The sequence below is a fragment of the Thermosynechococcus sp. genome (genome assembly GCF_046299635.1).
Lineage (GTDB): Bacteria > Cyanobacteriota > Cyanobacteriia > Thermosynechococcales > Thermosynechococcaceae > Thermosynechococcus.
This window is the reverse complement of sequence record NZ_JBKBHV010000014.1, coordinates 1-57,671: the sequence shown is the minus strand read 5'-3', so window position 1 is coordinate 57,671 and position 57,671 is coordinate 1. Positions and strand designations below refer to the sequence as shown.

General features: G+C 54.2%; 47 protein-coding genes, 1 tRNA gene, 1 other RNA gene and 2 pseudogenes (1 of these 51 running past the window's edge). 22 read left to right on the top strand and 29 right to left on the bottom strand.

What is annotated here, in order from left to right:
• Positions 1 to 146 carry the 5' portion of a cofactor assembly of complex C subunit B gene (locus ACK4IR_RS07470; RefSeq protein WP_409873754.1) on the bottom strand. 367 nt of this gene lie to the left of the window's left edge, so the window shows 146 of its 513 coding nt (coding positions 1-146); the start codon lies at positions 144 to 146; its stop codon lies off the left edge, out of view.
• Between the two features lie 139 nt (positions 147 to 285).
• Here ACK4IR_RS07470 and ACK4IR_RS07465 point away from each other — a divergent pair, with 139 nt between their 5' ends.
• A complete protein-coding gene (locus ACK4IR_RS07465) occupies positions 286 to 1,704 on the top strand; it encodes a sugar transferase (RefSeq protein ID WP_409873763.1) in 1,419 nt (472 codons plus the stop codon).
• On the opposite strand, the gene ACK4IR_RS07460 is transcribed toward ACK4IR_RS07465, so the two are convergent.
• From ACK4IR_RS07460 to ACK4IR_RS07435, 6 genes and pseudogenes are all read right to left on the bottom strand, one after another.
• Positions 1,657 to 4,194, bottom strand: coding sequence for an EAL domain-containing protein (locus ACK4IR_RS07460; protein WP_409873753.1), 2,538 nt, complete (start codon positions 4,192 to 4,194; stop codon positions 1,657 to 1,659). The two genes, ACK4IR_RS07465 and ACK4IR_RS07460, sit on opposite strands and share 48 nt — an antisense overlap.
• A gap of 236 nt (positions 4,195 to 4,430) precedes the next feature.
• The gene (locus ACK4IR_RS07455) at positions 4,431 to 4,817 is read right to left on the bottom strand and encodes a GxxExxY protein (RefSeq protein WP_409873752.1); all 387 of its coding nucleotides are present in this window, start codon (positions 4,815 to 4,817) and stop codon (positions 4,431 to 4,433) included.
• Entirely contained in the window at positions 4,814 to 5,755 is a 942-nt protein-coding gene (locus ACK4IR_RS07450) for a GDP-L-fucose synthase family protein (protein WP_409873751.1), read from the bottom strand. The genes ACK4IR_RS07455 and ACK4IR_RS07450 overlap by 4 nt, the downstream gene beginning before the upstream one ends.
• 2 nt (positions 5,756 to 5,757) lie before the next feature.
• Positions 5,758 to 6,267: pseudogene (locus tag ACK4IR_RS07445) on the bottom strand (GDP-mannose 4,6-dehydratase); the annotation flags it as partial.
• Positions 6,268 to 7,299: 1,032 nt separating this feature from the next.
• A pseudogene (locus tag ACK4IR_RS07440) lies at positions 7,300 to 7,875 on the bottom strand (GDP-mannose 4,6-dehydratase); the annotation flags it as partial.
• Positions 7,876 to 7,878: 3 nt separating this feature from the next.
• Entirely contained in the window at positions 7,879 to 9,630 is a 1,752-nt protein-coding gene (locus ACK4IR_RS07435; RefSeq protein WP_409873750.1) for a TolC family protein, read from the bottom strand.
• Positions 9,631 to 9,856: 226 nt separating this feature from the next.
• Between ACK4IR_RS07435 and ACK4IR_RS07430 the strand changes: the two genes are divergently transcribed.
• The 3 genes from ACK4IR_RS07430 (at position 9,857) to ACK4IR_RS07420 (ending at position 10,891) form a co-directional block, all read left to right on the top strand.
• Positions 9,857 to 9,948, top strand: a tRNA-Ser gene (locus tag ACK4IR_RS07430).
• A 136-nt stretch (positions 9,949 to 10,084) separates the two neighbouring features.
• Positions 10,085 to 10,285 (top strand): NAD(P)H dehydrogenase subunit NdhS, encoded by a 201-nt coding sequence (locus tag ACK4IR_RS07425; RefSeq protein ID WP_409873762.1) that lies wholly within the window; start codon positions 10,085 to 10,087, stop codon positions 10,283 to 10,285.
• Positions 10,286 to 10,288: 3 nt separating this feature from the next.
• Complete coding sequence (locus ACK4IR_RS07420; RefSeq protein ID WP_409873749.1) at positions 10,289 to 10,891, top strand: HAS-barrel domain-containing protein; 603 nt, start codon at positions 10,289 to 10,291, stop codon at positions 10,889 to 10,891.
• 8 nt (positions 10,892 to 10,899) lie between these two features.
• Here the strand turns inward: ACK4IR_RS07420 and ACK4IR_RS07415 are convergent, their stop codons facing one another.
• From ACK4IR_RS07415 to gyrB, 11 genes are all read right to left on the bottom strand, one after another.
• The gene (locus tag ACK4IR_RS07415; RefSeq protein ID WP_409873748.1) at positions 10,900 to 11,727 is read right to left on the bottom strand and encodes a M48 family metallopeptidase; all 828 of its coding nucleotides are present in this window, start codon (positions 11,725 to 11,727) and stop codon (positions 10,900 to 10,902) included.
• 202 nt (positions 11,728 to 11,929) lie between these two features.
• Positions 11,930 to 15,910, bottom strand: coding sequence for a DNA-directed RNA polymerase subunit beta'' (locus ACK4IR_RS07410; protein WP_409873747.1), 3,981 nt, complete (start codon positions 15,908 to 15,910; stop codon positions 11,930 to 11,932).
• A 19-nt stretch (positions 15,911 to 15,929) separates the two neighbouring features.
• Positions 15,930 to 17,798: a DNA-directed RNA polymerase subunit gamma gene (locus tag ACK4IR_RS07405; RefSeq protein ID WP_409873746.1), complete on the bottom strand. Its 1,869-nt coding sequence runs from the start codon at positions 17,796 to 17,798 to the stop codon at positions 15,930 to 15,932.
• Positions 17,799 to 17,871: 73 nt separating this feature from the next.
• Entirely contained in the window at positions 17,872 to 21,198 is a 3,327-nt protein-coding gene (gene rpoB / locus ACK4IR_RS07400; protein ID WP_409873745.1) for a DNA-directed RNA polymerase subunit beta, read from the bottom strand.
• Positions 21,199 to 21,405: 207 nt separating this feature from the next.
• A complete protein-coding gene (locus tag ACK4IR_RS07395; RefSeq protein WP_409873761.1) occupies positions 21,406 to 21,942 on the bottom strand; it encodes a Uma2 family endonuclease in 537 nt (178 codons plus the stop codon).
• 12 nt (positions 21,943 to 21,954) lie between these two features.
• Positions 21,955 to 22,650, bottom strand: coding sequence for a DevA family ABC transporter ATP-binding protein (locus tag ACK4IR_RS07390; protein ID WP_409873744.1), 696 nt, complete (start codon positions 22,648 to 22,650; stop codon positions 21,955 to 21,957).
• Positions 22,651 to 22,659: 9 nt separating this feature from the next.
• The gene (gene devC / locus ACK4IR_RS07385) at positions 22,660 to 23,814 is read right to left on the bottom strand and encodes an ABC transporter permease DevC (protein ID WP_409873743.1); all 1,155 of its coding nucleotides are present in this window, start codon (positions 23,812 to 23,814) and stop codon (positions 22,660 to 22,662) included.
• Between the two features lie 9 nt (positions 23,815 to 23,823).
• Positions 23,824 to 24,987: an ABC exporter membrane fusion protein gene (locus ACK4IR_RS07380; RefSeq protein ID WP_409873742.1), complete on the bottom strand. Its 1,164-nt coding sequence runs from the start codon at positions 24,985 to 24,987 to the stop codon at positions 23,824 to 23,826.
• 90 nt (positions 24,988 to 25,077) lie between these two features.
• Positions 25,078 to 25,677 (bottom strand): pseudouridine synthase, encoded by a 600-nt coding sequence (locus ACK4IR_RS07375; RefSeq protein WP_409873741.1) that lies wholly within the window; start codon positions 25,675 to 25,677, stop codon positions 25,078 to 25,080.
• A gap of 10 nt (positions 25,678 to 25,687) precedes the next feature.
• Positions 25,688 to 25,874: non-coding RNA, 6S RNA (gene ssrS / locus ACK4IR_RS07370), on the bottom strand.
• Positions 25,875 to 25,911: 37 nt separating this feature from the next.
• Complete coding sequence (gene gyrB / locus ACK4IR_RS07365; protein ID WP_409873740.1) at positions 25,912 to 27,834, bottom strand: DNA topoisomerase (ATP-hydrolyzing) subunit B; 1,923 nt, start codon at positions 27,832 to 27,834, stop codon at positions 25,912 to 25,914.
• Between the two features lie 126 nt (positions 27,835 to 27,960).
• On the opposite strand from gyrB, the gene miaA reads away from it, so the two are divergent.
• On the top strand, positions 27,961 to 28,863 hold the full coding sequence (gene miaA / locus ACK4IR_RS07360) for a tRNA (adenosine(37)-N6)-dimethylallyltransferase MiaA (RefSeq protein ID WP_409873739.1): 903 nt from the start codon (positions 27,961 to 27,963) through the stop codon (positions 28,861 to 28,863).
• Here the strand turns inward: miaA and ACK4IR_RS07355 are convergent.
• Together ACK4IR_RS07355 and ACK4IR_RS07350 are read right to left on the bottom strand one after the other, a co-directional pair.
• A complete protein-coding gene (locus ACK4IR_RS07355) occupies positions 28,842 to 29,585 on the bottom strand; it encodes a type 1 glutamine amidotransferase (RefSeq protein WP_409873738.1) in 744 nt (247 codons plus the stop codon). The two genes, miaA and ACK4IR_RS07355, sit on opposite strands and share 22 nt — an antisense overlap.
• A gap of 6 nt (positions 29,586 to 29,591) precedes the next feature.
• On the bottom strand, positions 29,592 to 31,187 hold the full coding sequence (locus ACK4IR_RS07350) for a DUF6930 domain-containing protein (protein ID WP_409873737.1): 1,596 nt from the start codon (positions 31,185 to 31,187) through the stop codon (positions 29,592 to 29,594).
• Between the two features lie 42 nt (positions 31,188 to 31,229).
• On the opposite strand from ACK4IR_RS07350, the gene ACK4IR_RS07345 reads away from it, so the two are divergent.
• Genes ACK4IR_RS07345 through ACK4IR_RS07325 form a run of 5 tightly spaced genes read left to right on the top strand, consistent with a single transcriptional unit; the run spans position 31,230 to position 36,320 of the window.
• A complete protein-coding gene (locus ACK4IR_RS07345; protein ID WP_409873736.1) occupies positions 31,230 to 31,661 on the top strand; it encodes a resolvase in 432 nt (143 codons plus the stop codon).
• Positions 31,662 to 31,699: 38 nt separating this feature from the next.
• Positions 31,700 to 33,730, top strand: coding sequence for a ribonuclease catalytic domain-containing protein (locus tag ACK4IR_RS07340; protein WP_409873735.1), 2,031 nt, complete (start codon positions 31,700 to 31,702; stop codon positions 33,728 to 33,730).
• A gap of 4 nt (positions 33,731 to 33,734) precedes the next feature.
• Positions 33,735 to 34,124 (top strand): YkgJ family cysteine cluster protein, encoded by a 390-nt coding sequence (locus tag ACK4IR_RS07335; protein WP_409873734.1) that lies wholly within the window; start codon positions 33,735 to 33,737, stop codon positions 34,122 to 34,124.
• Positions 34,125 to 34,169: 45 nt separating this feature from the next.
• Positions 34,170 to 34,523, top strand: coding sequence for a hypothetical protein (locus ACK4IR_RS07330; protein ID WP_409873733.1), 354 nt, complete (start codon positions 34,170 to 34,172; stop codon positions 34,521 to 34,523).
• A gap of 27 nt (positions 34,524 to 34,550) precedes the next feature.
• Positions 34,551 to 36,320: an ABC transporter ATP-binding protein gene (locus tag ACK4IR_RS07325; protein WP_409873732.1), complete on the top strand. Its 1,770-nt coding sequence runs from the start codon at positions 34,551 to 34,553 to the stop codon at positions 36,318 to 36,320.
• Between the two features lie 108 nt (positions 36,321 to 36,428).
• Here the strand turns inward: ACK4IR_RS07325 and ACK4IR_RS07320 are convergent, their stop codons facing one another.
• Positions 36,429 to 36,572, bottom strand: coding sequence for a hypothetical protein (locus tag ACK4IR_RS07320; protein ID WP_409869481.1), 144 nt, complete (start codon positions 36,570 to 36,572; stop codon positions 36,429 to 36,431).
• Positions 36,573 to 36,720: 148 nt separating this feature from the next.
• On the opposite strand from ACK4IR_RS07320, the gene ACK4IR_RS07315 reads away from it, so the two are divergent.
• Entirely contained in the window at positions 36,721 to 37,467 is a 747-nt protein-coding gene (locus ACK4IR_RS07315) for a pseudouridine synthase (protein ID WP_409873731.1), read from the top strand.
• Here ACK4IR_RS07315 and ACK4IR_RS07310 read toward each other — a convergent pair.
• A complete protein-coding gene (locus ACK4IR_RS07310) occupies positions 37,412 to 39,763 on the bottom strand; it encodes a heavy metal translocating P-type ATPase (RefSeq protein WP_409873730.1) in 2,352 nt (783 codons plus the stop codon). The two genes, ACK4IR_RS07315 and ACK4IR_RS07310, sit on opposite strands and share 56 nt — an antisense overlap.
• Positions 39,764 to 40,036: 273 nt before the next feature.
• Between ACK4IR_RS07310 and eno the strand changes: the two genes are divergently transcribed.
• Together eno and rsmA are read left to right on the top strand one after the other, a co-directional pair.
• Positions 40,037 to 41,317: a phosphopyruvate hydratase gene (gene eno, locus ACK4IR_RS07305; protein WP_409873729.1), complete on the top strand. Its 1,281-nt coding sequence runs from the start codon at positions 40,037 to 40,039 to the stop codon at positions 41,315 to 41,317.
• Positions 41,318 to 42,157 (top strand): 16S rRNA (adenine(1518)-N(6)/adenine(1519)-N(6))-dimethyltransferase RsmA, encoded by an 840-nt coding sequence (gene rsmA / locus ACK4IR_RS07300; RefSeq protein WP_409873728.1) that lies wholly within the window; start codon positions 41,318 to 41,320, stop codon positions 42,155 to 42,157.
• Here rsmA and ACK4IR_RS07295 read toward each other — a convergent pair.
• The 7 genes from ACK4IR_RS07295 to ACK4IR_RS07265 all read right to left on the bottom strand — a co-directional run bounded on the left by ACK4IR_RS07295 (position 42,092) and on the right by ACK4IR_RS07265 (position 50,860).
• The gene (locus ACK4IR_RS07295) at positions 42,092 to 42,880 is read right to left on the bottom strand and encodes an E3 ubiquitin ligase family protein (protein ID WP_409873727.1); all 789 of its coding nucleotides are present in this window, start codon (positions 42,878 to 42,880) and stop codon (positions 42,092 to 42,094) included. The genes rsmA and ACK4IR_RS07295 overlap by 66 nt on opposite strands.
• 58 nt (positions 42,881 to 42,938) lie before the next feature.
• Positions 42,939 to 43,949, bottom strand: a complete 1,011-nt coding sequence (gene bioB / locus ACK4IR_RS07290; protein WP_409873726.1) for a biotin synthase BioB — start codon at positions 43,947 to 43,949, stop codon at positions 42,939 to 42,941.
• 9 nt (positions 43,950 to 43,958) lie between these two features.
• Entirely contained in the window at positions 43,959 to 46,424 is a 2,466-nt protein-coding gene (gene pheT, locus ACK4IR_RS07285) for a phenylalanine--tRNA ligase subunit beta (protein WP_409873725.1), read from the bottom strand.
• Between the two features lie 35 nt (positions 46,425 to 46,459).
• Positions 46,460 to 47,107, bottom strand: coding sequence for a ribonuclease HII (locus ACK4IR_RS07280; RefSeq protein WP_409873724.1), 648 nt, complete (start codon positions 47,105 to 47,107; stop codon positions 46,460 to 46,462).
• Between the two features lie 2 nt (positions 47,108 to 47,109).
• Positions 47,110 to 48,489: a UDP-glucose dehydrogenase family protein gene (locus ACK4IR_RS07275; protein WP_409873723.1), complete on the bottom strand. Its 1,380-nt coding sequence runs from the start codon at positions 48,487 to 48,489 to the stop codon at positions 47,110 to 47,112.
• Positions 48,490 to 48,501: 12 nt separating this feature from the next.
• Positions 48,502 to 49,458 (bottom strand): UDP-glucuronic acid decarboxylase family protein, encoded by a 957-nt coding sequence (locus tag ACK4IR_RS07270; RefSeq protein WP_409873760.1) that lies wholly within the window; start codon positions 49,456 to 49,458, stop codon positions 48,502 to 48,504.
• Between the two features lie 88 nt (positions 49,459 to 49,546).
• Positions 49,547 to 50,860 carry a dihydroorotase gene (locus ACK4IR_RS07265; RefSeq protein ID WP_409873722.1) on the bottom strand — a complete coding sequence of 438 codons (1,314 nt, stop codon included), beginning with the start codon at positions 50,858 to 50,860 and terminating at the stop codon, positions 49,547 to 49,549.
• 191 nt (positions 50,861 to 51,051) lie between these two features.
• On the opposite strand from ACK4IR_RS07265, the gene nuoH reads away from it, so the two are divergent.
• The 9 genes from nuoH to ACK4IR_RS07220 all read left to right on the top strand — a co-directional run.
• Entirely contained in the window at positions 51,052 to 52,170 is a 1,119-nt protein-coding gene (nuoH, locus tag ACK4IR_RS07260) for an NADH-quinone oxidoreductase subunit NuoH (RefSeq protein WP_409873721.1), read from the top strand.
• A gap of 29 nt (positions 52,171 to 52,199) precedes the next feature.
• A complete protein-coding gene (gene ndhI / locus ACK4IR_RS07255) occupies positions 52,200 to 52,799 on the top strand; it encodes an NAD(P)H-quinone oxidoreductase subunit I (protein ID WP_409873720.1) in 600 nt (199 codons plus the stop codon).
• 11 nt (positions 52,800 to 52,810) lie between these two features.
• Entirely contained in the window at positions 52,811 to 53,413 is a 603-nt protein-coding gene (locus ACK4IR_RS07250) for an NADH-quinone oxidoreductase subunit J (protein WP_409873719.1), read from the top strand.
• 9 nt (positions 53,414 to 53,422) lie between these two features.
• The gene (nuoK, locus tag ACK4IR_RS07245; protein WP_011056517.1) at positions 53,423 to 53,728 is read left to right on the top strand and encodes an NADH-quinone oxidoreductase subunit NuoK; all 306 of its coding nucleotides are present in this window, start codon (positions 53,423 to 53,425) and stop codon (positions 53,726 to 53,728) included.
• A gap of 75 nt (positions 53,729 to 53,803) precedes the next feature.
• Positions 53,804 to 54,973 carry an HhoA/HhoB/HtrA family serine endopeptidase gene (locus tag ACK4IR_RS07240; RefSeq protein ID WP_409873718.1) on the top strand — a complete coding sequence of 390 codons (1,170 nt, stop codon included), beginning with the start codon at positions 53,804 to 53,806 and terminating at the stop codon, positions 54,971 to 54,973.
• Position 54,974: 1 nt separating this feature from the next.
• On the top strand, positions 54,975 to 55,988 hold the full coding sequence (locus ACK4IR_RS07235) for a DUF3326 domain-containing protein (protein WP_409873717.1): 1,014 nt from the start codon (positions 54,975 to 54,977) through the stop codon (positions 55,986 to 55,988).
• Positions 55,989 to 56,348: 360 nt separating this feature from the next.
• The gene (locus tag ACK4IR_RS07230) at positions 56,349 to 56,867 is read left to right on the top strand and encodes a hypothetical protein (RefSeq protein WP_409873716.1); all 519 of its coding nucleotides are present in this window, start codon (positions 56,349 to 56,351) and stop codon (positions 56,865 to 56,867) included.
• A 7-nt stretch (positions 56,868 to 56,874) separates the two neighbouring features.
• Complete coding sequence (locus ACK4IR_RS07225) at positions 56,875 to 57,276, top strand: hypothetical protein (RefSeq protein WP_409873715.1); 402 nt, start codon at positions 56,875 to 56,877, stop codon at positions 57,274 to 57,276.
• A 233-nt stretch (positions 57,277 to 57,509) separates the two neighbouring features.
• The coding region (locus ACK4IR_RS07220; RefSeq protein WP_409873759.1) for a DUF2887 domain-containing protein at positions 57,510 to 57,671 on the top strand (162 nt) is incomplete at its 3' end.

Below are 57,671 nucleotides of genomic sequence, written 5' to 3'. Positions count from 1 at the left end.
GGGGCAAGTTCAGCAATGGATTGGTCAATGAGCCATTCTTTAGTTTCAATGCGTTCTTTGGTGGAGGCACGAATGAAAAACACAAATCCGACGGCCAAGAGACTCGTCAGCAGCAGGGTTGAAGGATAAATTAAATCACTGGACATGTTGAGGCGGTCTTGATGGGCTTCCTATCTTTCATTGTCGAGGATTTATTAGGGTCTGCAAAGAGATATTGCACGGCGATCGCCCCTTGGGGTTCTGCGGAATACTAAACTCTAGCGATAGGGATTTTGCTGCTCCATGATGCGGTCTCAAGCTTCTCCCCGTGATATTCGGGCACCTCGCTGCCGTCGGATGTGGTTGCGCTCAGAAACGGCCTTTGCCCTGCTGCTCTTCACTAGCGACCTCGTGGGGTTGGTGCTGGCTTGGAAATTGGGATTACGACTCAATCGCTTCTATGCACCACTGCCCCCTGATTTGGCAGCTTGGTACTGGCTGGGATTACCTAGCATTTTTTGGCTGTTTGCAGCGGGTCTGGTGTTTTTGATTGCTGTGAGTGGACTGTATCACCCGCGCGGCCATTGGAAAAATTATCTGCGCCTCGCTAAGGTGTTGAGTTTGGGCTATTTGCTGGCACTGGCGATCGCCTACTTCTACGATCCCAAGGTAGATTTGCCCCGTTCTTTATTTTTCAGTGCTTGGGGTCTCAGTGTGGTCTTCGCCGTGATCTTGCGCTTGGCCGTCAGTTTAGGGTTCAAAGTTTGGACGCTACGGCAACCGATTCGCGCCTTTTTAGTGGCGCCTCCGGAGCGGCAGGAGTATCTCAGTAGCCTGCTAGAGCAACGCTCCAACTATAAAATTGTCGGCAGGGCGATCGCCACCATGGCCAATGAACCGCAAACCGTTGAGGAAATTCTTGCAGCGCAGGCTGACGAGGTCATTGTTGAAGGCCTACCGCCGGATCACCTTGCCTCCAGGCTGTATTGGCAACTGCGCCAGCACGGCATTGCCCTACGGCTAATTCCCTCTAGTTTGGAAATGCTCTACCGCCGTGGCACGCCGGAAATTGTGGCGGCTGTGCCCACCCTGCGGGTGGATATGACCTATCTCCACGGTTGGGAGTATCGGCTAAAGCGCTACTTGGACGTGATTTTGGCGCTCATTGGCATTGTGGTGCTGGCACCCCTTTTTATCGGGGTGGCGATCGCCATCAAACTCACCTCCCCCGGACCGGTCTTTTTCCGCCAAGAACGGGTGGGACTGCACGGCCGGGTCTTTCAGATGTGGAAATTTCGCACCATGCGAGCCGACGCTCCTCAACTCCAAGCCCAGTTGGAGGCCCACAACGAATCCGCCGATGGCATTCTCTTTAAGGTCAGAAACGATCCTCGCCGCACTCCCCTGGGTTGTTTCCTGCGCAAAACCAGTATTGATGAACTGCCGCAGCTGTTTAACGTCCTCTGGGGAGACATGAGTTTAGTGGGGCCGCGTCCTTTACCGTTGCGGGATGTTGCCCGTTTTCATTCTTGGCATCACATTCGCCATCAGGTGCTGCCGGGAATCACCGGCCTATGGCAAATTTCTGGCCGCTCTCAGATTGGCAATTTTGATGAAGCGGCACGTCTTGACCTTTACTACATAGATAATTGGTCTCTCAATCTAGACTTGGAAATTCTAGTGGAGACCGTGCGCATTGTGCTCTTTGGTAGTGGGGCGTATTAAGTGTGGTAACGATTGGCTGGCAAATAACTGTTCTACCTGTTGAGCTGAAAGGGGGCGGGCAAAAAAATACCCTTGACCATAGTTACAACCGAGGGCTTGGAGCACACGATACTGTTCACGGGTCTCGATGCCCTCCGCCACCACCTTCAGCCGCAAAGAATGCGCCAGCATGAGAATGGTATGCACAATTGTCGCCGAAGACTCCTCACTATTGAGGGCGGAAATAAACGTGCGATCAATTTTCAGAGTGTCAATGGGAAAGCGGTGCAAATAACTGAGGGAAGAGTAGCCTGTGCCGAAATCATCCATAGACAGGCCAATCCCCATGGCACGAATTGCCTCTAGGGTAGCGATCGCGACCTCCTTGTTATCAATCAGGATCCCTTCGGTCACCTCAAGGCGCAGTCGCTCGGCAGGAAATGCTGTTTCTGACAAAATCCTTCTTAAGTTGAGAAGCAGGTCTGCCTGCTGGAAATGACGGCCACTGAGGTTGACACTAAGGCTTAAACCGCGACTGCAAGGAAAAGCCTTTGCCCAGCGCTGCATCTGCTGACACGCCTGCGCCATCACCCACCAACTAATGGGGAGAATCAAACCCGTTTCTTCGGCTACCGTCATGAACTCGGCAGGGGAAATGACCCCCCGTTCGGGATGTTGCCAGCGCAGCAGCGTTTCAAAGCCGACGATCTTGAGCGTTGCCAAATCCACAATGGGTTGATAGTACACCAAAAATTCATTGCGCTCTGCCGCCCGTCGCAGCTCGGTTTCAATTTGCATCAGGGCAACACTCTGGGCACGCATCGTCATACTGAAAACTTCATAGCGCGCCTTGCCTAGGGATTTGGCTCGGTACATCGCCGTATCCGCATCTCGCAATAAGTCCTCAGCCGTTTTGCTTTCCTCGCTGGGGAAGGCAATGCCAATACTGGCACTGGTAAAGACTTCATGCCCCTCAAGGAGAAAAGGACGGCTCAAGGCCACCAGCAAGCGTTCTGCTACTTCGATCGCTTGGGCTGGATTCTTTAGCTCTTCCAAAAGAATGGCAAATTCATCACCACCAAGGCGGGCTACCGTATCTCCAGCACGGGTACACTTGAGCAGGCGCTGGGCGATGCCGATAAGAAGCTGATCCCCTGCAAGGTGCCCTAAGCTATCGTTGATGACCTTAAAGCGGTCCACATCCAAAAAGAGCACCGCAAAGAGGGAATTGGAACAGCGTGCCCAGCAGCCGAGCGCCTGATGAAGATGATCCATTAGCAGCACACGGTTGGGCAGCCCTGTGAGCGCATCGTGAAGGGCATCGTGAAGAATTTGCTCTTGAATGCGATGGTATTCCGTAACATCGGTCATGGAGCCGGCCATGCGGTAGGATTTGCCCTTAGAATTACGCAGAGCCTTGCCCCGCGATCGCATCCAGCGGTAACTGCCATCGGCATGCTTAATCCGAAATTCACACTCAAAATGGGGACGGGTACCGAGGAGATGCTCCTTCATGCTCTGGCGCAACCGCTCTAGGTCATCGGGGTGGACACGCCGCCACCATTCCTCGATGGTCGGTTGTAGGGTACCGGGGGTTTCGCCAATCAGGAGTTCCCAGCGGGGGGAATAATACATCGAGCGATCGCTAATGTGCCAATCCCACAGGCCATCGTTTGCCCCTTCTGCGGCTAGGGCATAGCGTTCCTCGCTAAGGCGCACGGCCAGTTCGGAGCGTTTGCGCTCGGTAATGTCCGTCATGTAGCAGCGAATGAGCTGACTTTCCACCAGCCTATGGATACTCATCTCATAGGTGCGATCGCCCACCGTGATCTCCTTCAGCGTCAGCCGCCCCCCTTTAGACAACATTCCTTCATGAAACCAATCCTTGAATAGGGGATGGGCACGACCTTGGCTCTGTAAATCGGGAAAGCACTGAAGGGCAGCCGGATTGAGGTAGGTAATGCAGCCGTCAGCGGTGAGTTCCAGGATGGGATGGGGACTCAGCTCCGGAAAGGAGGAAAGCCGCAGGAGTTGTTCCTCACTGAGCTGGGCCATCTTTGAGGATGACACCCAATCAACGCCGAGTCTTGTGCTGTCCTCATCGGATAATTCATCAATCTGCGCCGCCTGGGTGTAACGATTGAAGGTGGTATCGGAGACGTTGGCGACGACGTGGTAACAGGCGCGCACCTCATCCCCGAAAAAGATGATGTCACGATGCCGGAGAATACAGGAGCGGCAACGCCTGCCGTTGACCGTAATGCCGTTCACACTGGGCTTCCCCTGCAAATTCCCGTCCACAAGGCGAAAGAGAAAGTTCCCTGTGTTGGGATCGACAATCCGGAGCAAGACGGCATGTTGCCGTGAAACCATCGGCGACTTGAGGACAATGGTGTTACTTGGGTGGCGACCGATAGTATAGGTATTGGCTTCTAGGCGGATTGTGCGGCGACCTGCACGATCCTCAATTACCAAAAGATGACGCCACCTCTGGCGCGCAGGGGGGTTCACGGCAACAGCCTCGTCAACTGCTCAGCAAATTCAGCAGGATCAATGGCAACAAACCTGAGAATTCAGCGTTTAGGGAAACTGCTCTAGGAGATCCGACTCCTATTCTAGGGTGGGACAGGCTTCTTCTTCTATGTCCTCCCAACCTTACAATGGCTTGACCCCTTGCCCCACCGTCGCGAGGCGCTAATGCAGAAAATTGCGCGGGAGAGCCTTGAGGAGAGGCAAATTCTAGATGGTCAACATTCTAGGTTCACCGAAATAATTTGCGGGCGATCGCTTGCGGTGGAAGTAGGAAAGTTGACGACAGCTCCCAGAGGAATTTTTAAGGTCTCCATGTACTTCTTGACTTGTCTGACTTCCTTATCGCCAACGGTTTGAACCGCCTTCAGCTCAACCACAACAACCGCTTGGCCGTTGTCCCGGACAATGAGATCGGGAATGGCTTCCCCCACAAAATAACCGTGAAAGAAAATCGGCACCTTACGTTGTTCTTCGTACTCAATTTGTCGTTCCCGCAGGGCAACCTCAAAGGCCTTCTGGTAGATGGCTTCACTAAACCCACTCCCCAATTCTTGAAAGATGTCTTGGGCAATGTCCTGAATCGTCTGGAGCCAGTTTTTCATAGCGATGCGGCATGCTCACGATACCAAGCAATTGTACGTTCTAAGCCTTCCCTAAGGCGAACCTGGGCACAAAACCCAAAGGCCTCTTTTGCCTTCGTAGTATCAAGGCAGCGACGGGGCTGACCGTTGGGCTTCTCGGTTTGCCATTCAATTTGCCCTTGAAAGCCCATGAGTTCGCAGATGAGAGAAACCAAGTTCTGAATGGTAATCTCTTCGCCCGTTCCCAGATTGACCGGATCGGGAGCATCGTAGGCTTGGGTGGCCATGACAATCCCGCAAGCGGCATCCTCAACGTAGAGAAATTCACGGCTCGGACTGCCATCTCCCCAGACGGGAATCACCCTTTCCCCCCGTTGCTGAGCGGTGTGAACCTTGCGAATCAAAGCGGGAATCACATGGGAACTGACCGGGTCAAAGTTATCCCCCGGGCCGTAGAGGTTGACGGGCAACAAATAGATGCCGTTGAAGCCGTACTGCTGCCGATAGGCCTGCAATTGGACGAGGAGGGCTTTTTTGGCAATGCCGTAGGGGGCGTTGGTCTCTTCGGGGTAACCGTTCCACAGATCGCTCTCCTTGAAGGGAACGGGGGTGAATTTGGGATAGGCACAAATGGTTCCCACGCACACGAATTTCTCAACTCCGGCGCGATAGGCACAGTCAATGAGTTGTGCCCCCATCATCAAGTTGTCATAAAAGAGTTCGGCAGGCTTGGCTTGATTAAGACCAATCCCCCCCACATGGGCGGCAAGGTGAATGACAATATCTTGGTTTTGAACGACGGCTTGACAGGCAGACAGTTGGCGAAGATCGTAGTCGCGCGATCGCACCACGGTAATTTGGGCAGGCACTGCCCCTGCTTTTTGCAGTTGTGCCACCACATGGCGTCCCAAAAATCCGGCGCCGCCGGTGACGAGAATCCTTTTTTGACCGAGATCCATGGCTAGTCTGCCTTACTGATCAACTGCCGCCGAGCAATGAGATCCAGCACCGTGTCGGAGGGGGCTTTGGGGGTTGTTCCTTGAATGCCCACCGCCCGCAGATCCGCTTCCACCATCAAGGCCACCAGTTCAGGAAAGGTGACTGAGGGTTGCCAGCCTAGAACCGTTTTGGCTTTGGTCGGATCCCCCAAGAGTAAATCCACTTCGGTGGGGCGCAAATACCGCGGATCAAATTCCACATAGTCTTGCCAGTTAAGGCCCACATAGCCAAAGGCCAATTCTAGGAATTCCCGCACCGAGTGGGTCTCTCCGGTGGCGATCACGTAGTCATCGGGTTGCTCCTGTTGCAGCATCAACCACATCGCCCGCACGTAGTCCTTGGCATAGCCCCAATCCCGTTTGGCATCCAAGTTGCCCAAATAGAGCTTGTTTTGTTGGCCGGCCACAATGCGGGCAACGGCACGGGTAATTTTGCGGGTCACGAAGGTTTCACCTCGCCGAGGGGAGTTGTGGATCCAACCTTGGCCAATACCGGCATGAAAGGTGCCAGAGGTGGTCGCCAGATCGAATACCCATCCTTCGTGAGCGATCGCGTGGGCTGTTATGACTTCATTTTTGGGTTGGCAGAGGTGCTGTCCCGATTGGCGGGTCTGGGAACTGTCCCAAGTCAGCTTGTAGTAGGTGCGATCGCCCCCTTCTTCGAGGCAAAGGGTAATAGGCTGCTCCAAGGTGGTGCTCACCAGCCAATAGAGGCCTGCCGCCAATACGGGTGAAGCCGTGCAAAAGCCCTGAAACCCATCAGTCCAAGGCGGGCTGCGCAAGCCATCCCCGGCGTTAAAGCCCTCTAGAAAAGCCAAGCGAGCCGTGTGATCAGCGTTGAGAATGCGTTGGGGAATCCGCTTGTATCCCTCACGGGTATAGATTTGGGGATAGAGGTAGCGGCCATAGTCGCAATTGCCCTCGAGGTGGAGTTGGCTCACAGGCTGACCGCTGGGGAAGCCGCTACCAGCGGTGGACTCCCTGATGTATCCTGCGGCAACTTTGCGCCATGTGGCACCGACCCGTGCCAATAACTCGGGGTCGTGGTTGGCCACTGTCACTTTGCCTTCAGGGGTAATATGTCCCTTTGCAACTAGAATGCCGAGGAGCCAAGCTTCGCTGGGGCTGACATCCACTTGCTCTGTGGCTGGGGGGAGATCAATGAGGGCAAGGCGATCGCCCACCTGTACCTGCCGGGTCTCCTTCGCGCAGGGTGTTTCCCCATTCAGGACAAAGACTTGATGATCAGCAGTTGTTTCGTAGAGGGCTGCCCTTGCCATGATCCGATGAACGGTTTTATCGCCGCCATTCCAAGTGGCAGTCATGCAGGTCACAGTTGTCCAGCCTTGGGCATCCCAGACCTCAAAGCGATCAGCGGGTGCCAACTCGGTCGTGTAGCGTTTACCCTGCTTGGGATCACTGCAATGGGGAACAACCTCGGCAATGGGCAGAATATCAATCAGTCCCTGCCGCCGCAGAATCACCGGTGTGGTACCGGTCACACACTCATGGTTAAAGAGAATGCCATTACAGGCAAAAAGATGATAGGCCTCGCGATAATTCACCGTTTGCCAGTGGGCATAGACCTTGGCACAGGCATAGGGACTGCGGGGATAAAAGGGCGTGGTTTCCCGCTGCGGCACTTCCTGCACCAAGCCAAACATCTCCGAAGACCCCGCTTGGTAAAACTTCACCCGCTTGCCGGTGCGCTCTTGGTATTCCCGAATCGCTTCTAAGAGTCGCAGCGTCCCCATGGCCACGGTCTCGACGGTGTATTGCGGTGCATCAAAGCTGACCCGCACATGGGATTGCGCCCCTAAGTTGTAAATCTCATCGGGCTGGCTAAGTTCAATAATTCGCCGTAGAGTACCGCCATCGGTGAGATCGCCGTAGTGCAGGCGCAGGGCAGCCCCCTCTTGGTGGGGATCAACGTAAATGTGGTCAATGCGATCGGTGTTGAAGGTGGAGGTGCGGCGAATGATGCCGTGGACTTCGTAGCCCTTTTCAAGGAGTAGCTCACTCAGATAAGAGCCATCCTGACCCGTGATGCCGGTAATGAGTGCCCGCTTGCGATCGCCCATACCCTATTTGTTGACTCCTAACCGTCCTTGTTTTGGATAGCCCACAGCCCGCTTTAATGCTGCTAAGGAGCGATTGTAATTCAAAATGGCCGCCAGGAGATTGCCTTGGGCTTGGGTCAAGTTGGTTTCGGCACGGCTGACCTCCTGTTGAGTGCCCACCCCTGCTTGAAAGCGCAGCCGCGCCAAGCGTAGTCCTTCCGTTGCTTGGGTAACCGCCGTCTGGGCGGTGGCAATGTTTTTCTCATTGGCCCTGAGAGTGATATAGGCGGTTTCCACCTCTTGACGGATGAGGGTCTTCTGATTGGCGTATTCTGCCTCAGCGGTTGCCGCAAGGGCTTCTTGGCGAGCCGCACCGGCGCGGGCATTGCCACCCTCAAAGAGGGCTAATTGCATTTGCAGCCCCACCCCATAGCCAAAGCGGGGTGCCAGATCATCGGTGACTTTGTCCAGCATATTGCCACTGGCAAAGAGACTCACTTGGGGACGGGCAGCCGCCAAGGCCACCTGACGATTTTTCAGGGCAATCCTGCGCTGGAGCAGCCGCTGCTCTAACTCAACGCGGTTTTGGTAGGCAAGGAGAATACTGTCCTCCAAGGAAAGTGTCCATGCCTCAGCGGGTTCGACGCGGTCAGCGATCGCCACATCCACCGTCTGATTCACATTTAGCCGCTGGGCCAACTGGCGGCGGGTAGTAATTTCCAAATTGCGCGCTTGGCTTAAGTTTTGCTCGGCATTGGCAAGGTTCACCTCAGCGGTCAGCACGTCCACCAGTGTTCCGGTCCCTGCGCGTTCAAAGGCCTGAGTATCCCGCAAGCTCACTTGGGCATTGGCCACGGCGGCCTCCGCAATTTGCACCTGAACCTTGGCCTGTTGCGCCAAATAATAATCATTGGTAACGTCAAGGATCAGCTGTTGGCGTTGACGCTCCACCTCCAATTCACTCAAGCGCACTTGGTCGCGAGCCGCTGCAATGGCCGCCGATCGCCCGCCCCCTGCAAACAATGTATAGTTCATCACCAGCGCGACATTGGCGGTGGCGCCACTTGTTGCCCCAAAAACATTGGTGAAAAAGTTTCTAAAGTTAAGTTGATTGACGGGCGCAAGGGGAATCGGTGTGAAAGGGGCGGGCGTTGCCGCCTGACTAGCGCTGTTTTGCAGTTGTTGCAGTTGCTGTTGCAGCTCTAGGTTTTGCTGATCTGTAAAGGCCGTCAGTTGGGGACCTTGGAATCGCTGTTGCAGCCGTTGCACCTGCGTATTCAAAATACTCCTAGCGGCCAGTTGTTGCCCCAGAAGCTGTTGCTGAGCCTGTTGCTGTTGCTGCTGTTGTAAAGAAAGCTGCTGCTGAACGTTGAGGGGCAGATAGGCAGGTTGGCCGCCGGGGGTGGTATTCTGACCGATGCTGGCCTGAAGGGCAAGGGTGGGATAAAGCAGCTGGGCCTGCACCTGCCGCAGTTGGGTCCGTGCCCGTTGTAGTTGTAACTCACTAATTTGGAGACCAATGTTATTGCGAATGGCCACCTCAATTGCTTGCTCTAGGGTGAGGGGTTGATTGAGATCAATGTTGACCTTCTCAGGAAGCGCCAGTCTATCGGGGTTGGGGTTGAAGGGTGCAAGGACATCCGATGTTGAAGGCGCCTGTGCCACTGGAGTAGTTGTGGGTGTCGCTTGAACTGGGCTAGGCAGCGTTACTGGGGCGATCGCCAATAGTCCCGACATCAGCATTTTTTGGGAATTCAGGGCAAGATCATTCAACATGAAAACTTAGACGGACAACCTGCTCAACTCAGCCATAATAGAAATTCGCCTAAGCACTGTTGAAGATTGCCAGCATACAGCCATTTACTTCACTCCCACAACACAGCCATTCTGCAAAACTCTAGCACGGATTCTCGGTTGCGATCGCCCCCTAGAGCAACAGCCACAGTGCAATGAGGATTGAAAAGGGGGAGAAAACTGATCTAGAATAAGGAACCCTCAAAAAGGAGAGGTGGCTGAGTGGTCGAAAGCGGCAGATTGCTAATCTGTTGATAGGCAGGTAACTCCTATCCGAGGGTTCGAATCCCTCCCTCTCCGTTAAAGAAAATATCATCAAACCAATAGCTGAGACTTATCCTCTACTACCCTTCAGCAAAGCCCGAAGGGGTCAAGGGCAGGAGATAATAAAGAAACATGACATCTTTGGGATAAGACGATGGCCAGCGACTTAGCAATGACGATTCTCCCCGGCATGACCGTGAAAGTAACCAATCCCAACGATACCTACTACCAATTTCAGGGGATTGTGCAGCGGGTTAGCGATGGCAAAGTGGCTGTGCTCTTTGAGGGGGGAAACTGGGATAAGTTGGTCACGTTTCAAATGAGCGAGCTAGAACCAGTCGTGATCACGCCCAAAGGAAAAGCGAAAAAGTAAACCATGGCGCGGCAATCGCCTTCCCCCCAGCCCTTTGCCGAAATTGTCCAGACGGCTACAGATCACTGTCTTGCCCAGTGTCACGAACCCGCCACCCTTGATTTTCCTGTGGCTCCGGCCCTAGGCAGCTGGGTGCAGATTCCCGAGGGCGATCGCGTGATCTACGGCGTTGTGGCCTATGTGGTGACAGCTCCCATTGACACGATTCACCGCGCCACCGCCTTGGGGCTATCGTTAGAACAATTGCGGCAAGAGCAGCCCCATATTTTTGCCATGCTGAAAACCGAGGTCACGATCGCCATCGCCGGCTTTCAAGAACAGGAACGTTTTTATCACCATCTGCCCCCCCATCCACCCCAAATGCACCAGCAGGTATACAGTTGTCCCCCTGAGGAAGTGATTGCCTTCAGTGGCACATTGAGCTTTTTGCGAACGCTGCTGACCCTGCGCTATGGTCCGGGGGATGCCTTGGTGGCAGCAACACTGCGTTCCTTGTATCAACTCCGCCGCCGCGATCGCCAGTGGCTGGTGCAGGCATCCCAATACCTGAATCGTCTCCTCAAAGACGACTACGATCGCCTGCGGGGAATTCTCGAGCAGTTATAAGAGGCGTTTTAACGAGCAGATTCTAGCTGTTTCACGAGGCGATTGTACTGCTGAGTTTCCGCCCAATTGAGAATTTCCCTTGCCCGCAGCACCGGTAGGGGATGGGTGAGCTGAGTGGCCTGCACTTCCTTGAAAAGGGTGTACCACCCCCGATCGGCAGCGTCATATTCCCGCGCTTGGGCAATAAAGGCGTCGAGATTCAGGCGATCGCTCCACTGGGGTGAGCCACCACAGAGTTTCATGAGCACCGAAGCCACCATACGTGGGTCTTGAGTCACCAGCAAAGCCGCGCGATCGCAGGTGAGTTCAGCACAGCGCAGCCAGTGCATCAATTGGGTTTGCAGAACCTGTGCTACGAGCAAGCCCCAAGTGGAAAGCTGACTGGTGGCAAAAAGCAGCAGGTTGGCGATCGTTAGATACACTCCATGCTCACACTTGAGATGCCCCAACTCATGCGCCAGCACCGCCTGCAATTCCTTTGGCGTCAGGAGTTCCACCAGAGAAGAGTGCAGTACCACAAAAGGCTGCTTGCCCCGCATGGCAAAGGTATAGGCATTGGGAACAGGATGTTGCTTAAGATAAAGCTGCGGTGGCTCTAAGCCCAAGATGCGGCACGCCTCGATATGAAGGTCATAAATTTCTGGGAGTTGCTGTTCACCGAGGCGCAGACTACTGCCGATGTTCTCAAGATAAAAGGCCTGCTCTGCCACCGAACCGAGGAGCGATCGCACCAGAAAATCTAGCCCCGGCAGTTGTTGGAGCGCTTGGGTGGCCTCGCGATCGCGGGGATGACGAAATTGATCCGCTCTGAGGCTGGAATACGCTGAAACAACCATGAAATGCTAATTTTTCCTGCGATGCCTCTACTGCAATTTTAGGGTATAACTAAGGTTTCCCGCATCGCTGCAAAAACTTTCTACAGTGTTCAGCATGATCTCCGATCTGAGACCAAAAAGCTACGGTAAGTGCACCGACAGCCCATTACTGAATCGGGTGCCAACTCCTACCGTAGCCTCCTTATTATTGAGGAGATTTTAGTTAGAAGGCATCATCCTCCTCTTCATCCCCATAGTCATCGTCCTCGTCTGCAAGGTCGTCCTCCTCATCGTCAGCATCACTACTGGCGAATTCAAAGTCGCGAGTCCGTCCCGTAATTTTTTCAATCACATGGGGCGCGGTTTCATCGTCAATGAGAAGATCCTCGCCAAGGTCAGCGGCCACATTCACCATCATCGCTGGAGGTTCAGGTTCAGGGCTAATAACGTGGGTTTGTCCCAAGCGATCTTCACCCTCATCCCACTCTTCGTTGCCGTTGCTACTTTCCTCGTAGCTGTTGAAGCCAGTACCTGCTGGGATGAGACGGCCAATGATCACGTTTTCCTTGAGTCCGCGCAGCCAATCGGACTTGCCTTCAATGGCGGCTTCTGTCAGCACGCGAGTTGTCTCTTGGAAACTGGCCGCCGAAATAAAGCTGTCGGTATTCAGCGAGGCCTTAGTGATTCCCAAGAGGACGGGAGTATATTCGGCGGGTGCACCACCGGTAAGAGCCATCGGCTCGTTGGCCTGTTCTGCTTGGCGTAAGTTCATCAGTTCGCCCGATAGCAAAATGGTGTCACCGGCATCCTCAATCCGCACTTTTGAAGTCATCTGGCGGACAATGATCTCAATGTGCTTGTCAGAAATCTCAATGCCTTGGGTCAGGTACACCGACTGTACTTCGTTGACCAAAAATGACTGCACCTTTTCAAAGCTAATTTGGGCAGCTTTGAGTAACCCTTGGGGTTTGTAGTACTCAAAGTAAATCGAGAGGATGTCGTGGGGATCCACCGGGCCATCGGTGAGGGGGTCAGCAAGATTCACCTTTTGACCATCCACCACCAAGGGGTTTTGACCCGGCAGCACAGGGTATTCCTGAATCGTGCCATCCTCTTCAATGACTTTGATATCTACGCTGTCATCACTGTTGTAGGTGACTTGACAGGTGCCAGGGCGCACAGCTAACACACATTTTTCTTTGGGATGGCGCGCTTCAAGAAGTTCTTCAATCCGAGGCAACCCTTGAATGATGTCACCCGTTTTCGCCCGCTCAAACACCAACAGGGCAAGGTTATCCCCCCGCTGCACAAGGTCACCATCCTCAATTTGCAGCACTGCCCCCGGCGAGACAAGGTAGGGGCGAGCTAAGCGTAGGATCACATGGTCATCGGCTACCGCCATTACCGCTGCTGTTTCTGGGGCACTCACGCCTTCGGCCAGTTCATCGCCGGGACGCACGAGATCGCCGACTTTGACCGTGGGTTTTGCCCCGTTGGTCTCGATCCGCAGGCGATCGCTCTCGGTAACGACCAGAATGCGGCGAACCGATTCACCACTGCGCAGGATTCCCTGCACTTCACCCGCCTGTTTGGCTTTGATGTCTGTCCGGGCAATCACAGCACCGGGCCCAATGTGATCGCCATCTTTGACCAGAAGGGAGGTAAACGTACTGCCTTGGGTTTGATCCGCGGCAATGTCACGGCGAATTACCAAGAATTCAAGAATCACCAGTTGCAGGCGCTGGGCTTCTGGATCTACCTCGTCCGTCACAATTTCAATATCAGCAGCCAGTTGCGGCGCCTCGCTGCCAATTTCAAGAACCAATTGCGTCCGTAGCAAATCAACCCCATCCACAGACTTGACCCGCTCATCGTGTTTGTAAGGCAACCGCTGTACGGCTCGCAGGCGAATGGATTGCCCTGAGCTATCACTGGAATCTTGGCTGGGTACCGATGGCTCATCAGGAACGCTAAATTCTTGGACAGGGCGCAGCAGAACTGCCGGCCCTTCGGGCGTGTCCTCCAGATAATCCACTTGCGAGAGGGTTTCCACCACCAAGCCGGGAAGCACCTCTTCACCGGGACGCGCCAAGGTTCCATGCTTTAACCGTGCGGCTTCCGGATCATCCACAAGGTGAAGTTGACCGGGTTTGATGATGATTTCCCGCAGGATATCGTTTTTCTGGATGACTTCAACGACACCGCTGTTTTGACAGAAGATGTCCTTGACAACTTCAGTCCCTGCTTCGACGTATTGGTTGTCTTCCACCATCAGCAGGGAAATATCCTTGTTCACCTCATGGGTTTCTTCAGGAATCCACAGAAGGGTTCCCCCTTTGAGGACTTCGTAACCCTGCTTGGCTTTGCCTTTTTTGGCCACTTCGATATCGGCGTATTTGAGAATACCACCAGTCGTGGTGTGGTAGCGATCGTCAATCAGTTCGGCCACCACTTGCCCGTTGGCGACTTTCGTACCAGGAGCAGCTTTTAGGGAGAAACGCTGACCGGTGGCCGTCTCAATAATGTAGTGCTCGCGACCTTGCTGTGTTTCTTTGAGCACCTTGGCTTTATCGAGCATTACGGAGGCGGTAATGATTTCCACCTCGCGCCCCCCTTTGCTGTCCTGTTGCTCAGGGAGACGAACCACACCCCCATGCTCCGTTTTTACCGTAGTTTCGGCGAGTACAGCCCCGGCTTCAATGCGATCGCCATTTTTAACAACCGGCTCTGCACCGGGGGGCAGATTATAGACTTCCCCCGACAGCACCCAAATCAACCCACCTTTGGAGGCAACGCGCGTCGTAGTGCCTTGGCGATCGCGCTTTTCTTCGGCCTCAAGGTTAACAAACTTCACTTGACCCGCCAAATCGGAAGCCACATCTTTCGTCACCTTTTCTACTGCCTTGCGGACACTGCGACTGGCTTGAGCCACTTCCGCCAACAGTTGACCCGCTTCAACAGTTTCCCCATCTTCCACTAGCACAATTGACCCTTGGGGAAGATCAAATTCTTGGGTTTGCTGCGCACCTTTGACCACCAGCTTGCCAAGAGTTTCGACAATAAAGGCATCATCGCCGTGGCGGGTGCGATAGGGACGTACCCGTAATTTCTTGCCGTACTCCACCGTGCCAGCAAAGGGAGCGCGTTCTTGGCGCGCCACTTCCCCCGTAAACACCCCCCCTGTGTGGAACGTGCGCATCGTCAACTGGGTACCGGGTTCGCCAATGGATTGAGCAGCAATAATTCCTACGGCTTCTCCCATATCCACCAATTTGGCATGGGCAAGACTCCAGCCATAGCAGAGCCGACAAACAGAGCCGGTGGCCTCGCAGGTGAGGGGCGATCGCACCACCACTTCTTCGATGCCAGCATTGACAATTTTCTTGGCCAGATCGGCGGAGATGGCTTGATTTTTGGCCACCAGCACTTCGCCCGTTTCCGGATGGCAGACATCATTGAGCACCACCCGCCCCAAGAGCCGATCCTCTAGCGCTAGTACCTTATCCCCCACCGTCATACTGCGCAGGGTAATCCCGCGCTGCGTCTCGCAGTCCTCTTCGCGGATAATCACATCTTGGGAGACATCCACCAAGCGACGGGTCAAGTAACCAGAGTCCGCTGTCCGCAGGGCTGTATCCACTAACCCCTTACGGGCGCCATAGGACGAAATAATGTACTCCGTCACCGTCAGCCCTTCACGGAAGTTGGTTTTAATCGGCAGGTCAATGATTTCCCCCTGGGGATTGGCCATCAGCCCCCGCATCCCCACCAACTGCCGCACCTGCGAGAGATTCCCCCGTGCGCCGGAAAAAGCCATCATATAGACGGAGTTGAGAACATCGGTCTCGCGGAAATGGCGCACCACCTCGTTTTTCAGTTCTTCGTTTGTGGTGTTCCAAGTGTCAATCACCTTCTGGAAGCGTTCTACTTCCGTAATTTCCCCCCGCGAGTAGCGCTCTTGGGCGGTTTTAATTTCCTTTTCTGCCGCTTCAAGGAGTTCCTGTTTTTTCGGGGGAACGAGCAGGTCATCCACACTGATGGAAACGCCGGCGCGGGTGGCATAACGAAAGCCAAGATCCTTGACTTTATCCGCCATTTCCGCTGTGCGGGCGGTGCCAAAGTTGCTAAACGACCAAGCAATCAGGTTCCGCAAACCTTTTTTGTCAATGATGCGGTTAAAGAAAACAGGCTTTTTCTCAGTCATGGTGTTGGGGTCTCCCAAATTAACTGGCTAGGGCTTCTTGAATCGTTTGGTTGTAGATGATGCGACCGGGGGTGGTGCGGATGTATTGGGAAATCAGTTGACCGTTGGCATCCTCTTTGACCCGCCGCAGGGGGTACTCCAGCAAACGGCAGCCATCGTCATAGGTCGTAATCTGGGGTTCACTGGTGTCACCATCATCCACCTCACCGTCGTAGCGCACCCAGACAAAGGCATGGAGAGGCAAGTGTCCCTGTTCGTAGGCCATGACCACGTCTTGAAAGCTGGCATAGTAGCGATCGCCATAGTCGGGCAGTTTCGGATTTTCTGCCGTCAAGTAATAGCAGCCCAAAACCATATCTTGGCTAGGGGTAATAATCGGCTTACCCGTGGCCGGCGACAGGATATTATTCGAGGCCAGCATCAGCATCCGCGCCTCTGCTTGAGCCTCAATAGAAAGGGGCACGTGCACCGCCATTTGGTCACCGTCAAAGTCGGCGTTGAAGGCAGGACACACCAAGGGGTGCAGTTGAATGGCACGCCCTTCCACCAGAATAGGCTCAAAGGCCTGAATCCCTAGGCGGTGGAGCGTCGGTGCTCGGTTGAGCAGCACCGGGTGACCCTCAATCACCTCCTCCAGCACATCCCAAATTTGTGGGTCATTGCGCTGGATCATCCGCTTTGCCGCCTTAATGTTGTTGACAATTTGCTGACGAATCAAGCGGTGAATCACAAAGGGCTGGAAGAGTTCAATGGCCATTTCCCGCGGCAGGCCGCACTGGTGCATTTGCAGCTTTGGCCCCACTACAATCACCGAACGACCGGAGTAGTCCACCCGTTTCCCCAGCAGGTTTTGGCGGAAGCGACCCTGTTTGCCCTCAATAATGTCGGAAAGGGACTTCAGGGGACGGTTATTGGCGCCCACCACCGTGCGACCGCGTCGGCCATTGTCAATTAGGGCATCCACCGCCTCTTGCAGCATCCGCTTCTCATTACGGACAATAATTTCTGGGGCGAGAATCTCTTGCAGGCGGGCAAGGCGGTTGTTGCGGTTAATGACACGGCGGTACAAGTCATTAAGGTCAGAGGTGGCAAAGCGCCCCCCATCCAACTGCACCATTGGCCGCAGATCCGGTGGAATCACGGGAATTACCGTCAAGACCATCCATTCTGGCTTGGAGCCAGTGGCAATAAAGTTATCAATGACCCGCAGCCGTTTGATCAGCTTGGCGCGTTTTTGTCCCTTGGAGTTGAGGATTTCCTGCCGCAGTTGATCCGCCTCCGCTTGCAGATCTAAATCCTGAAGCAGGCGTTGAATGGCTTCAGCGCCAATGCCCACCTCGATGCCCTCTCGCTCCGAGTCTTCGCTGTAGATCTCTTCTTCGATTTCCTGCCATTGATCTTCACTCAGGAGCTGCTTGTAGCTGAGGTCGGGGTGATTGCCCGGATTGAGCACCACATAGGAGTTGAAATAGACAATTTGCTCTACATCTCGCAGGGGCATATCCAGCAGGATCGCCATGTAGCTGGGAATTCCCTTGAGATACCAGACATGGGTCACCGGCGCAGCCAACTTAATGTAGCCCATGCGATGGCGGCGCACCCGCGATTCGGTGACTTCAACCCCACAGCGTTCGCAGACAATGCCCCGATGGCGCACCCGCTTGTATTTACCGCAGTGGCACTCCCAATCCTTTGCAGGACCAAAAATCCGCTCGCAGAAGAGGCCATCCATCTCCGGCTTGAGCGTACGGTAGTTGATGGTTTCTGGCTTAGTGACCTCGCCCACCACTTGACCGTTGGGGAGCGTGCGCTGACCCCATTGGATGATACGCTCTGGTGACGCGAGAGACACTTTTACATAATCAAAGCGTTGCTCGATTCTGGGCATAACACAAATCCTTTGACGATGAATGGTTCGAGGGGGCGATCGCCCCCAACAAGCTGAAAGAGATGCCGCGCGTCTAGAATGTCGTTGCCCCTTCTTTGTCGTCCGCGTCATCAAGGGCACTGTAGTCAATGGTGAGCCGCGGCGGCGTGCGGCGAGGACTGGCATCCACCATCAAATCCACCTCGGGGTCAGGTTTTGTTTCGCCATCATCATCAAAGCTAGGAATACTAGCCTTGCGCACGGAAATATCCAAGCACAGGGATTGCAGCTCCCGCATTAGCACCTTAAAGGATTCTGGTGTGCCCGGTCGGGGAATCGATTGACCCTTGACAATGGCATTGAGGGCTTCATTGCGTCCTTGCATATCATCGGATTTAACCGTTAGCAACTCTTGGAGGGTATAGGCAGCACCATAGGCCTCCAGTGCCCACACCTCCATTTCGCCAAAACGCTGACCCCCTTGCTGAGCCTTGCCACCAAGAGGCTGCTGGGTAACCAAAGAGTAGGGGCCGGTGGAGCGGGCATGGATTTTATCGTCCACCAAGTGCACAAGCTTCAGCATATAGGCCATCCCAACTGTTACCGGTCGGTCAAAGGGTTCACCGGTGCGGCCATCATAGACTACCATTTTGCCTGGGTCGTTCTCATTAAAGACCCAATCTTGACCCGTGACTTCTTTGGCCTCTTGCAGCTTGGCATGAACCGTTTCGCGGGATTTCTCCTTGCCATGCATTTCATCAAAGGGGGTGATTTTGAAGCGACGACCAAGGCATTCGCCAGCCCAGCCCAAGAGACACTCATAGACTTGCCCCACATTCATCCGTGAGGGCACCCCCAAGGGATTGAGGACAATATCTACGGGGCGACCATCGGGTAGGAAGGGCATATCCTCCACAGGGAGAATGCGGGAAATAATCCCTTTGTTGCCGTGGCGGCCGGCCATTTTATCCCCCACTTGGATTTTGCGCTTCTGCGCCACATAAACCCGCACTACCATATTGGCGCCGGGCGGTAGCTCATCCCCCTGCTCACGGGTAAAGACGCGCACATCAACCACGCGACCTTTTTCACCATTGGGCACCCGCAGGGAGTTATCCCGCACATCCCGCGCTTTTTCACCAAAAATGGCACGCAGGAGTTTTTCTTCGGGGGGCTGATCCGATTCCCCTTTGGGGGTGACTTTACCGACAAGAATATCCCCCGCCTCAACAAAGGCACCGATGCGAATAATGCCGTTTTCATCCAATTGCCGCAGGGCATCCTCGGAAACGTTGGGCACTTCACGGGTAATTTCCTCAGGACCTAGTTTGGTTTGCCGTGCCTCGATTTCATACTTTTCAATGTGGATGGAGGTATAGACATCCTCTTTCACTAGCCGTTCGCTAATCAGGATTGCGTCTTCGTAGTTGTAGCCCTCCCAAGGCATATAGGCCACGAGAATATTTTGGCCAAGGGCGAGTTCACCTCCCTCGGTGGCGGAGCCATCGGCAATCACTTGCCCCGCTTGAACGCGATCGCCCATAAAGACAATGGGGCGTTGATTCAAGCAGGTATCTTGGTTGGAACGCTGGTACTTTTGCAGCGTGTAGGTAATCTCAGAACCATGATCGGTTTTGACCCGAATTTGATTGGCATCCACGTAGGTGACAACGCCATTGGTCTGGCTGAGGATCACCATCCCAGAGTCCCGTGCTGCCTGCGCCTCTAGACCGGTACCCACCAAGGGACGCTGAGGACGCAACAATGGTACTGCTTGCCGCTGCATGTTGGATCCCATGAGAGCACGGTTGGCGTCATCATGCTCTAGGAAGGGGATCAGTGATGTGGCGACGGAAATGATCTGCACTGGCGAAACCGCCACGTAGTCCACCTGATCGGGGGTGGTGGTGGTGAAATCTTGGCGATAGCGCACGGGCACCACATCCCCAAGGATGTAGCCGTTTTCATCGGTGGGCACATCCCCTGGCGCCACCCGTTTGTCATCCTCTTCGTCGGCGGTCATATAAACAGGGGGCTGATCCTTGAGGACGCGGCCTTCCTTCACCGGATAGAAGGGGGTCTCAATAAAGCCATATTCATTGACGCGGGCATGGGTGGCCAAGGAACCAATCAACCCAGCGTTGGGACCTTCAGGGGTTTCAATGGGACAAATACGACCGTAGTGGCTAGGGTGAATGTCCCGCACCGCAAAGCCTGCCCGTTCACGGGTCAGACCACCAGGACCTAGGGCACTCAAGCGCCGTTTGTGGGTGAGTTCCGCCAGGGGGTTGGTTTGATCCATGAATTGGGAAAGCTGGCTCGAGCCAAAGAATTCTTTGATTGCCGCCACCAAGGGCTTTGGATTCACCAGCGAAGTGGGGGTCAAAGAATCCGTGTCCGACACCGTCATCCGCTCGCGAATAATGCGCTCTAGGCGATTGAGGCCAACGCGCACTTGGTTTTGCAGCAATTCACCGACCGAGCGGACGCGGCGATTACCCAAGTGGTCAATGTCATCAATGGTGCCCAGATCAAACTCTAGGTTAATCAGATAGTCAATGGCGGCAAGAATATCCTCTGGGGTGAGGGTGCGCACGGTATCGGGAATATTCAATTGCAGCTTGCGGTTGAGCTTGTAGCGACCCACGCGGCCAAGATCGTAGCGTTTGGGATCAAAGAAACGCGACTCTAGAAGCTGTTGTCCTCCAGAAACCGTGGGCGGCTCCCCTGGACGCAGTTTTTTGTACAGTTCAATAAGGGCATCTTCCTCGGAGAATTTGCCTTCTTTTTCAACGGTTTTTTGGTAGTACTCGGGGTGACGCAGCCGCTCGAGAATTTCGCTATCGGTTAACCCCAAGGCCTTGAGGAGAATGTGCGCCGAGAGCTTACGGGTTTTGTCAATGCGTACCCAGAGCAGATCGTTTTTGTCAGTTTCAAATTTCAGCCAAGCGCCTCGGTTGGGAATGAGGCTAGCATTGTAGGTGCGGCGGCCATTTTTGTCGGTTTCGGATTTGTAGTAAACACCGGGACTGCGGACAATCTGGTTCACAATGACGCGCTCAGCACCATTGATAATGAACGTCCCGCGATCGGTCATCAGAGGCAGATCGCCGATGAAGACATCTTGATCAATGATATTACCGTTTTCTTTGTTAATGAGGCGAGTTGGGACATACATCTGCATCGAATAGGTGGCATCCCGCCGCTTGGCCTCATCAACGCTATACTTCGGCTCCTTGAGTCTGTAGTCCTTGGCTAAAAAGTGCAACTCAATTTTGCCGGTATAATCAGTAATCGGGGAGAAACTCTCTAGCTCTTCAATGAGGCCTTCTTCAAGAAACCATCGGAAGCTGGCCCGCTGAATCTCGACAAGGTCTGGCAAGGTAAAAGCGGGTGGCGTGTAAATCTGATTACTAGCCATGTATATCCTCTAGAGGGTATCGCTAAAACGCGGATCTTGCATCTTAAACGAAGAAGCGTTGCACTGTCAAGCACACCAAAAGCTCCGCTTACGGCAAAAAGTGCCGCCGGAGACCTCTGGCAAGATAAAGCTTTTGGAAATGAGAAGAGTTGACAAGTGCCACTGCCGCGCTTGCAAGCCGCTACCTATGACCATAGCACAGAACAGTTATTTGGGCGATCGCGACTTCAATCCTGTTTGCAAGGTTTCCAGCACTAGGGGTAAATGACCGTCTCTGAGGGCCGGCCAGTGTAGCCACAATCCAGAGAAGTAAACACTGCGAAAAATACCGTGGTCATCGGCCACTTGACGGCGGTAGCTTGTCCCTTCCTTGAGATACCAGTGAAAATCCTGCTCCGGTACCACCCAGACCAAGTATTCCTGAACGCCACAGCGACGATAAACCTCTAGTTTGTCGTGGAGGTCGTAGGCGACACTGCTACTGGCAATTTCGACGATGAGTTCAGGGACGCCTTCAAGATAATCATCCTCGCTGATACGGGAGGTACCCTTGACAAGGCGCAGGAGGGCATTGGGTTGCACCACTGTTTGGTCATCTAAGCGCACTGTGGCATTATCGAGCACCATGACGTTTACCGTTGCCGCTTCAAAGGCCATCAACCAGCCCATGACGAGGCTGTGGGAATTTACCCGCACAGGGGAGGCCACGTACACGATTCCGTTAATGAGTTCCGCTTTTTTAATGTGGGGACATTGCTAGGCGGAAATGCTAACGGTAGTTTCTGAAAGGCGGCCATCTTCCATGTGAATAATGCGATCGGCAACATCGAGAATACGGTTATCGTGGGTCACAATTAAAATCGTACAGCCCTGTTCCCGTGCAAGGGTACGCATGATTTCCACTACATCGCGACCGGATTTTTTGTCTAGGGCAGCCGTGGGTTCGTCGGCAAGCACAATTTTGGGATGTCCTACTAGGGCGCGGGCGATCGCTACCCGTTGCTTTTGCCCTCCCGACAGTTCATGGGGATAGTAATCAAGGCGCTCTCCTAGGCCAACGGCACAGAGCATCGCTTCTACTCGTTCTCGGACTTCCTGTTGACTCAGATGCGGTTGCAAATCCAGCGCCATTTGCACATTTTGGCGAGCTGTCAAGGCATGCAGCAGATTGTGCCCTTGGAAGATGTAACCGGTTTGCCGCCGAATTTGAATTTGTTGCTCTTTGGTGGCGTTACGTAGCTCCTGACCGAGAACGCGCAGACTGCCCTCTTGCGCCGATCGCAAGGCACCAATCAGGGTTAACAGTGTTGTTTTCCCAGACCCCGAAGGCCCCGTCATGATCACAATTTCACCTGCCTCAATACGAGCGCAGAGATCAAAGAGAATTTGCTTGCGCAGTTGTCCCTGACCAAAGTAGTGATTGAGGCCTTGAATCTGGATTACTGGCTCCATAACACCATCCTAGAAAATATCAGCCGGATCAGCTGCTTGAATCCGCCGCATAGCGATCGCCCCTGAGAGAGTACACATCAGCACCGTTAGCGTAAAGACCAAACTAGCTCGCTCCACCGTCATCCAAACGGGTAGGGATGTGGCATTGGCAATGAGGATATACAGTAGAAACGACACAATGAACCCCGGAATATACCCCATACAGGAAAGAATCAACGATTCCTGCATCACCACACCGTAGAAGAAGACATCGCGATAGCCCATTGCCTTGAGGGTGGCATACTCTGCCAAGTGATCCGTGACATCGGTGTAGAGAATTTGATAGACAATCACAGAGCCAACGATAAATCCCATCAGGGCACCAAGGGAGAAAATAAAGCCAATGGAGGTACTTTTTTCCCAGTAGCTGCGCTCAAACTCGGCGAACTCCTCACGGGTCATCACCAACACATCATTCCCTAGGGACGCATTCATCCGCCGTGCCAGTGCTTTCGTATTCACCCCCGGCTGCACACGCACTAAGCCCACGTCAATCAACCCCGGATTGCGTTCGGGAAAAAGACGCAAAAAGTTCAAGTCACTCGTGAGCAAATTACCGTCGGCACCAAAGTTGGCGCCCATACGGAATAGGCCGGCCACGGTGATTTTGCGGCCAGAAACTTCGGTTGTCACTTCCTCCCCTTGGCGGTATAGCTCGGGAATTGGGCCAAACTCAGCGCGGGATTGGGCATCAAAAAGGACATGATCCGCCAGCTTAATGGCATCCTGCCAGTGGGGAGTATCGGACACCGAAATGGACACTGCCATGGGATCTACCCCAATCACCATCAGTTGGCGCGTTTTTTTGTTGATGGGATTGCGCCAGAGACCAAAACTGAGGTAGAGGGGAGAAACAGACTCCACTCCTTCAAAGCCCGCTGCTTGGTAGAGTCGCCGTCGCGGGAAGCTGCGCATGGCAATCAGTGCCGTAGATTGGGGACTAATGAGAACAATGTCTGTGTTTAAGCTCTCATGGAAGCGCACTGCCGCCTTAAAGAGGGCATCGCGAAAGCCAAACTGCATCAGCATTAGCACGACTGCGAAGGCAATGCCGGCGATCGCCACCAGTAGGCGAATCCGCTCCCGAATCAGTTGCAGCCAAGCAAGGGGAATCGCAAAAATCATTAGTGCACCTCAACGGGGATCAATGGCAACCTCCACCTGCATATTCGTCAAGCCTGCCACCGGCTCACTGTTATCCAAACGAATTTTGACTTCCACTACCCGCGCATCGGTTTTGGCGGCTGGATCTGTATCGGTCACGTCATTCTTGGCCACCACCAGCCCCACTTGAGCAACACGGCCAGTCAGCGGCGCACTGAGGGCACTACTGCGAATTTCAGCGGGCTGACCCACACGAACACGGGGCACATCGGTCTCATACACTTCAGCAACGGCATACATTTGGTCGGTATTGCCGAGTTCAAGAATCCCGCGTTCATTAATAGTTTCCCCCGCCCTAGTGTGAATCCGCAGGACACGACCATTACGAGGGGCACGAATAATGGTGCGCTCAAGGCGGGCTTCTGCTAGTTGCAGATTGCGCTCTGCTGAGAGGAGTTGCACTTGGGTTTGTACTCGTCCCAGATTCGCTTGGGCAGCGTCCACTTGAGCATTGGCCGTAGCCAGTTCTGTGCGCCGTTCCTCCTGCAAGCGAACGAGGTTGGCTTGGGCGTTGCGCAGTTCTTCCTGTAAGCTACGGACGCGAACCGCGCGATCGTCAAGATCTTGTTGAGACACTGCCCCATCGGCAAAGAGTTGGGCAAACCGTTGATATTCCCGATTGGTGGTCTCTAGTTCTGCTTGGATACGTTGAATCGTGGCCTGCTGGGCTTGAATAGCGGCAATAGCTGGTTCATTGGCGCGATCGCGACGCCGCTCTGCTTCACTAATTTGAGCAAGGGCTAAGCGGGTTTCCGCCTCATAGCGCAGACGAGCTTCCCGCAACTGACTGGCAGCCAAGTCGCGTTCGGCTTTGCGCTCCGGGTAGGTATCCAGATAGGCGAGGGGTTGACCAGCAACCACGCGATCGCCTTCACGCACCAGCAACTGCCCCAATCGCTCTGTCATTGAAGGGGCGCTCACCGCCACCACTTCTCCTTCGGGTTCGAGTCGGCCAAGGGCAGTAATGCGATCGCTCACTGGATTGGCCAAGGCAGCTTGAATTGCTCGCTCTTCATTGGCGCGTTGTTGCTGCTGCCAGTAGTTGAGACTCAGTGCCAAACTTCCCAAGCCGATGGCAATCGCCCCCCCAATCAGCCATGGACGACCAATTTTGCTCAGAAACGGCTGTCCCATGGGACGACCTCATGAATGAATGCAGTGCAGTTAAAAGTCAAAAGAATCCCCTAAATCTTAATATAGAGTTCCTAAAGTTGTTAAGGAATGCTAAGCACGTTGATCGAGGCGCCGACCGCAGGATCGCCAAAGGGCTTGCCGTTCTGAGGGCAGAATCTCTCGCCATTCACCGGGGTTCAGGTCACCCAATTGCAAGTTGGCGATCGCCACCCTCACTAAGCGCAGTGTGGGAAATCCTACCGCAGCTGTCATGCGACGCACTTGGCGATTGCGACCTTCCCGCAGGGTCAAGCTCAACCACTGGGTGGGGATATGGCGACGGTAACGAATCGGCGGCTCCCGTGGCGGCAAAGGGGGGGCTTGATCGAGTATCTCCACGAGGGCTGGTCGCGTGCGATAGCCTTGGATGACTACCCCTGTTGCTAATTGAGTCAAAGCCGCCGTATCGGGTTCACCCTCCACCTGTACCCAGTAGGTGCGCGGATGGCCGTAGCGCGGATCCGTTAAGCGATGCTGCAACCAGCCGTCATTGGTGAGAAGAACCAGCCCCTCACTGTCGTAGTCTAGACGCCCGGCGGGATAGACATCGGGGATAGAGACGTAGTCTTTGAGGGTGGGTCGCCCCTCTTGATCTTGAAACTGACACAGCACCCGATAGGGCTTGTACAGGAGAATGTAGCGATAATTCATGGTTAGGAAAAGTCTAACCGCGACGCCGTTTTACCTCAGTTTATGACCTAGTAAACACTAGGGGGGAATGCTAACCGCAGACTTAGAAGTTTCTGGCTCCATGACCAGTTTACTGCCGCCCACGGTGTTGATTCCCAAATGTTTTGCAATTGTAGATCACAAAACAATATTGGCAGTCACCAACGTCGCAGCCAAACTAAAGCTACTATAGCACATCTACTCTGGGAGCTGGCTTTAGATATCGAGGTTTTCTAGTGCCAACTGCGGGCCATAGGTCTCGATAAACTCGCGGCGAGGTGCCACGCGATCGCCCATAAGAATCGTGAAAATGCGATCGGCCTCAGCGGCATCTTCAATTTCCACCCGTTTGAGAATGCGCGTCTGGGGGTTCATGGTGGTTTCCCACAACTGCTCAGGCATCATTTCGCCTAAGCCCTTAAAGCGCTGGATGGTGTAGTTGGCATTTTCGGGGAACGAAGCAATTTGCTGTTGTAGCTCGCGATCGCTGTAACAATAAAAGTGCTGTCGCCCCCGTTCAACCTTATACAGGGGTGGACAGGCAATATAGACAAAGCCTTGGTTAATCAGTTCTTGCTGATAGCGATAGAAAAAGGTCAGCAACAACGTGCGAATATGGGAGCCATCCACATCCGCATCGGTCATGAGAATCACCTTGTGATAGCGCAACTTGGCAGGGTCGAATTCCTCCCCCTTCACGCCCAAACCTAGGGCAGTAATTAAAGACTGCACCTCATTATTCTTGTAGATTTTGGCATCATCGGTTTTTTCAATGTTGAGAATCTTGCCCCGCAGTGGCAAAATTGCCTGGAACCGGCGATCGCGCCCCTGTTTGGCACTGCCACCTGCTGAGTCCCCCTCCACAATGAAAATCTCAGACTCCGCCGGATCTCGCGAGCTACAATCCGCCAGTTTCCCCGGCAGCGTTGAAGATTCCAAGACCGACTTGCGCCGCACCATTTCCCGTGCCCTGCGGGCGGCCTCAGCGGCATTAAAGGCCTGGATGGCTTTTTCGAGAATGGCATCGGTCACCTGCGGATGGAAGTCCAAATACTCGGTCAGGGCTTCACCCACAATGGCATCCACAATGCCGCGCACTTCCGTGTTGCCCAGCTTGGTTTTCGTTTGTCCTTCAAATTCAGGGTTGGGCACTTTCACGGAGACAATTGCCGTCAGGCCTTCACGAATGTTTTCCCCGGCCAGGTTGGCATCGTTGTCCTTGAGTTTGTTGCGCTTGCGGCCAAGGGCATTGAGCGTCCGCGTCAGCACCGCCTTTAGCCCCTCCATGTGAGTGCCGCCATCAATGGTGCGGATATTATTGGCAAAGCCGAGGAGGTTTTCGCTGTAGGCATCGGCACACCACTGGAGGGCGGCTTCCACTTGCACATCGTTTTTTTGCCCCTGAATGTAGATGATCTGGGGGTGAAGGGGTTCCTTTTCCTGCACCATGTAGCGGATATATTCCCGGATGCCGCCTTCATAGCAGTAGGTTTCACTCAGGCAAGGGGTGGAGCGCAAGTCCTTGAATTCGATGCGAATGCCGGCATTGAGGTAGGCCAGTTCCCGCAGCCGTGTCATCAGCACCTTGGCGTCAAATTCAATCGTTTCTGTGAAAATCTGGCGATCGGGAAAAAAGGTTACCGAGGTACCCCGCCGGTTTTCTAGGTCGGGTGTTTTTTCCAGCGGTGTTACAGGCACCCCCCGCTCATAGCGCTGATGATGGATAAAACCGTTGCGCCACACCGTCACCTCCAGCCATTCGGAAAGGGCGTTGACCACCGAGACCCCTACCCCGTGCAACCCCCCGGAGACTTTGTAGCCGCCATCGCCGAACTTGCCCCCCGCATGGAGCACCGTCATCACCGTTTCAACCCCAGAAACCCCCGTATCGGGGTGAATATCCGTCGGAATACCGCGTCCATTGTCGGTGACAGTGACGGAGCCATCGGCATTGATCTGGACTAAAATGCTGGAGCAGTATCCGGCTAAAGCTTCATCCACGGAGTTGTCCACGACTTCATAAACCAAGTGGTGGAGTCCCTTAGGACCAGTACTGCCGATGTACATGCCCGGTCGTGTCCGCACGGGTTCAAGGCCTTTGAGCACCCGCAACTGGGCAGAGGAATACTCGGCGGTCATGGCAACTCCCTAACTGCTATAGAATCGAGGCAAATACGTTTTCACTTGCCTAAATGTCAAATCTGACCTAAATTTTAGCACATAAGGGTTATAGCCGATTCTAGGAAATTTTCAGACTGTATTTGAGTGGGGGATGTAGGTCTCATTGTTATCGGCGGAGCAACGGCCACCGGCAAAACGGCACTGGCGATCGCCCTTGCCCAGCAGTTGAATAGCGTGATTTTGAGTGCCGACTCTCGCCAAGTCTATCGCGGCTTTGATATTGGCACCGCCAAGCCTACCCCAGTCCAGCAACAGCAGGTGCCTCACCACCTCATTGATATCTGCGACCCCCACGATACCCTGACGCTTGCCGTTTACCAAGCCAAAGCCCAAGCCCTAATTGCCCACTACCACGCCCAAGGAATCACGCCCCTCTTGGTGGGGGGCACCGGCTTGTACATCCGCAGTATTACCCAGGGGCTGACAATGCCCCAAGTCCCACCGCAACCGCAGCTGCGGGCAGAGTTGATGGCACTAGGTCAGCAAACATGCTATCAATGGCTCCAGCAGGTGGATCCCGTGGCGGCAGAGCGCATCCATGCCCACGATCAAGTGCGTACCCTGCGCGCCTTGGAAGTCTATTACGTCACGGGGGTACCCCTGAGTCAGCAGCAGCGGCGCGAACCGCCTCCCTATCCCATTTGGTACTTTGCCTTGGCGGGGGGCGATCGCCAACAGCAGCGGGCACGGATTGAAGAGCGCACCCACCAGATGTTGGCCATGGGATGGCTCGATGAAATTCAGCAACTGCAAGCGCAATACGGGGATGAACTGCCCCTTTTAGACACGCTGGGCTATCGGGAAATGCGCCAATATCTGCGCGGAGAAGTCACACTCGCGGAGGCTATTGCCCTCACCGTGCAGCACACGCAACAATTTGCCAAACGGCAGCGGACATGGTTTCGAGCAGAACCGGGGATTTATTGGCTGCAAACCACCACCCTAGAGGAGCAACTGGTCGAGATTCAAGCACAACTGGGAATATAACCCAGCACTACCTCAACAAACCGGCGGATCAACTGATTGGCATAGGGGGTGGGACGGGCTGTTTGCTTGAGTTTTTCCAGTTCCACAGTGCCCAGCTGATAGCGATCGCAATAACGACTAATCCGCGCAATCAGGTCGCGATCGTCCACCTCGGGATGAAACTGAAAGCCATAGAAGGGCTTCCCCGCTAACCGAAAGGCATGGTAGGGACACAACTCACTGTAGGCTAGTAGGGTTGCTCCCGCTGGCAAGGTCAAGGCGCGCTCCTGATGTCCGGAAATAGCCCAAAAGGGGTTGGGAAAGCCAGTAAACAGGGGATCCGCAATTCCGGCTGGGGTGAGATACAGAGGGTAGGTGCCCATTTCCATTGCCTTGCGATCCACAATCACTTGACCGCCGAGAGCCTGCACTGCCAATTGAAAGCCAAAGCAGGAGGCCAACACGGGGATCTCCTGCTCAACACAGGCCAAAATTAAGTCCATGGCGGGCGGTACAAAGCGATAGATATTTGGCTTAAGCACTGTGGCATCACTGGAGCCACCAATAAAAAGAGCATCAAAACCTTGAACACAATCAGGCGTAAAATCAGCACACTCAAAGCCGTTGAGCACCGTAAATTGCTCGGCAGCCAAGCCACTAAAGCGAATAAATTCGGCCAATTCCTCTTGCTGGGTGGTGCGATCGCCCCGTGCCTGAAGCAGTAGAATCCGTAGAGACTTCACGGTTTTCTAGCGTTTGGAAATCTCAATGGGCTGAGGCGTCGGAGGACGTTGGGTGTCCACAAAACTAAACACAAGGGACGTTTCAAAAAGTCCCACGATTTGCTTGGGGGTTGGCTGCATCCGCGTTTTGCCCGTCATGCCATAGGCCACCGCAAGGCCACAGGCGCCTTCTAGTTCATTAACCTCCTTGATCCAGTCGAGGAGCAGCGAACCACTTTCGGGATCAAAGGTATCCAAAAGCCACAGATGATTGGCGTTGGTTTGGGCAAGGAGCATGACTATTTGCCCCAGCCCGGCGAGGGGAAAGACGGTCAGATGGTGAATGCCACCCTCTTCGGCAATTTTGGCGGCGATCGCCTCCGCTGCTGCTTTTTTCGTTTGAATCGCTAATACGGGATAGTGCTCAAACTCCTCAGGAATCTCCCCCCGCTGATGGTAAGGGACGGTTGCTTGGAGTTCCCGCAACTCGGAAGGAGAAAGGAACTTAAAGAGGACATAGGCCTCATCGGGAATCGCTTCCGTATCAATGGGAATTTCGTGCTGTGCGTCGCTTTCCCCAAAGTTGCTGTTGATTTCCGTCATCATCTGGGGCACGGTTGCCACTTGTACCCGATAACCAAGGGCAGAATGGCGGGGCGAAGGAATCTTGAACCCCAAGTCCAGTTCAGGGCACGCCTCCTTCTGGAACTGTTTCCTTGTTTTTTTCCAGAATTTAATTAAAGCCTCGATTGCCACATAGACCGTTTCGGCTTCCTCAGAGGCATAAAAGGGACGCATCCCCTCCAAAGGATGGATAACCCCCACTTCCAAGGTGTAAGGATGCCCGTTGAGCACAAAAGACAGCGGGTTGCCTAAATCCTCTTCCTCCACCTGGGCGAAACTCAAAAAGAGACAATCGTTGTGCAGAACCGTTTCTTCTAAGCGTTCATCGTCGTCTTCGTCAATGTAGGGATACACTTGCTCAATCTGCTGCCAAAAGTTGCGCAGGGCCTCTTCCCCGCGGTAGAGCACGAGACCAAAGGCGCCCTCTTCTCCCCGAGGGTTCACGAGAACCGCAAAAAGGGTAGGGGAGTCCCAGGCGTCGCAGTGGAGCTTCAGAAGAATAACGGGGTTTAAGCGCTGCCAGATGTCCAGTTGGGCAAATTCCCGCACTTTCTGGGTATAGAGGGAGACGTATTCGGGGGGGAGTACTTCGACCTCTTCCTCATCGCTGTTCAATTCCGCGGCAATAAATTCAAAAAATTCATCCAGCAGGGGAATGGGAGCCTGATACTCCACCCGAATGTCAAGGGGAGCAACCACCCCGCGCAGGAAAAATTGCAACTCGCGGTCATCAACGATAATTGTGTGGGGACGGCAGGGTTCACAGTCAAAATGGCGGGGATGTTCGATCGCCTGCACCAACAGCCGCATCAGTTGCTCGGGACGGGGTGGAAACTGACCGATCTCCATGCTGCGTATCGCCTGCGCCTCGGGATCGAGCCAAGCAGCACAAAAGACCTCGTCGTTATCACTGTCGAGACTGCGGCCGCCACCCACCCAAACGGTAGCAACTTGCGGTACATTCAACAAGCGACGGATGGTGGCAGCGGGTAGGCTCACAGGGCGATCGCTCCTGATTCGATAACCTCTTTACTCTACCAAATGACGCAAATGGGTCGCACTAAGTATTTGTTGGGATTTGATCCAGGGCGGGACAAGTGTGGTTTAGCCCTTGCCCTCGGCCAAAAAGTGGTGCGCTATGAAGTGGTGGTCAGCGATCGCGCGATCGCCTGCGTGCAGGAGTGGCATGCCGCCCACCCATTTGAACAGGTAATTATGGGCAATCAGACCACCGCCCGCCACTGGCAGCAGCAACTTCAGCAGGCTTTGGCGGTGGAGATTATTCCCGTGGATGAGCGCAATAGCACCCTAGAGGCGCGCGATCGCTATTGGCAGTTCTTTCCGCCCCAAGGTTGGCAACGGCTGATTCCCAAGGGCTGGCGTCTGCCCCCTCGTCCCATTGATGACATTGTGGCAATTGTTCTGTTGGAACGCTACTGCGGTCATCCTCTGCTGCTCAGTGAGAGGCAATAAACTTTATAATTGTCGGGTTATGGTACAGCACGGCAACCGTGGAAAAAGGCACCCTCATTGAATTTCGGGTCAATAACCAGCGTCGTTTGGCGGTGATCGATCGCCCCGAAGGTAAAAAGCATTGGATTGCCATTGATCAACATTTGCAAGCCCACACCATTCATCCGCGCCAAATGACCTTTACGGTGCCCGAGGAGCGGTTTCGTCCCCAAGAGATTCCCACCTTTTGGCAGCAGGTGCAGCCCCTTTTGGATGCCGACAGTTTAGAGGTGGCTTGGGAAATTATCCGTGAGGAAAACCGCGCCATTACACCAGCGGATCTCGCGGAGCTACTTTTTTCGGAGCGATCGGCGGTGGCCTGCTATGCCGCCTACTATCTGCTGAGCGAGGATCGGTTCTATTTCAAGCTCAAGGGGGAAACCTACGAAGCTCGCCCGGCTAGCCAAGTGGCCGAACTCAAGCACCAAAGCGAGCGGGAAGCCCAACGCTTGGCAGAGGAAGCCACCTTTCGTGAACATTTGAGCCAAGCACTGAAGGGGGAACCCGTGGCTTGGTCCGCCAGCGATCGCAAGCGCCTTGAGCAGTTAGAACGCTATGCTATAGCCATTGAACCCAGTGCCCAACACCAAGCAGCCATTGACCTCCTCAGTGAATTAAAGCGGCCTACCCAGCCTTTGGGAGCTTTTCAACTGCTGGTGGATCTTGGCCTTTGGTCAGAGCACGAAAATCTATTTCTGCGCCGTAGTCAAATTGACGTTGAATTTTCTGCCAAGGTACTTGCTGTGGCTCGTGAACGCCTCACCTCACCCCCTACCGACATTGATGCGCCTCTGCGCCGCGATCTCACCCATCTGAAGGTCTATACCATTGACGACGAGAGTACCCAAGAAATTGACGATGGCCTCAGCCTCGAAATGGTGGGCGATCGCCAAAAGCTGTGGATTCACATTGCCGATCCCAGCCGCTGGGTGATGGTGGATGATGTCTTGGATCAGGAGGCTCGCCGCCGCGCCACAACGGTCTATCTACCGACGGGCATGATTCCCATGTTTCCCACGGAGTTGGCCACCGGCCCGATGAGTTTGGTTGCGGGGCAAACCTGTTGTGCCCTCAGTTTTGGCATTCTTTTGGCTGACACTGGCGAGGTCTTGGAGTACGAAATCTGCCCCAGTTGGATTCGCCCCACCTATCGCCTTAGCTATGACGATGTGGACATGATTTTGGAGCAGGGGGTGACCGGCGAAGCGGATCTGCTGGCGATCGCCCAATGGGGACGGCGGCGCAGTGAGTGGCGACAACAACGGGGAGCCATTCGCATTAATATCCCGGAACCCAACATCAAAGTGGCCGGTGAAGAGGTGGAAATCTCCCCCCTCCATGACTCCCCTGCCCGCCAACTAGTGGCCGAAATGATGATTCTTGCCGGTGAAGTGGCCGCCCATTTTGGTGCCCGTGAGGGCATCCCCCTGCCCTTTCGCAGTCAATCACCGCCAGAATTGCCCTCAGAGGAGGAATTGCTGCAACTGCCGGCTGGCATGGTACGCGACTGTGCCATTCGCCGCTGTATGCCCCGCAGTGAAATGAGTACCCAACCCCATCCCCACGCCAGCCTTGGCCTTGATGCCTACTGCCAAGTGACTTCCCCCATTCGCCGCTACACGGATCTGTTGGCACACCGTCAGATTAAAGCCCACCTGCGGGGGGAAACCCCACCCCTAACACCTGAGCAACTGAATGAAATTTTATTGGCGTTGGTCTCCTCAGTTCAGGAGTCTTCTTTGGTGGAACGGCAGACGAACCGCTATTGGTGTCTGGAGTACCTGCGGCGGCATCGCGAGGAAGTCTGGCGGGGCATTTTGTTGCGTTGGTTGCGTCCTGAAGAGGGGCTAGGGTTAATTCTGCTGGAGGATTTAGGGGTCGAACTGGCCATGCGCTTTCAACGGCAGCCCAAGTTGGGAGAGTCTCTGCTGGTGCGGGTGAATCGGGTGGATCCCCGCAGTGATCAAATTTGGCTGGAGGAAGTGCCCGCCGAGGCACCAATGCCCGCAGAAACCGTCGCATTATCCTAAAAGCATGAAAAAATGGCAGTGCATGCAGGGGTGTGGTGCCTGCTGTTACCTTGAGTTGAGCGATCGCTCGGAGGTGCCGACCATCCTCAATGCCGAGGAATTTGCCCTCTACCAATCCCTGATCGGTGCCGATGGCTGGTGTATTCACTTTGACCCCCTCAGCCGCCGCTGTCGTATCTACGAAAATCGCCCCCGCTTTTGCCGCGTGACACCAGAGGTCTTTGAGGATTTGTACGGCGTCACGCCAGAGGAACTGGATGAGTTTGCGATTCAGTGCTGCTGTGAACACATTAGCGATCGCTACGGTGAGCAGAGCTTTGAACTGCTGCGCTATGAATATCTGGTGGGACACAGCATAGATTCCCCTCAAGAGGATTCCCCACCGTTTGATTGAGAAGATGTCCCCTATAATGACAGCAGGCGTGTTCAGCCAGAGCCGATGAGCGAGCAGCGAATGCAGGTTAACTTGGTAGAAGGCTCAGTGAGTTTTTGCTTTTCCCTTGAAGCAGCAGAGGCGCTACGGCAAGAGATTCAGGTCTTAATGGAGCGGATGCGGGCGATCGCCCATGCCAAAGCCAGCGGTACTCCCCTGTCCCCCCAAGCAGCCATGGAATATCAGCACGTGGGCGAAGTCTTTCTCGAAGTCTTTTGTAATCCCAATATCTGGCCGAACCCCTATGCCGCTAAAGTCCTCTTGACGGTGCGCGATGACCGCATTCGCTTAACCACTGAGGCAGCGCTAAATCGTTTAGTGGAAGACCTCAACCAGTTTCTCGAAAGCGCTACCCCCTAGGGGGGCAATATCTGTTAGGTTGAGGATATGGTTACTCTTCCTAAAGCTGGCCGCTCTGGCCGTTTTCGTCGCCTGCTGGCCTATTTGCGTCCTCACCAAACAAAAATTTGGGGGGGCATTGCGGCGCTTTTCATTGTCAACCTCCTAGGAACCTATTTGCCGCTGCTGATTGGCACTGCCGTTGATGAATTGCAGTCTAAGTTTGACTTTCAGCGGGTGGTGTTCTATGCCTTGCTGCTGATCGGCCTAGCCTCCCTGATGTGGCTGATTCGCATGGCCTCGCGCTTGTGGATTTTTGGCGCCGGCCGACTGGTGGAATTTGACCTCAAGCAACGGCTCTTTGAGCATCTCCTGCGTTTAGAACCCAGTTACTTTGCAGAGAATACCCCCGGCGATCTCATTAGCCGTGCCACCAGTGATGTGGATAATATTCGGCGGCTGGTGGGCTTTGCCCTTTTGAGTGCAGCAAACACTGTCTTTGCCTACGGTATGACGTTGCCCGTAATGCTGGCAATCAATCCATGGCTGAGCTTGGGGGCGATCGCCGTCTATCCGGCGGTTCTCTTTATTGTTCAAACCTTTAGCGATCGCCTGCGGGCAGAGCAACTCGATGTGCAACAAAGTCTCTCCGAACTCAGTGACCTCATTCAGGAGGACATGAGCGGTATCGCCTTAATTAAAATCTATGGCCAAGAAGCCAATGAGCAACGCCAGTTTGACCAGTTAAATCAAGACTTACTGCGCAATAACTTGGTACTGGCCAAAACTCGCAACATTCTCTTTCCCCTTTTGGGGGGGATGGTCAGCTTGAGTCTGCTGATTTTGCTGTGGTTTGGCAGTCGCATGATTGCCGCCAATACGATTCAGGTGGGGGATTTTATTGCCCTGTTGCTCTACATTGAGCGGTTGATTTTCCCAACAGCATTATTGGGATTTACAATTACCACCTACCAACGGGGAGAAGTAAGCATTGACAGGATTGAAGCGATTTTGAGTGTCGAACCGCGCATTGCCGATGCCCCCGATGCCCTTGCCCTCCCCCGCGATCGCGTTCAGGGACACCTGCGTTGTCAGGACTTGACTTTTACCTACCCCAATCGCAGCACCCCTGCCCTTAATCACCTTAGTTTTGAGATTCAAGCGGGGGAAATGGTGGCGATCGTTGGCTCTATTGGCTGTGGTAAATCCACGTTGGCCAGTGCCCTGCCCCGCCTGTTGGAGATTGCCCCCAATCAGATTTTCCTTGATGGTATTGACATTACCCGGTTGCGCCTTGCCGATCTGCGGGGAGCGATCGCCTACGTGCCCCAAGAAAGCTTTCTCTTTAGCACCACGATCAAAAACAACATTCGCTATGGCGAACCTGATGCCACAGAGCTAAAGGTGATTGCTGCCGCCAGCCAAGCCCAAATTCACCACGAAATTCTCAACTTTCCCAAGCAGTATGAGACCCTTGTGGGCGAGCGGGGCATTACCCTCTCTGGGGGACAGCGACAACGCACCGCCTTAGCCCGCGCCCTACTGGTGGAGGCACCAATCTTAGTCCTCGATGATGCCTTAGCCAGTGTGGATAATCAAACGGCAAGCCAAATTTTGCAAGCCCTACGGCAGCAACAGCGCACGCGCACAGTACTTTTTATTTCCCATCAACTTTCCGCAGCAGCTACCTGCGATCGCATTCTGGTTATGGACGAAGGGCGCATTGTTCAAGAGGGTACCCACAGTGAATTAGTAGCCGCCGAGGGGCTATATCAATCCCTTTGGGAACAGTATCAATTGGAAAGCTCCCTCGGCTAGCGGAGTCGCCTCCTAGATCATCCCTCAAATCAAACCCAAATCAAAGGGGTAACTCTTACGGCTACCCCCAGTTGCTATTGTCGATATGACAGTAAGGGCTAGCGGGAACTACTGCCCTGGGGTTTGCGGACTAGGAGATTCGGTGGGTGTTTGGTTATCGGTCGTACCACCGCCACCGCCGCAGGCAGCCAGTGTTGTTGAAAAACCAACTAAGATCAAACCCAAGGCGGCAAGTTTGTAGAGAGATTTCATAGAACTCCTCACGGCAGATAATTAGGTAAGGATTAGACAGTTCTTTTTTATCAAGTTTACTGCGGGATTGACAACTGCCGGGCAACCATTTGCCATAAAGATTCCCGTCAAACGTGCCAGCAGATCCTAGAAAGCAACTATATCCCCTATGACCACTGAGCGATTACAAAAAGTCCTTGCCCATTGGGGAGTGGCCTCGCGGCGCCATGCGGAAAATCTTATCCGCAGTGGTCAGGTCTTCGTGAATGGTCAGCGGGCGCAATTGGGGGACAAAGTGGATCCAGTGCGCGATCGCATTGAATACAGAGGACAGCCCCTCAACCCGCGCCACCCACTCCAACGGCTCTATCTGCTCCTCCATAAACCGAAGGGGGTTCTCTGTACCTGTCACGATCCCCAAGGTCGAACCACGGTTCTGGATCTATTGCCGCCGATGTATCGGCGCGTGGGGGGGCTGCATCCCGTGGGTCGTTTGGATGCCGACTCCAGCGGTGCCCTGCTGCTCACGAATGATGGGGCTTTCACCTACTATCTCAGCCATCCCCGACATCACATCCCCAAAACCTACCGCGTTTGGGTGCAGGGACAGCCACCAGAAAGGGTGTTACAAAGATGGCGAGAGGGGGTTCCCCTAGAGGGAGTGATGACGTTACCCGCAGCGGTCAAGCTCCTGCGCAGTGAGAGCGATCGCTCCCTCTTGGAAATCATTCTGCACGAAGGTCGCAACCGCCAAATTCGCCGTGTGGCCGATCAGCTGGGCTATCCCGTTCTTGCCTTGCAACGGATTGCGATCGGCTCTGTTTATCTGGGTAATCTTCGCCCCAGAGCCGTTCGTCCCCTCAGCCGCCGTGAATTGGCTGCCCTAACTGCGAAGACTCAGCTTGAGAGCCAGTGACTTTCGGCGGAAGATGCTGCACCGGGTATTTCGGATGGGTGGCTTCCCATTCCGCAAGAAATTCCTGCGTATCTTTGACCGGCGGTAGGGGCAAAGGGCCGCCGGGACCTGCCAAGGGGCGCAGCCCATTTAACTCGGCTAAGATGGCTGTACCGTTGTTAATGACCACCGCCAAAATCGGGTCAAGGGCAAAGAACACCCCCGATAACAGTGCTCCAATATTGGGAATAGCAACAATCGCTGTATTTTGCCAGACAATCTCCATCGCCTGCTTGGCAATGCGAATGGCAAGGGTCAGTCCCCGTAGATCATCCTCCATTAGCACCACATCGGCGGTTTCGCGGGCAATATCCGTTGCCCCCGCAAAGGAAATGGACACATCCGCATAGGCAAGAGCTGCGGAGTCATTGATGCCATCCCCACAGAAGGCAACGACTTTGCCGCTGTCATGGAGGGCTCGCACCACCTCTACTTTCTTTTCCGGGAAGGCTTCGGCGTAGATATTGTCAGGAGCAATTCCTAAGTCTTTGGCCACTGCGCGAGCGACGCGACCAATGTCACCGGTCAGCATGTGGGGGGTAATGCCTGCCCCCTTGAGTTCACGAATCACTTCGGGACTTTCATTGCGAATTGGGTCGCTGTAGAGAATCACGCCAATCAAACGCCCATCCCCAGCCACGTAAACAATTGACGCCCGTCCGGAATCGAGATCGGGGAAGCGTTCATTGAGATCGATAAGGCAAATATTTTCCTGCTCCATCATGCGGCGGCTGCCCACTCGCAGATCCACACCCCGCACTTTTGTGGCCACCCCTAGGCCAACGCGGTATTCCCAGTCTTCACAGTCAAAGAGGGGTTGATTGGTTTCGCGGGCATGGCGGACGATCGCCTCGGCTACGGGGTGGGTGAGACCCTGCTCAGCACTGGCGGCCATACTGAGGATGTCATCGGCACTGAAGTGCGGATCCATGACTTTAATATCCGTCACGCCAGCGTGACCTTGGGTCAAGGTGCCCGTTTTATCAAAAACAATCGTGTCAATTTGAGCCAGTTTTTCAATCGCCCGACCACTGCGAATGAGAACACCATGTTGGGCAGCATAGGTCAGCGCCGACAAAATTGTGGTGGGTACAGAAACCCGAATGCCGGTACCAAGATCAAGGGTCAGCAGGGCGATCGCCCGATTCAAATCCCCAGAGAGCAAGCCGACCCCTGTGCCAATAACCAAGGTAGGAACTACCATCTGATTAGCAACAACAGCCGCATAGTTTTCAATGCGAGTGTCATGCACCGGTGCCGACTGCATTAAGCCGACAATCACCCCCGCCCGAGTATTGTTGCCCACCCGCTCTGCTAAAATCACCAACTGGCCATCCACCAGTAGGGTCGAAGCAAAAACCTCCATTCCCTCGCTGCGGGTTACCGGTACTGACTCACCTGTGAGTTTGCACTGATCAATAAGGCCAGTGCCCCGCAAAATAATGCCATCAACGGGAATTTGATCCCCCGGATAGACGACAACGCGATCGCCCTGCACAATATCTTTGACTTCCACCTCCACCTCAACACCGTCCCGTTCCACAAAGGCGGTTTTGCCAAGACAATCGAGTAAATCAAGGTTTGCCCGCTCCGATCCCCGTGCCGTCAGGTCGCGGATGACTTCACCCCCCTCAATCAGACCCAACATAAAGGAAGGGGCAAAGTAGTTTCCCTGCATTGCGTGCAGAGCGATCGCCAACCCATCGAGGAAGTCAATTGTTAACTGTTTCTCCTCTTGAATCGCTTCCCATGCCCGCTGAAACACCGGCATTGCTCCGGCAATCACCACACTGGCAATCACGTAGCTGGGAATCGGTACCCCCATTAGAGAAGCCACACTCAAAGCCAAGCCAAGCGCTGGTAAGCCCAAGCGTTCCCAATAGTTAATTTGGTGAGCTTCAGCCGCAGGGGTAGCTTTCTCAGGGCTAAGGGCGGGAAGGTCTGGATTGGCCGCTACTTGAATGGACTCAAAGATTTGCCCTTGAATCGTCGCTAAAGCTTCCCCAAACAGCTTGGGGTTATATTCGACCACAAGGGAGCGCGCCGGGGGGTTAATGCGTGCCGTTGTCACTGCGGGCAAACTGCCAACAATATAGAGCAGCCGTGCCCCATATTCTGCATCAAAGCCCAGCCGAGGAATGCGAATCCGAAAGCGCCCCCTAATCCAATGCACAACCTGATAGTGAACGGTTTCTGTGGTGATAGGGCGGGCGGATATCTCAGACTGCGGGGAACGACTTCGGGCAATAGTGGTCATGACTAATTCCTAGAGATAAAAGTTCGCTGTAGGGATACTCAATGAATTGATGTGAACAACGATGACCTTAAATTTAGTAAACCTCCAAAAACTGAATTTTAAGTGAATCCTCCGTCGGAAACGTTGATGTCGTAACCCTTAATAGAGACTAACCCACTCTGGAACAAAAAAGGCTATCCAGTCTAGAACGCCTTTTGCTTAGGTCATCCTTAAGTAGTGGGGGTTTTCTTGGGCATCTATCGTACAATCTAGCTGCATATAGAGGATAAACAGATGATGGATACGGCGATCGCAACCATTCGTGCCCGCGAAATTCTCGACTCGCGGGGGCGCCCCACGGTAGAAGCAGAAGTCGAATTGGATTGTGGCGTTGTCGGCCTAGCCCAAGTCCCCAGCGGAGCCTCGACAGGGAGTTTTGAAGCCCATGAACTGCGGGACGGCGATCCCAAGCGCTACGGGGGCAAAGGCGTCCTCACAGCCGTCGAAAACATTGAAACCACAATTCTCAGTGCTCTCGTGGATCTCAACGCCCTAGATCAAACAGTAATAGATCAGTGCCTCCTAGAACTGGACGGCAGCGAGAATAAATCCAACCTCGGTGCCAATGCCATTCTGGCGGTTTCCCTTGCCACGGCCAAAGCCGCAGCCGAATATCTCGGTCAACCCCTCTACCGCTATTTGGGGGGACCTCTGGCCAATGTGCTGCCTGTACCGATGATGAATGTCATTAATGGCGGCGCCCATGCGGCCAATAACATTGACTTCCAAGAATTCATGATCATGCCCATTGGTGCTCCCAGTTTTCGGGAGGGACTGCGCTGGGGGGCAGAGGTTTTTGCCGCTTTGACTAAGGTGCTGGCCGATAAGGGGTTACTGACCGGTGTCGGGGATGAAGGGGGCTTTGCGCCTAACCTAGACTCCAACCAAGCAGCCTTGGATATTTTGCTTCAGGCCATTGAAACAGCAGGTTACACCCCCGGCACCGACATTGCCCTTGCTCTTGATGTTGCCGCCAATGAATTTTATGAAGACGGCAAATATGTGTTTGATAATGCCAGCCGCACCGGTTCTGAGTTAATCCGCTACTACGAAAATCTGGTGAGCAACTATCCCATCGTCTCCATTGAGGACGGGTTGCAGGAGGAGGACTGGGACAACTGGGCACTCCTGACGGAAACCCTTGGCGGACGCATTCAGCTGGTAGGGGATGACCTGTTTGTCACTAATCCCAAGCGCTTGCAACGGGGGATTGACAATGGCGTAGCCAATGCCATCTTGATTAAACTAAATCAGATTGGTTCCCTGACAGAAACGCTGCAAACGATTGATCTGGCCACCCGCAAGGGCTACCGCTCGGTGATTAGCCACCGCTCTGGTGAAACTGAAGATACCACGATTGCGGATCTGGCCGTGGCTACCCGTGCCGGCCAAATTAAGACGGGTTCCCTCTGCCGTAGCGAACGGGTTGCCAAGTACAATCGCCTCCTGCGCATTGAAGCGGAACTAGGGGATCAGGCAGTCTATGCACCCACGGTGGGCTTGGGGCCGCGCTAGGTGAGTCGTGCCCGCAAACGCTTTGGTCAGCATTGGCTGCGCAGTGAATCGGTTTTAGCTCAGATCATTGCAGCGGCTGAACTCCACGCGGGCGATCGCGTCCTAGAAATTGGTCCTGGTCGGGGCGCGCTGACCCAACCGCTTTTGGCCAGTGGTGCAGAGGTGGTGGCCGTTGAATTGGATCGCGATCTCTGCGGTCAGTTGCAACGCCAGTTTGGCGGTGAGCGGTTTCAGTTGATTGAGGGCGATATCCTGCGGCTAGACCTAGCGCCCTTGGAATGCAACAAGGTGGTGGCCAATATCCCCTACAACATTACAGGCCCCTTGCTGGGGCATCTGCTTGGCAGTATTGCTCGGCCGCGTCGGCCAGCCTTTGAGCGGTTGGTTTTGCTCGTACAAAAGGAGATTGGCGATCGCCTGATGGCGGTTCCCGGTAGCAAGGCCTACGGTGCTCTGTCGGTGCGGGTGCAATTTCTTGCCCGCTGTGAGAAGGTGTGTGCGGTGCCCCCCCGTGCCTTTCAGCCACCCCCTAAGGTGGATTCTGTGGTGATTTGTCTGCAACCCCACGCAACACTGCCAAAGGTGCGATCGCCCCAGTGGTTAGAAACGCTCCTAAAACAGGGGTTTGCCACCCGCCGTAAGATGCTGGCCAATGCCCTCAAGTCCCTTGCGGAGCCGGGGCAGGTGCGCCAAGCACTGCTTCAATTGGGGCGGGATGCCAATAGCCGTGCCGAAGCCCTCAGCCTCCAAGATTGGCTGACCCTCAGTGAGGTACTACAACAACGCCAGCAAAATCAACAAGACCCCCAACCCCCCACAGGCCGCAGCGCCAGTGGTTGAATAGAGCACGGCACGACTGGTGTCTTGACTCAGACTATCTTCTGGTTTCAGGGAAACAAAGAACTTTTGCCTCTTGGCAGTGGGACGTTCAATGCGCAGCGTGCCTGTTTGATCGCTGGCCATGCCCACCACCAACACCTGCCGATCCACGGGTGTAATCCATTCCTGATAGCGATAACCAATGGTATTCCCACTGCCAAAGGTGAGACTGCCGACATTCACCTGAAAGCTACCAAAGGCAAGGCGGGCAGTGTTATTGGCGGGTCGAAATTCATCGAGGACTTGGATCGTTTCAATGTCAGCCCCACGGGGATCCACTTCAATCTCGCCGTAGCGATCTCGCAGACGGAAGGGAATGGTCTGGCTATTGCTGCTAATGGTGGTGGAGCGACGCTCGGTACGCCAGCGGGTGTGGCCTTCACTATCGGTTTCAGACACATCTTCTTCGTATTCGCGACTAACACGCATGCGGTAGTGGACACAGGGCACTTGCTTCAGCGCGGAGATCAAGGGTTGATCCGCCACAATTTGGCCAGAGACCTTCACATATTCCCGCAGGCTGCCACTGCCAATTTCTTGAGCCACCTGCTGTTGGAGATAGTGGAGATCGGCTGTGGTGGATGACGTGGCTAGCTTGAGGCTACGGAGTTTCAGGCGATAGTGGCGCTGCACAAAAAAGAGGACAATCGCGACAATTAGCAAAAGGCCACCCAAAACGCCCATCGGAGACTCCGCAACAGTAGTGCCGCTATCCCCAGTTTAGCGATGGGAACCGTAGCTGTTATGGGGCGATCGCCCGTCCTTCGGGGTCTTCGAGGACAAAGCCGGCATCGGCAATCATTTGCCAATCTTGGTGGGGAGCTTGGCCAGGGGTCGTTAGATAATCGCCGACAAAAATGGAGTTGGCTGCATAGAGGCCAAGGGGTTGCAGCGATCGCAGATGCACTTCGCGGCCACCGGCAATGCGAATCTCTTGGCGCGGCAAGAGCAGACGAAAGAGCACGAGAATGCGTAAACAGTGGCGCGGATTCAGATGGTGCTGTTCGCCAAGGGGTGTCCCCGGAATTGGAATCAAAAAGTTCACCGGTACACTGGTCACCTGCCGTTGCCGCAGAGAAAGGGCAAGATCAATTACATCGTCATCGGATTCCCCCATGCCCAAAATGCCGCCGGAGCAGGTGGTAATGCCTGCCGCTTGAATATTGGCCAAAGTCTGGTCACGATCGCTAAAGGTGTGGGTGGTGCAAATTTCGCCGTGGAAGTTTTCCGACGTATTCAGGTTGTGATTGACCCGATCTACACCCACTGCCGCCAGCCGTTGTGTTTGTTCAGCGGTGAGTAGGCCCAAGCAGGCACAGATTTTCAGGGGATAGCGTTCCTTAACCGCCCGAATCGCAGCAAGCACCTGCTCAAAAACCTTTTCATTGGGCGATCGCCCAGAAATCACCATGCAAAACGTTGCGGCCTTGAGTTGGGCGGCGCGATCGGCTGCTGCTAGAATTTTTTCCTGGGAGAGCAGGGGATACTTTTCAATCTCAGCGGTGGAGATTTTCGATTGGGAGCAGTAGTGGCAATCCTCTGGACACAGGCCACTTTGGGCATTGAGGAGATAGTGCAGCCGTACGCGATTGCCCCAGTAGTGATAGCGCACCCGATAGGCCGCCGCCAGTTGATTCAGAAGTTCGGTATCCGGGGCTTGTAACACGGCTCGCGCTTGATCGCGGCTGAGGCATTCATCGGCAAGGGCTAAATCGGCAAGGCACTGCCAATCAGTCGTCAACACTGTGCTCATGGGTCTTTCTTAGCTACGGAGCGTAACAGCATATTTTTCCACAAGGCTATCGCGAATGCGCTGATGTAATTCATTCACCTCGGCCTCGGTGAGGGTGCGATCGCTGGCGCGGTACGTCAGGCGAAAGGCCAAACTGCGCTGCCCTTGGGGGACACCCGTGCCACTGTACTCATCAAAGACCTCGACGCTCTCAAGGAGGGAGTCGCGCCCACCGGCGGCTTTCCAAATGGTGCGGCTGAGTTCCGCCACTGTCAGATCCGCCGGCGCAAAGAAGGCGAGGTCGCGATCGCTGGCGGGATAGGTTGAAAAGGGCTGAAAAGTGATTTGGCGATACCGTTCCTCAAGGCGACTCAGGAGTACCTCCAGATCCAGTTCAAAGACATAGACCGCCGCCGGCAGGTCGAGGGTCGCCGCATACTGCGGGTGTAGCTGGCCAAAAATACCAAGTCGTTCTCCATTCAAACAAAGAGCTGCCGTTCGCCCCGGGTGCAAGCGTTCCTCTTGGCGATCGCTCTGATATTCCACCGGTAAACCAAACCGCTGAAAGACACTCTCCAGAATCCCCTTGGCTTCATACCACGTTAGGGGTTGGGCTTGCTGAGAGCGGCGCACCCATTTGCCTTGCCACGGATCGCCCCCAATGATGCCCCCAAGGCGATCGCTCTCCCACAGACCCTCCTCATCTTGACCAAAAACACGACCAATTTCAAAGCCATTGAGGGGCGGATTCCCCTGTTCTTGGTTGTAGCGGAAGGCTTGCACCAGCCCAGTGATTAGATCTGTACGCAGTGAAGAAAACTCAGCCACCAGCGGATTCACCACTGTCACTTGGTTGGGCTGACCACCTTTTACCCAAGAATAGTGCATTAATTCCGTCAGACCCGCACCGCGAAAGGCCGCCCGTAGCTCCCGCAGTAGGGTGAGTTCCAACGGTAGTGCCCCCAATTCTGCTTGCGCTGGCAAGGTCTCCTCAAAGCGATCGTAACCGTAGAGCCGTGCAATCTCCTCAATGAGATCGACCTCTCGCTCAATATCGCGGAAGCGGTAGGGGGGTACCGTCACCGACCATATCACTAACTCGTCCTCGAAGGTGTCTTGACGACGGAGGTGAAAACCCAAGCGGCTCAGTAGCGCTTCAACGGTCTCTGCATCTAAATAGGCGAGTTCGTCGCTCTCCTCTTCATCTGAAACCACGGCTCCCAAAAGGCGATGCACTTGTTCCAGTCGCAGGGTGAGGGTGCGTTCGAGGGGTGGACGCCGATCCACCAAGGTGGTGTAGGTAACTGTCCCTTGGGCTACTTCGGTTAATAGGGCGATCGCCTCGGCAGTGGCGGCCTCTAGTTCTGCGGGGTTCACCCCCCGTTCATAGCGAGCCGAAGCCTCCGTGCGTAATCCTTGGGCACGAGCCGATCGCCGGATGACGGGGCTGGCAAAGAGTGCCGCCTCAAGGAACACATTCTGCGTACCCTCGTGAACCTCCGTCTCTTCGCCCCCCATGACTCCAGCAAGGGCAACAGGTACATCGCCGGCGGTAATTAGAAGATTGTCGGAACTCAGCACCCGCTCTTCACCATCGAGGGTTTTCAGAGTTTCTCCCGCCTTGGCAAAGCGCACACCGATACTAATGGGGGGTTGGGCAGCAACTCTTTGTAGGCGATCCCAATCAAAGGCATGGAGGGGCTGACCCCACTGCAGCAGAATGTAGTTGGTAATGTCCACTACATTGTTAATGGCACGCAAACCGGCAGCCTCTAAACGTTGTTGGATCCAGCGGGGGGAAGGGGCAATCTGAACATTGGCAATCAGCGTGCCACAATAGGCAGGACAGGCCTGAGGGTCGGCGATCGCCAGCTGTACAGGCGCCTTAGCACGGGACTTTTTCGGAGCGATCGCCTTTGGGGTGGGGAGTGTCAGAGGGGCACCGGTGAGTGCCGCCACTTCGCGGGCAATACCCACCATACTCAGAGCATCGGCACGATTAGCGGTTGAGGTGAGGTGCAAAATGACATCATCCAAGCCGAGAAGGGGACGTACATCTTCCCCCACCGTCACCCCATCAGCAAATGTGTGAATGCCCTCGGACTCTTTGGTTAGACCCAATTCAGCAAGGGAGCAGATCATGCCCTCGGACTTCACACCCCGCAGTTTTGCCGGTCGAATTTTCAGATCAATTTTTGCCAGATATGCCCCCGGCAGTGCTACGGGCACATACAAACCGGCTGCCGCATTGGGTGCCCCACAGACAATCGTGCGCGGTTCCCCTTGACCCACATCCACTTGGCAGACCCGTAATTTTTGGGCATTGGGATGAGGTTCACAGGCCAAAATATGACCCACCACAACCCCTTGAGCCCATGTGCGCCGATCTTCAATTTCTTCCACTTCAAACCCCGCCATCGTCAAGCGATCGGCCAAAGTCGTCACATCCAGATCAACGGCCACCAATTCCCGTAGCCAGCGAAGGGAAACCCGCATGGAATCCTCGAAAAAACGTCATACTTTGCCATTTTTCAGCCTACTCTCCTGTGATGGCATTGCACAAGTGAGTCGGGATGCAGCAAGGATTTTAGGAAGGATCGCCGATGCCAAGGGGTCAGACCATACTGGATAAGGGCTTGACGGTGTTGGGGAGTGCCATAGCCTGCATTGCGTTCCCAGCCGTACTGAGGATAGCGACGCGCTAAGCGTGCCATGAAGCGATCGCGCCACACCTTGGCAATAATCGAGGCACAGGCAATAGTGTAGCTGTGGCGATCGCCCCCGATAATAGCTGTTGCCCTTTCCAAGGGCGCCGTTTTCGTTAGCTTGCCGTCAATCAGGGCATGATCCCAAGGGGCGACCTGCGCCAAGGCTCGCGCCATTGCTCGATAGGTGGCTTGCAGGATATTCACCTGATCAATTTCCGCCACACTGGCACTGCCAATGCCAATGGCGATCGCTTGCTGCCAAATCTGGAGAAAGAGGCGCGATCGCTGGCGGGCACTCAACTGTTTGGAATCCTGCACCTCCGGAAGGGGCACACAGTCCACCGGCAAAATCACCGCTGCCGCTACCACCGGCCCTGCCAAGCAACCCCGACCCACTTCATCCACGCCGACAATACGGCAGTACCCCTGCCGCCAGTAGATCTGCTCATAGACCAAGCCGGGCGGTTCCATGCCTAGTGGCCAATGCCTACGTAGCGGAAGCCCAATGTCTCTAGCTGCTGGCGGTTCAAGAAGTTGCGACCGTCAATGATTACAGGTTGATGCATCTTCTGTACCAATGCCCCATAATCCACCTCTTGGAACTGCGGCCAGTCCGTCACCAGCACCAGCGCATCACAGCCATCAGCAAGGTGCAGCAGATCCGTTTCCACAATCACATGGGAGAGACCCGATCGCAACCCCGACTGGGACACAAGGGGGTCATAGGCTTTGACCTTGGCACCTAGGCGATGCAGTTCCTCAATCAGATCGAGGGCAGGGGCATCCCGCAGATCATCGGTGTTGGGCTTAAACGTTAATCCCAAAAGGCCAATGGTCTTACCCTTGAGGATTTTTAGCACCTGTTGCAGTTTTTCAATGACAACAAAGCGTTGCCGCTGGTTGACCTGAACGGCTGCTTTGAGCAACTGGGCATCGTAGCCGTAGTCCCCAGCGGTGTGGATTAAGGCCGAAACATCCTTGGGAAAACAGGACCCCCCCCAGCCCAAGCCCGCTTGGAGAAACTTCTCGCCAATGCGCGAATCTAAGCCGATGCCCTTGGCCACTTGCACCACATCGGCACCGACGCGATCGCAAATATTGGCAATTTCGTTAATAAAGCTGATTTTAGTGGCCAAAAAGGCATTAGCAGCGTACTTAATCATTTCTGCCGAACTGAGATCCGTCACCAACACCGGCACAGGGGGCAAGGTGGGATCGGCCGCATACTTGCGCTCAATGATTGGTGCATACAGTTCCTGCATGATTTGAATGGCCTTGCGGCTACTGCTGCCCAAAACAATGCGATCGGGATTAAACGTGTCATAGACCGCTGAACCTTCTCGTAGAAATTCAGGATTACTGACCACATCAAAATCCAACGGTGGATGGGTTGCCCCCGCTTTAATGGCATCGGCCAAATCCGGTTCTCGCTCCACCACACCATCGAGAATGATCATCCGCACCCAGTCCCCTGAGCCTATGGGCACCGTGGATTTATTCACGATCACCTTGTACCCCAAATCCAAATGGGCACCAATGCCCCGTGCAACCGCTTCCACATAGCGGGTATCCGTTTCGCCATTAGGCAGTGCAGGCGTGCCGACCGCAATAAAGAGCACCTCACCAAACTGCACCCCGGCGCCCAGATCACTGCTGAAGTGAATGTGACCACCGGCAATGGTACTGCGAAGCAGCTCGGTCAGACCGGGTTCATAAATCGGGGATTCCCCCCGTTGCAGCAGTTTAACTTTATCAATGTTGTTGTCAATGCACAGCACCTCATGGCCAATATGCGCCAAGCACACCCCTGTGACTAACCCCACATAGCCGGTGCCGATCACGCAAACCCGCATTCTCTATTCTCCCTAAACTTCCACCATCATCGGGGTATAGGACACACCCAGCCGCTCCGCAAAGTCTGGAATCGTCCGCTGAAGCCCCTCTAAAAGAGGTACGGTCGGTTGCCAGTTCAAAACTGTGCGGGCAACAGTAATGTCGGGACGACGGCGCTGCGGGTCATCACTGGGCAGGGGCTTAAACTGGATTTCCACCCCCGGATTGATCAGGGCTTGGATTTTTTGGGCTAGCTCCAACACCGTGTACTCATCGGGGTTGCCCAGATTCACCGGGCCGATGTAGTCGCTATTCATCAGCCGAATCAAGCCTTCCACCAAATCGCTGACATAGCAGAAACTGCGGGTTTGCGAGCCATCCCCATAGACGGTAAGGGGCATGCCCTGCAAGGCTTGGACAATAAAATTGCTGACCACTCGGCCATCATTGATTTGCATTTTCGGGCCATAGGTATTAAAAATCCGTGCCACCCGAACATCCACATTATTTTGGCGGTGGTAGTCAAAGGTGAGGGTCTCTGCTACCCGCTTGCCTTCGTCGTAGCAGGAGCGGATGCCAATGGGGTTGACATTCCCCCAGTAGGACTCAGATTGGGGATGCACCAACGGGTCACCATAGACTTCTGAGGTGGAAGCAAGGAGAAACCGTGCCTTGACACGTTTGGCCAACCCCAGCATGTGGAGGGTACCCATGACATTGGTTTTAATGGTTTTGACGGGGTTGTACTGGTAGTGAACGGGGGAGGCGGGGCAGGCTAGGTGATAGATTTGATCCACCTCAAGGCGAATAGGGTCGGTGACATCATGGCGAATCAGTTCAAAATTGGGATGCCCCACCCAGCGCAGAACGTTCCGCTTTGTCCCCGTGAAGTAATTGTCTAGGCAAATGACCTCATGACCTGCCTCCATTAGCCGATCAACCAGATGGGAACCAATAAAGCCGGCACCGCCCGTCACCAGAATACGCATTGTTGTGCTTAACATACGCTATATCTCTGCCTCAGATTAGCACAAGTCGTTGGGAGGCTAGCACTTTCCGATTTCAGCGGGCGATCGCCTAGTCCCAGCTAAACTTCAGCGCACGTCCGCGCACGGTGGGATTCACCCGCCCTTGGCTAAAAACGATCTCCCCATTCACAAAGGTGTACACCGGCCACCCCGTCAATGACCAGCCCTCAAAGGGACTCCAGCCACACTTAGTCAGCAATTCCTCACGGCGTACGGGGCGATAGGTCTGCAAATCCACAAGAACAAGGTCAGCATCGTAACCGGGGGCAATTTCCCCTTTATTGGGAATGGCGTAGGCCGCAGCAACAGCAGTGGACATCCACCGCACCACTTGGGGCACCGTACAGCGGCCTGCCATGGCTTGGGTCAACATCAGCGGCAAGGCGGTTTCCACCCCCGGCATACCCGAAGGGCTGTGGGGATAAGGTTGGGCTTTTTCCTCTAGGGTGTGGGGGGCATGATCGGTGGCAATACAATCAATCACTCCATCCAAGAGTCCCTGCCAGAGTTTGGCATTGTCCTCTACGGTGCGCAGGGGCGGGTTCATCTGGGCAAGGGAGCCAATTTTGGCGTAGGCCTCTGTGGTCAAAAACAGATGCTGAGGGGTGACTTCCACCGTGACCCAAGGGAGCTTGTGCTGGCGCAGAAAGTCCACTTCAATGCCTGTGGAAAGGTGGAGAATATGCAGGCGGCGTTCGTATTTGGCCGACAGCTGAATTGCGAGCCGGGTGGCGTTAAGGGCAGCAATCTCATCTTGGATCTGCGAGTGGACGGCCACATCGCTAATGCCGGCAAATTGTTTGCGACGGGCACGGATGCGTCCCTGATCTTCGGCATGGACAGCAATGAGGCGTTTTCCCTCCCTAAAAATGCGGTCTAAAATCGGCTCTTCATCAACCAGTAGAGGCCCGTGCATTGACCCCATGAAAATTTTGATGCCACAGACGGGGTGAACGGTGTTGAGAACGGCAAGATTATCCTTAGTGGCGCCAATAAAAAAGCCGTAGTTAACCACACACTTGGCAGCGGCACGGGCGAGTTTATCGTCTAAGGTGGCTTGGTCAATCGTTGGCGGACGGGTATTGGGCATTTCCAAAAAGCTGGTGACTCCCCCCTTGGCACAGGCACAACTGGCGGTAAAAAGATCCTCTTTGTGCTCTAATCCCGGTTCCCGAAAATGCACTTGGGGGTCAATCACACCCGGTAGGAGGGTTAAGCCTGTGGCGTCAATCACGGTATCGCCGGGATTCACGGTGACGGTCTCTGCCACTTCTGTAATGCGATCGCCCTCAAGGCGTACCTGTTGCCGGCGCAGTTCCCCCTCTGGGGTACAAATCACCGCATTTTGAATTGCGATCGCCACCCTGTTCTCCTTAAAAAATTGGCTATCTGCCTTGATCCTACTGACATCTCAGACCCAAAGGGAGGAGATTACAAACTATAAACATCTGTAATACCTGTGGTGATAAAATTTGCCCCCAGATCTATCCTCGCAACGGAAATAAAACCTTTATACTGTAGAGCGTGTCTGTCGCTGGGGCGCGTCGAATCGCTATGGAATCCGGTATTGACCTACAGGGGCAATTCATTGGCGCATTGGAATCCTTGGGTCTCTCCCACGATGTGGCCAAACTGCTATGGCTCCCTCTGCCAATGTTAATGATGCTAATTGTGGCTACCGTGGGCGTACTGGTGGCCGTTTGGCTGGAACGGAAAATTTCTGCGGCAGTGCAACAGCGCATTGGTCCAGAATACATTGGTCCATTGGGGATTTTGGCGCCCTTGGCCGACGGCCTCAAACTGATTTTTAAGGAAGATGTTCTGCCGGCGAATAGCGATCGCTGGCTGTTTACCCTTGGCCCGGCGGTAGTGGTCATTCCCGTCTTTTTGTCCTACATCATTGTCCCCTTTGGCCAAGACCTGCTCATTTCCAACTTGGCGATGGGGGTCTTTCTCTGGATTGCCCTTTCCAGCATTGCCCCCATTGGCCTGCTGATGTCAGGTTATGCCTCCAACAACAAGTACTCCCTACTGGGGGGACTGCGGGCAGCCGCCCAATCCATTAGCTATGAGATTCCCCTAGCTCTGGCGGTGTTGGCAGTGGCCATGATGTCCAATGGTCTAAGCACGGTGGACATTGTCGAGCAGCAGTCAGAGTACGGCATCCTCAGTTGGAACGTCTGGCGGCAGCCCATCGGCTTTTTAATCTTTTGGATTGCGGCTTTGGCGGAGTGCGAGCGCCTGCCCTTTGACCTGCCGGAAGCTGAGGAGGAACTTGTGGCGGGCTACCAAACGGAGTACGCCGGCATGAAGTTTGCCCTCTTCTATCTTGGAGCCTATGTCAACCTTGTGCTTTCGGCGCTCTTGGTGAGTGTTCTCTACTTCGGGGGCTGGAGCTTCCCCATTCCCCTAGAAACCATTGCCCATTTCCTTGGCATTCCCGAGACCAATCCCGTTTTGCAGATTGCCTTTGCGGTGCTGGGCATCACGATGACGCTGATTAAGGCCTACTTCTTCGTCTTTTTGGCAATTCTGCTGCGCTGGACCGTTCCCCGTGTGCGCATTGACCAACTCCTAGACTTAGGTTGGAAGTTCCTGCTGCCGGTGGGTTTGGTGAACTTGCTGCTGACCGCCGGCTTAAAGCTTGCCTTTCCTGTCGCCTTTGGCGGCTAAGAAACTCCCCATTCCCATGAGGTGACACGATGAAATTCCTCAAGCAGATTACCGACTATGCCAAAGAGGCAGTACAATCTGCCAAGTACATTGGTCAAGGGCTATCGGTGACCTTTGACCACATGCGGCGACGACCCATCACCGTGCAGTATCCCTACGAAAAACTGATTCCTTCAGAACGATTTCGGGGACGAATTCACTTTGAGTTTGATAAGTGCATTGCCTGTGAAGTGTGTGTGCGGGTCTGTCCTATTAATTTGCCCGTAGTGGATTGGGTCTTCAACAAAGAGATCAAAAAGAAAGAACTCAAGCACTACAGCATTGACTTTGGGGTGTGCATCTTCTGTGCCAACTGTGTCGAGTACTGCCCTACGAATTGCCTCTCGGTAACAGAGGAGTACGAATTGGCTACCTACGATCGCCATGAGTTGAATTACGACAGTGTGGCGATGGGACGCATTCCCTACAAAGTCACCCAAGACCCAATGGTGACCCCGATCCGTGAGTTTGCCTATCTGCCGGCAGGGGTGATGTCGGGTCATGATTTGCCTGCGGGTGCCCAACGGGCGGGAGCGCGTCCAGAGGCGATCGCCAACGGCACTATGCCATCTGAAACATCTGAGAACTAGGAGTTGTTGCTGTGGACTTAGCCACCCTGACCCAAACAATTACCTTCTTTGCCCTCGCGGGTGCAGTGATCGCTGCTGCCCTTGGCGTTGTGCTCCTAAACAATGTTGTCTATTCTGCCTTCTTGCTGGGGGGCGTGTTCCTGAGCATCTCTGGGCTGTATATCCTCATGAATGCTGACTTTGTTTCCGCGGCACAAATTCTCATCTATGTAGGCGCGGTGAATGTTCTCATTCTGTTTGCAATCATGCTGGTCAACAAGCGGGAGGCCTATACGCCGGTGCCGGGGCGTTGGCTGCGTCAGGGGGGTGCTGCGGTGGTCTCCCTTGGGGTCTTTGCTCTGCTGACAAAAATGATTTTGCAAACCCCTTGGCAACTCAGTTCCCTGCCTCCTACGACTGACAGCATTACCACCATTGGTCAGCACTTTTTCAGCGATTTTCTCTTGCCCTTTGAATTGGCCTCGGTCTTGCTGCTGATGGCCTTGATTGGAGCCGTGGTGCTCGCTCGCCGTGAACTAGTCTTGGAACCTGAACCTATCTTAGGGGAAGAGGTAGTCCCCCCCTTGGAGTTACCGGAGCGTCCGCGTGAACCTGTGGCTTTGTCTGAAAAATAGGGGAAGACGATGCAGTTAACCTATGTTTTGATCTTGGCAGCCCTGCTATTTTGTATTGGTATTTATGGCTTGGTTACCAGTCGCAACGCTGTGCGTGTGCTCATGTCCATTGAGTTGCTTTTGAATGCTGTCAACCTCAACCTAATCGGCTTTGCCAACTATCTGGATGGCCAGCAAATTAAGGGACAAGTTTTTGCTGTGTTTGTGATTACTGTGGCAGCGGCAGAAGCAGCCGTGGGTTTAGCGATTATTTTGGCCATCTATCGCAACCGCGACACTGTTGATATGGAGAAATTCAACCTCCTGAAGTGGTAGGCTAGAAGCTGGAACTTGCTTCCCTCAACTGCCGTCTCTTTTCAAGAACCAGTGTCAGCAAAAGGGCAATCACCTATGACAGTGCGTCTTGGTAAATCGCTCACTTATCTGTCGTTAATGGCATTGGGGGCAGCCGCTGCAATGTTTACCACCCACTTGATGCCAGCGTCAACGCCCTTGGTGACCCCCAGCTTGGCACAGCTACCGGCACCGCTACCGGCGGGAAATGACATTAACTTTATTGCCCGTGCTGTTGAACAAGTAGGATCTGCGGTGGTGCGGATTGATGCTTCGCGGACGGTGCAGACTCGTGTGCCAGCTATCTTTAATGACCCTTTCTTTCAGGAATTTTTTGGGCCAATGATGCCTCCCCCCAGTCGCGAGGAACGGGGGTTGGGATCGGGTTTTATTATTAGCAGTGATGGCTTGATCCTCACCAATGCCCACGTGGTGGATGGTGCAAACCGAGTGCGAGTAACCCTCAAGGATGGCCGCACGTTTGAGGGTCAAGTTCTCGGTCAAGATCGTCTGACTGATGTGGCCGTAGTCAAGGTGAATGCCAACAATTTACCGGTGGTGCGCCTCGGTAATTCTGATAATTTACGCCCCGGTGAGTGGGCGATCGCCATCGGTAACCCCCTGGGTCTGGATAATACAGTGACGGCGGGAATTATTAGTGCCACCGGCCGCTCCAGCGGCGATATTGGTGTGCCCGATAAGCGGGTTGGTTTCATTCAAACCGATGCAGCCATTAACCCCGGTAACTCTGGTGGCCCGCTATTAAACCAGCGGGGGGAGGTTATCGGCATGAACACTGCTATTATTGGCGGCGCTCAAGGGTTAGGGTTTGCAATTCCCATTAACACAGCGCAGCGGATTGCCAAGCAACTGATTGCCAATGGTCGCGTGGATCACCCCTTCCTCGGCATTCGCATGGCCACTCTCAGTCCTGAAATGCAGCAACGCCTCAATGCCAATCCCAGTAGCCCGATCCGCCTTCAAGACAGTGTGGGGGTGGTGATTGTTCAGGTTCTTCCTAATTCACCCGCAGCCCGTGCCGGTTTGCAAGCGGGGGATGTGATCCGTCGCATCAATGGCCAAAACATCACCAAAGCAGATCAAGTGCAGCAAATGGTGGAAAGCACAGGTATTGGTCGCACAATGCAACTGGAAGTCAGCCGCAACGGTCAAGCCCTAACTGTGGCCGTACAGCCGGCTCCCCTCCCTGCCCAAGCTAGTCGCTGACGTGCTGACTGTAGTTCTAATCATTCCAACGGGGATTGGGGCTGCCATTGGTGGCTATGCGGGTGATGCAATTCCCGTAGTTCGTGCCTTGGCGCAGGTGTGCGATCGCCTGATTACCCATCCCAATGTTCTCAATGGGGCAATGCTCTACTGGCCGCTGTCCAATGTTTGGTACGTGGAAGGCTATGCTTTGGATGAATTTGCCCTTGGCCGTTGGGGATTGCTGCCACCGCGTCTGAATCGTATTGGCCTGATACTAGATGCGGCTATTGAACCGGAGCTACAACTTCGCCATCGCCAAGCAGCGGCGGCCTGTTCTACTACCTTAGGTCTAATGATTACCGAACCTGTTGTTACCGATGAACCCTTGGGGGTGCAGTTACAAACCGCTGTCTCTGGAGCCACGTGGGGAACTGTGGCAAACCCCGGCAGTTTATTGCGAGCAGCAGAAAAGCTAATTCAAGCAGCCAAGGCAGAGGCGATCGCGATTGTCACCCGCTTTCCCGACAATCCGGGGACAGAGGCATTGCAGCACTATCGCCGTGGTCAAGGTGTAGATCCTCTGGCGGGGGCAGAAGCGGTCATCAGCCATTTGGTTGTTCGGCACTTTCAGATTCCGGCAGCCCATGCCCCAGCCCTGCAACCATTACCCCTCGATGAGACGGTGCATCCCCGCGCCCTTGCTGAGGAAATCGGCTATACCTTTTTACCCTCTGTGCTGGTGGGACTAAGCCGCGCTCCTCGCTACACGCAGGCGGATCAATCGGCAGTGTGGTCCCAGGGGGTGGATGCCGTCATTGTTCCTGCTAGTGCTCTTGGTGGACGAGGGATTCTGGCCTTTGCCCATCAGGGTGTTCCTATCCTAACGGTAGCCAACAATACCACGACCCTGAATGTAACTGGCGCAGCGTTAGGAATAGAGACGATTCCTTGCCAGTCCTATGCCGAAGCCATTGGCGTGCTGAGTGCGATGAAGGCAGGCGTGTCCTGGCAGAGCGTGACAAGCGCAACCTAAAAAATTTTTGCTGCCTATGCATATCCGGCGTATCGCCAAAGGAGAATTTAATATAAATGAGGCGCGAGTCGAGAGGCTGGCTGATGAACGTAACCTTTGACCTCCAAAGCCGCATCCAGTCCTAATCTATGTGAACTAAAGAAGATTAGTGAGTTTTTGCAGACGTTACCCGTGGACTTAAAGCAAAGAGACCTGATTAAGATTGCTAAAGAAGAGGGCTGGGAAGTTGGTCGTCACTCCTGCTATGCTAAACGGCAGGGGTATCCAACGGTGAAGTTGTGTGGTCATGGCAGCGATCCCTTAAACCCCCGAAGAGCACGGAATATTGTTGAGTGCTTGCTAAAACCTAGGCAAGACCGCTTGTTCAAAGAATTAGGGGAACTGGTCTGGCAAGCTGGTGGGGTTGCAGTTCATGGGGTTGATTCTGGGGAGAATGCCATTTCTCTATGGCAAGAGTTAGCGATCGCCAAAGGGCGTGTGAAAAAATTAGAAGCTGATTGTGAAGCCGCCCTTTCCCTTGCCGAGGAACAGGAACAGCGTAACCAGCAATTGCAGAGGGACAATAACCAACTGTGGGATGAACTTCTAGTAGCTGAAGGTAAACTTCGCAAATTGGAACTCTTTAAAGAAGAAACGATGAGAAATTTCCAAACTCAACTGGCGATCGTTCATGAGCAACAAGAGAAAGCACTGGCTGCTGTGGAAGCGATGGAGAAGGAATTAGCAGCTCAACGCGAACTCAACCGGCAATTGTTGGCAGTTCTGGCTAGACTGGTCAACTTTTGCAAAATCCTGCCCATTGGGTTTCGTGAGGTTGTCCTCAAACTTCTCGAACCCGTGCGCTTTCATCTCCAGACATTGGATCGTCCCCAAAGGTAGAAAAACGATGGAAACACCTACACCTGAACTCCCTGTCTCCCAGAAATTGCGGCAAACCTTCCAAGCTGCCAATGAAAACTATGCAGCCTTACTGAAAACATCCGTGTCATTGCTCTGTGATTATGAAGGGCACCTACGGGAGCAGTTGCACCGCCATCGCCCGGTGGTTCTCCGTCGCTGGACAAGGGCACGCATGCAAAAAGCGTTTCCCTCCTTTCAAGCGGCGAAGGCCTATTTTCGAGAACGCTATGGGATTACAGCGCGTGGATTTGACGAACTGGTGGTACGGGTCAATGCGGCGGAGGATGTGCTGGTTCACCTCGGCTATGCGGTGCGAGCTAATTCCCAGATTGCCCCTGAATCCACTGCGCTAGTCCCCAGAGCTGAATCTTCTGGGCAATTGCCTTGAGATGCTCTTCGCGGAGCAGATCTGAGACATACTCCCGCTGCTGCACAAATCCAACTGGCGTTTGCAGCTAAAGGTGCGATCGCTGAGCAGATCAATCATCACCTCTTGCTTGTTGTTCATTAAGGTACAAACCCGGAACCCTAGAGGTGACTCTTAACGAGCATGGCATCCTATGCTAGGGGGCAGGGGGATAAAATTTGAATTTGATTTGGGGCGATCGCTCCGTCTAGCCCATGCGTCGGGATTCCCTCTTTTATCAACTCTTTGCCCAGTTGCCCCAGACCTTCTTTGACCTCCTTGGCATTGATAGTGCTGAAGGCTATCGCTTTGACTCCATTGAACTCAAAGAAACCGCCTTTCGCATTGATGGCGTCTTTGTACCCCCTGACTCCTCA

Excerpts from the sequence above, each read along its gene's own strand:
- ACK4IR_RS07465 (WP_409873763.1), top strand. The coding sequence starts at position 286 with ATGCGGTCTCAAGCTTCTCCCCGTGATATTCGGGCACCTCGCTGCCGT.
- ACK4IR_RS07455 (WP_409873752.1), bottom strand. The coding sequence starts at position 4,817 with ATGAAAAACTGGCTCCAGACGATTCAGGACATTGCCCAAGACATCTTT.
- ACK4IR_RS07450 (WP_409873751.1), bottom strand. The coding sequence starts at position 5,755 with ATGGATCTCGGTCAAAAAAGGATTCTCGTCACCGGCGGCGCCGGATTT.
- ACK4IR_RS07435 (WP_409873750.1), bottom strand. The coding sequence starts at position 9,630 with ATGTTGAATGATCTTGCCCTGAATTCCCAAAAAATGCTGATGTCGGGA.
- ACK4IR_RS07425 (WP_409873762.1), top strand. The coding sequence starts at position 10,085 with ATGACGATTCTCCCCGGCATGACCGTGAAAGTAACCAATCCCAACGAT.
- ACK4IR_RS07420 (WP_409873749.1), top strand. The coding sequence starts at position 10,289 with ATGGCGCGGCAATCGCCTTCCCCCCAGCCCTTTGCCGAAATTGTCCAG.
- ACK4IR_RS07415 (WP_409873748.1), bottom strand. The coding sequence starts at position 11,727 with ATGGTTGTTTCAGCGTATTCCAGCCTCAGAGCGGATCAATTTCGTCAT.
- ACK4IR_RS07410 (WP_409873747.1), bottom strand. The coding sequence starts at position 15,910 with ATGACTGAGAAAAAGCCTGTTTTCTTTAACCGCATCATTGACAAAAAA.
- ACK4IR_RS07405 (WP_409873746.1), bottom strand. The coding sequence starts at position 17,798 with ATGCCCAGAATCGAGCAACGCTTTGATTATGTAAAAGTGTCTCTCGCG.
- rpoB (WP_409873745.1), bottom strand. The coding sequence starts at position 21,198 with ATGGCTAGTAATCAGATTTACACGCCACCCGCTTTTACCTTGCCAGAC.
- ACK4IR_RS07390 (WP_409873744.1), bottom strand. The coding sequence starts at position 22,650 with ATGGAGCCAGTAATCCAGATTCAAGGCCTCAATCACTACTTTGGTCAG.
- devC (WP_409873743.1), bottom strand. The coding sequence starts at position 23,814 with ATGATTTTTGCGATTCCCCTTGCTTGGCTGCAACTGATTCGGGAGCGG.
- ACK4IR_RS07380 (WP_409873742.1), bottom strand. The coding sequence starts at position 24,987 with ATGGGACAGCCGTTTCTGAGCAAAATTGGTCGTCCATGGCTGATTGGG.
- ACK4IR_RS07375 (WP_409873741.1), bottom strand. The coding sequence starts at position 25,677 with ATGAATTATCGCTACATTCTCCTGTACAAGCCCTATCGGGTGCTGTGT.
- gyrB (WP_409873740.1), bottom strand. The coding sequence starts at position 27,834 with ATGACCGCCGAGTATTCCTCTGCCCAGTTGCGGGTGCTCAAAGGCCTT.
- ACK4IR_RS07345 (WP_409873736.1), top strand. The coding sequence starts at position 31,230 with ATGACGCAAATGGGTCGCACTAAGTATTTGTTGGGATTTGATCCAGGG.
- ACK4IR_RS07335 (WP_409873734.1), top strand. The coding sequence starts at position 33,735 with ATGAAAAAATGGCAGTGCATGCAGGGGTGTGGTGCCTGCTGTTACCTT.
- ACK4IR_RS07330 (WP_409873733.1), top strand. The coding sequence starts at position 34,170 with ATGAGCGAGCAGCGAATGCAGGTTAACTTGGTAGAAGGCTCAGTGAGT.
- ACK4IR_RS07325 (WP_409873732.1), top strand. The coding sequence starts at position 34,551 with ATGGTTACTCTTCCTAAAGCTGGCCGCTCTGGCCGTTTTCGTCGCCTG.
- ACK4IR_RS07320 (WP_409869481.1), bottom strand. The coding sequence starts at position 36,572 with ATGAAATCTCTCTACAAACTTGCCGCCTTGGGTTTGATCTTAGTTGGT.
- ACK4IR_RS07315 (WP_409873731.1), top strand. The coding sequence starts at position 36,721 with ATGACCACTGAGCGATTACAAAAAGTCCTTGCCCATTGGGGAGTGGCC.
- ACK4IR_RS07310 (WP_409873730.1), bottom strand. The coding sequence starts at position 39,763 with ATGACCACTATTGCCCGAAGTCGTTCCCCGCAGTCTGAGATATCCGCC.
- eno (WP_409873729.1), top strand. The coding sequence starts at position 40,037 with ATGATGGATACGGCGATCGCAACCATTCGTGCCCGCGAAATTCTCGAC.
- ACK4IR_RS07295 (WP_409873727.1), bottom strand. The coding sequence starts at position 42,880 with ATGGGCGTTTTGGGTGGCCTTTTGCTAATTGTCGCGATTGTCCTCTTT.
- bioB (WP_409873726.1), bottom strand. The coding sequence starts at position 43,949 with ATGAGCACAGTGTTGACGACTGATTGGCAGTGCCTTGCCGATTTAGCC.
- pheT (WP_409873725.1), bottom strand. The coding sequence starts at position 46,424 with ATGCGGGTTTCCCTTCGCTGGCTACGGGAATTGGTGGCCGTTGATCTG.
- ACK4IR_RS07280 (WP_409873724.1), bottom strand. The coding sequence starts at position 47,107 with ATGGAACCGCCCGGCTTGGTCTATGAGCAGATCTACTGGCGGCAGGGG.
- ACK4IR_RS07275 (WP_409873723.1), bottom strand. The coding sequence starts at position 48,489 with ATGCGGGTTTGCGTGATCGGCACCGGCTATGTGGGGTTAGTCACAGGG.
- ACK4IR_RS07270 (WP_409873760.1), bottom strand. The coding sequence starts at position 49,458 with ATGCGTATTCTGGTGACGGGCGGTGCCGGCTTTATTGGTTCCCATCTG.
- nuoH (WP_409873721.1), top strand. The coding sequence starts at position 51,052 with ATGGAATCCGGTATTGACCTACAGGGGCAATTCATTGGCGCATTGGAA.
- ndhI (WP_409873720.1), top strand. The coding sequence starts at position 52,200 with ATGAAATTCCTCAAGCAGATTACCGACTATGCCAAAGAGGCAGTACAA.
- nuoK (WP_011056517.1), top strand. The coding sequence starts at position 53,423 with ATGCAGTTAACCTATGTTTTGATCTTGGCAGCCCTGCTATTTTGTATT.
- ACK4IR_RS07240 (WP_409873718.1), top strand. The coding sequence starts at position 53,804 with ATGACAGTGCGTCTTGGTAAATCGCTCACTTATCTGTCGTTAATGGCA.
- ACK4IR_RS07225 (WP_409873715.1), top strand. The coding sequence starts at position 56,875 with ATGGAAACACCTACACCTGAACTCCCTGTCTCCCAGAAATTGCGGCAA.